Here is a 53363-nt window from a genome sequence, read left to right on the forward strand (position 1 = left end):
CGCAAACCGCGCAAGGCTAAGACATCCAAGTCTAAGTCACCACACCTGCAACGTGTGGTCAACAACCTGAAGACCACCAACTACGAAAAGCCCGCCCCATTCAAACGCGGTGTCTGTGTCAAGGTAACCACCAAGACCCCTAAAAAGCCTAACTCTGCGCTTCGCAAAGTTGCCCGCGTTCGTCTGAACAACGGCTATGAAGTCTGGGCTTACATTGGCGGCGAAGGCCACAACCTACAAGAACACGCCGTAGTCATGGTTCGTGGTGGTCGCGTACCGGACCTTCCCGGTGTTCGTTACCACATTGTCCGCGGAACCCTAGACCTCCAGGGTGTCCAAAACCGCAAGAATGGCCGCAGCAAGTACGGCACCAAGAAGGAGAGCAAGTAATGTCTTTCGCAGCCTTAAGGGAAAAGAGCAGCCAGAACGCGGATTCATTCCGCGTCCTGCGCGATGAAACGGGGTCCCCGCAAAACCTGTTTTGTGGGGTACAGAAAAACCGCAAGGTTTGTCTCATTACTCCGAAGGAGAGCAAGTAAGATGCCTCGTAAAGTTACCAAATCACTCGTTCGTCCTATCAACCCAGACCGTCTATACAACGACGTTATGGTCCAGCGCCTGATCAACCGTGTCATGCTGAATGGTAAAAAGCAATTGGCCGAGCGCCTGGTATATAACGGCATGCAAGAAGCAGCCGACACTCTCAAGGTCAAAAACCCTGTAGAGGTGTTTACCCAAGCTATGCAAAATGTTCGCCCCTCCATGGAGACTCGTTCTCGTCGCGTAGGTGGTGCCAACTACCAGATTCCTTTCGAGGTTAAAGGTCAGCGCCAAAACCACCTGACTATGATGTGGTTCGTAGCCGCAGCCCGTGCCCGCAAAGGCATGAGCATGCAGAAGCGTCTCGCTCTAGAACTCGTTGACGCCTACAACAGCACCGGCGCAGCCGTTAAGAAAAAAGAAGACACCCACAAAATGGCCGAGGCCAACCGCGCCTTTGCCCACTTTGCGCGGAGCTAACATGTCCGCAGAAGTTCGCACCGGAAAAAGTGTCGTCATAGATCAGCACATTGGGCGGCCAGCTGGCAAGCGAGTGTCGCGCCGCCGTGCCTCCTTTGAAGATATTCACGCACACCTAGGTATCAGCCAGCCCGAAAGGAATCGGCTTGGTGGCCTTATTCAGCCCGGCGACGAATTTCTGCTATTCCTAAATGTAGGTCGCACTCGCAGGCGTACACCACCCGTCATGGGAGTGGGCGTTATCTTACGTGACCACCTGCAGGAAGGTGACGTAATCTTTAGTGGTGAAATCAAAGTGCCAAAATTAGGTGACCCCACCGAAGAACCAGAAACAAGGCAAGGCACCTTTCATTTTGACCCAGAAATGGTAGATAGACTGAGTCGGGACGATTACACCAACGTACCGCTCGCCGCTCGCGGAGCGGCCGACCTCATTGCCACCCGTGTATTTCATCTCGACCCAGTAGATACCGAATTAGAAACAACGTATGACGCACTCCGAGCCAACGTAGAACCCATGAGCTGGGTCAATTTTCATGAGAGAGTATGGCCGTGAAACAAAAGAACATAACGCTTAAGATAGGATAATTATGGCAGCAAAAAAATACCCACTCGATAAGCTCCGCAACATTGGCATTATTGCTCATATTGACGCCGGCAAAACAACTACAACCGAAGGTATTCTGTACCGCACGGGGCTTAAGCACAAAATTGGTGCCGTTCATGAGGGCGAAACCACCACAGACTGGATGGCTCAAGAGCGCGAGCGTGGTATTACTATTGTGTCTGCTGCCGTTACTTGCTACTGGAGAGATCACCAGATCAATATCATCGATACCCCGGGACACATCGACTTTACCGTCGAGGTAGAACGTTCGTTGCGCGTTCTAGACGGTGCAGTTGTTGTCTTTGACGGCAAGATGGGCGTGGAATCTCAGTCAGAAACTGTCTGGCGCCAGGCTACCAAGTACGGTGTGCCTCGTGTCTGCTTTATCAACAAGATCAACCAAACTGGTGGCGATTTCTACAAATCACTCGACACCATTCATGCCCGCCTGAGCAAGCGCGCATTTCCCATCCACCTGCCTATCGGCTTTGAACAGTCTATTAACGGCATTATAGACCTGGTCAGTCAAAAGGCGTACACCTACAAAGAATTCACCGACAAAGAACTTGTAGAAACCGAAGTCCCTGAAGACATGAAAGACAAGGTTGCCAAGTACCGCAGCCTCCTCATCGAAAACGCTGTCGCCGAAGACGAAGCCATACTCGAGAAGTTCTTCGAGGTTGGCGAAGAAGGTCTGAGTGAAGCTGATGTTAGGCAAGCTATCCGCACAGCCACGCTGGCGGGTGACTTTTATCCCGTCACTGGTGGCGACGGCCGTGGTGTTATCGTAGAAAAAGTCCTCGATATGGTGGTAGATATTTTGCCATCACCCCTCGACCGTGGCTCAACCTGGGGCACCCACCCCAAAACTGGTGACGAAATCGAGCGCAAGCCCGATGCTGACCAGCCCATGGCTGGTCTGGCGTTCAAGATCACCACCGACCCATTTGTGGGTAAACTCGCTTACTTCCGTGTTTATTCCGGCAAGCTGATCGCTGGCTCTTACATACTGAACACTTCTACCGGCGAGAAAGAACGCGTAGGCCGCATCGTTCGTATGCAGGCCGACAAACGCGAAGACGTTACCGAAGTAGAAGCCGGTGACATTGCCGCTATCGTGGGCCTCAAGGGCACCACAACGGGTCACACCCTGGCAGATCCCAATAACCCAATCGTTCTCGAGAGCATCACCTTCCCAGAACCTCCCGTGTCTATCGCCATAGAGCCCAAGACCAAGTCTGACCAAGAAAAGATGAGCCTAGCCCTACAGCGCCTGGCAGAAGAAGACCCCACTTTCCGTATCAGAGTAGACGACGAGACCGGCCAGACTATCATCTCCGGCATGGGCGAGCTGCATCTGGAGATCCTAGTAGACCGCATGAAGCGCGAATTCTCCGTAGAGGCCAACATTGGTGCGCCACAAGTTGCCTACCGCGAAACCATTCGCAAAGACGCCGTCGAGGCAGAGGGCAAGTTTATCCGCCAGAGTGGTGGTCGCGGGCAATACGGTCATGTATGGCTACGCCTCAGCCAGAACGAGGCCGGCAAAGGCTTTGAGTTCATCAACTCCATCAAGGGTGGTATTGTTCCCAATGAATACATCAAGCCCGTCCAAGAAGGTATCAAAGAAGCCATGAACAACGGCGTTATTGCCGGCTACCCCATGGTAGATATCAAGGCTGAGCTTTACGACGGCAGCTACCACGATGTTGACTCCAACGAAATGGCCTTCAAGATCGCCGGCAGTATGGGCCTCCAAGAAGGTGCCAAAAAAGCCAATCCCGTACTCCTAGAACCTGTCATGAAGGTCGTAGTCGTCACCCCTGAAGAATTCATGGGTGACGTTATCGGAGACCTCAACAGCAAACGCGGACGCATAGAGTCCATGGAAGATCTCAGCGCCGGCATCAAAGAAATCACTGCATTTGTACCACTTGGCGAAATGTTTGGTTACACTACCAACCTCCGCAGCAATACCCAAGGTCGCGCTAGTTCCAGCATGGAATTGGATCATTACGCTGACGTGCCAAGCCACGTAGCAGAAGCAATCGTTGCCAAAGCAGGGAAGTAACCATGGAATTTCCTGGACAAAGAGCGGCCGAAAGGCTCACAGATGCCATAAAAGAGCGAGCCCGGCAATGGTTCGTTAGGCTAGGCGACCAAGTGTTTGAAGCTATGATGGTTCCACCAAAAGACGACAACGAAATCGTGCCACAAGACCTGGCAGCGGCTGACGTGTGCCCTGACGAACCAGCCCCTCCAGAGGAAACACGCCGACCCGACCAACTCGCCAGCCGTTCGTAGGGGTAACTATCAAAATTCCAATCCACCCCGTTAGCACCTGCCCAAAGAGTCGCCCAAGCCTCTTTACAACTGGGGCGATATCAGATAAGATTATCCGGTAACTCGTGTGAGTTATCTATGCTCATGCAACTAATTAATTTTAAGGAGATCTACCTCTATGGCAGATACATTTGACAGAAGCAAGCCACACGTCAACGTCGGTACCATGGGTCACGTAGACCACGGCAAAACCACCTTGACCGCCGCTATCACCGCTGTGCTCGCTAAAAAGCTTCCCAGCAAAGTAAACCAAGCCGTCAAGTACGACGAAATTGACAAGGCACCTGAAGAAAAAGCTCGTGGTATTACCATTGCTACCTCTCACCAGGAATACGAGTCAGAAAAGCGTCACTACGCTCACGTTGACATGCCCGGCCACGCCGACTACGTCAAGAACATGATCACTGGTGCCGCTCAGATCGACGGTGCCGTACTAGTTGTTTCTGCAGCTGATGGCCCTATGCCTCAGACCCGCGAACACGTACTGCTTGCCAAGCAAGTGGGTGTTCCAAGCATCTTAGTCTTTATGAACAAGATGGACCTCGCAGATCCAGAGCTCGTAGAGCTCGTAGAAATGGACATCCGTGAATTGCTTGCCAAGTATGACTTTGACGAAGACGCACCTATCATCAAGGGCTCCGCTACCAAGGCCCTCGAAGGCTCAGCAGCTGACGAAGACGCTATTATGGAACTCGTTAAAGCTATGGATGATTACGTCCCAGAGCCAAAGCGAGAACTAGACAAGCCCTTCCTGATGCCCATCGAAGACGTCTTCTCCATCAAGGGTCGTGGTACTGTTGCTACCGGCCGTGTCGAGCAAGGCATCGTAAAGGTCAACGAAGAAGTTGAAATTGTCGGTATTCGCGACACCCGCAAGGTTGTTGTAACCGGTGTTGAAATGTTCAAGAAGCAGCTAGACCAAGGTCAAGCTGGCGATAACGTTGGTGTACTACTTCGCGGTATCGAGCGTGACGACATCGAGCGCGGTCAAGTTTTGGCCAAGCCAGGTAGCATCACTCCTCATACTGAGTTTGACGCCGAGGTGTACATTCTGACTAAAGAAGAAGGTGGACGTCATACTCCATTCTTCAAGGGTTACAAGCCTCAGTTCTACTTCCGCACCACGGACGTAACTGGCGAGGTTGAACTACCAGCCGACAAAGAAATGGTCATGCCTGGTGACACCATCACCTTCAAGGTCAAGTTGCTTGCACCTATCGCCATGGAACAAGGTCTACGCTTCGCTATCCGCGAAGGTGGCCGTACTGTTGGCGCCGGAGTAGTAACAAAGATCAGCAAATAAGTATCTCGCCCATTTGTCAGGGCGCATCGCGGGCAAAAACCTGCGACAGAAAAAGGAGCAGTACCATTTGTACAGCTCCTTTTTCGTGCTCGGCCTTTGCTCCACGCTGCACTCCTGAAAATGCCCGAGCCATAGCGACTCACCCCAAAGATCCCTCAGCCAGAGAGAGTTTTCTTTTTGGTACATGCTTGGCGTAGAATTATTACATACTATGAACGAAACCGGCGAAACGTCTGATAGCCCCGACCTCCTAGAGGTCAGTCCGCTCCCTATTCGCCGCAGGATTAGGCGCGCGCTGAGAGGTTCGGTGGAATTCTGCCCTCCTTGTCCCGCCAAAGGCTCGTGTGCGGGCAAAGTCACACCCCAGGTAGGAATTAGGCGGGCAAAAAACTCGTATGACACCCCAGTAATACTTGCCGAGGTGATATTCACGGATAGAGATGGACTACGTAGTAAACCTAAAGTTGCTGGCATAGATCGGTTTGATGACGCCAAGTCCGAAGAGTTAGCATACCGACTCGAAAACCGAGTAGGTCGTTGTAACGGCCCCGCCGACGCTAACTGCCCAGCGCTTACCAACGACGCCATAAAACACTTAGCCGCAACCGTTATGGGTGACATAGACCAGTAGGCACCTTCCATTTCCGGCATAAATGTTGTAAAATCATATCTATAAACTAATTGTGATGACTAAAAGTCGTTGTGCATGCTCTCTTATAGCAGTTCAAAGATGTTACATCACCAAGGAGATAGTTCTATGGCTGAAGCCAAGAAACCAGCAGCAAAGACTGCTGCTAAAAAAACCGAAGCACCCGCTGGCAAACAACGTATTCGTATTCGCCTAAAGGCCTACGACCATAAAGTAATCGACCAATCTGCCAAGCAGATCGTTGACACCGCCCTGCGTACCGGCGCCACCATTGCCGGCCCGATCCCACTGCCTACCAAGAAGACGCTTTACACCGTTGTCAAAAGCCCGCACGTCTACAAAAAAGGACGTGAGCAATTCGAGATGCGCGTACACAAACGCCTTATCGACGTCCTAGAGCCCACCCCCAAGACCATCGACAGCCTCATGAACTTGAGCCTGCCAGCTGGTTGCGACGCCGAAATTAAGATGTAACATTCGTTGCATAAATAGTTATTTTATGCTATAATATGTACCTCTGTGAATAGCAGAGGTACTTTTATATGTCAGTACCAGAGAAGGGTGTTTGATGCGAGGAGCAAGTCTTGCCGTTTGGCAGCAAGGCTTGCTCCTCGCATCGACCGCAACTTGTCCCATTCGACCAGACCAAGGAGGCCTTGTGCCTGCTACCTCCACCGTCCCCGACAGCGGTGAACTCCTGGACGGAGACTTCTGCTACGAACTCGTCCGACCGGGCTGCTACAACGTCTACAGCAACAACGCGGAGCTAGACCTCGGCAAGCTCTTCCCCCAAGGCTTCCACGGTGAAGTCAATCTTGGCATGGAAGGTGTGCACTGGGCAATCGGCGTCAAGCGTGAAGCTCGAAACCCGGCCCACCTCTGTGCCCAGATCCTGCCGGCTCACCGAGGCACCAGCATGCAGATCCTGACCAACGCCGCACGCGTCCTGCGCGAAGCGTTCTGGCCGACCGACCTCCCAGATCACACCCCCGTCCGGGCGACGAACGTTGCCGACCACAGGCGTGTGCCGCTGAACCTCGGCGAGGTCCAAGTGGGCATGAAGGTCTGCACCCGCGGCAGCATCCAAGTGCACGGCATCGTGGCCGAGATCGGACACGATGACGATGGCCGAGACGCCGTGTGCCTCTCCAGATCACCGTACATCGCCCACTTCGAGGACCCCCAGGGACGCAGGTGGTATTATGCCGACCTAATGGGGCTTGTCCCACGCCACGCCGGCACCAACCGTGCCCACTGGGACCCTCGCAGCTACACCCTTCCGGACTGACAGCGTGTCATCATGGTGGCCATCCACACCCTGGCTCTGGCCACCATGATGACACAACAATTTACTTATATGATCATGTACAATACGCTTATGGCCTCAAAAACAAAAAAGAAACAAACCTCACAGGAATTAGACAGCATTTATATCCTCAAACTTGTGGTGTATCTGGTGCTTGGGTCGCTCTGGCTCAAAATAACCGACGGGCAAGACACTCAGATACCTATTCCTATCGGCTTTTTCATCGGCCTGGTATTTGCCAGTCATGACCACATTCAGCTGGATCGCAAGATTGGGTATGCCGTACTGCTCGTGGCCATGCTCATTGGCTTTTGGGCACCGTTTGGCGTCTACGTTGCCACATAATTCGTAGTGGAATTATCAACACATTGACAGAGGTTAGCAAACTATGCTAATCTGTAGCGGTATATCAAAAGTTCCCGGACTTGGTGAGTGGCATAGGTCTGCCCCTAACAGAGGTAGAAACCAGCCAACACCAAGCGTTTTTGTGTCACGCATTCGTGACACTTAAGGGAATTAAATAACAAGTAAGGTTTGCTATGAAAGCTCTTATCACCAGAAAGGTTGGCATGACCAGTACCATCGCAGAAGATGGCGTAGTTCAAGCCGTTACCTTGCTTTCCGCTAGTCCCTGTGTCATTACGCAGGTGAAGACCGAGGAAACTGACGGCTATACAGCTGTTCAGCTCGGCACCGAAGAAAACAAAGCCATGGGCAAGGCCCAGGCTGGTCACTTCAAACCATCAAAGGTACAGCCAAAGCTCGTGCGCGAATTCCGCATTGCAGAGGTTGATGAAAGTATCAAAGTCGGCGAGAGCATCTCGGCCGACATTTTTGAAGTTGGGGACATCGTAACTGTCACCGGCACCAGCAAAGGTAAAGGCTGGGCTGGTACCATCAAGCGTCACAACTTTCATCGGCAGCGCAAAACACACGGTGGCAAAGGCGATACCCGCAAGCCCGGTTCTATTGGCTCTATGTATCCGCAGCACATCCTGAAAGGCAAGAAAATGGCCGGACAGATGGGCGCAGAGCAAGTAACTGTTCAGAATTTGCGGGTTGCTTTGGTAGACACCGACCTTGGTGTTATTGGTGTAACCGGCGCTGTTCCAGGCCCACGCAAGGGCATTGTCCTTATCAAGGAGGCAAAATAAGATGGCTGTACCTACTTATACAAAAGCCGGTGCCAAGGCTTCTACTCCAGCCAAGCTCGACAAGGCTGTCTTTTCAGTGATGCCAGAGAACCATGAGCTCATTCAAGTAGCTTATGTAGCATACTTGGCAAACGGCCGCGGGAACTTGGCACAGACAAAGACTCGCGGTCTTGTTAGTGGTGGTGGTAAGAAACCATGGAAACAAAAGGGTACTGGCCGGGCTCGTTTTGGCTCAAGCCGTAACCCTATTTGGCGCGGTGGTGGTATCGCCTTTGGTCCTACTGGCCAAGAAAACTACAAGCAAAAACTGCATGTTACAGCAAAGCGTCTGGCCATCCGCCAGGCTCTCAGCCTGAAAGCAGATACCAGCGCTATTAAAGTTATCGAGACTTTTGAGTGTAAGGATGGCACTGTTAAGCCAACCATCAAACTCCTGGAGAGGATCGAAGCAAAGGGCAATACCCTGATTGTCGTAAGCAATAAGGACACCTTGGTCGAGCGCGCAACACGCAACCTCCAGAACGTCAAAGCTATACACGCCAAGTACCTGAATGTCTATGATGTCATAAACGCTGACACCATTGTAGTGAGCAAGAAAGCCCTCGACATCGTCCATGAGTGGCTGGGAGGTGATAAGTAATGGATAAGACTATGATTCTAAAACCTCGCATCAGCGAGAAAGCTTATGCCATGAGCCAAGACGGCAAAAGCGTCTACGTATTCGTAGTACCCAAAGAAACCAGCAAGCAAGCAATTGCTTCAGCTGTGGCTACTCAGTATGGCGTAACCGTTACTGCCGTTAATACAACCGTCACTAAAGGCAAGGCAAAACGAACCGTCCGCAAGGGTGGTCGTGCTATTGCCGGCCGCACCAACACCATCAAGAAGGCCTACGTCACCCTGAAAACGGGCGACTCTATTGCCATCTTCAAGGCTACTGAAGACGAGAAGCCAGCTGCCAAGGCTGCCAAAAAGGAGAAGAAATAATGGCCATTAAAGCATACAAGCCTACCACTCCTGGTCAGCGCGGTATGACCACTCAGGACATGAGTGCTATTACCACCAAGAAGCCACTGAAGTCCTTGACAGTCATCAAGAAAAAGCATTCTGGCCGTAATAACCAGGGCCGTATTACTACTCGCCACCGCGGTGGTGGTGTCCGTAAGTTCTATCGCCTGATTAACTTCAACCTGCCCGCAGGTACTACGGCAACTATCGAACATATCGAATACGACCCTAACCGCAGCGCTCGTATTGCGCGCGTCAAAGACCAAGACAACGTGTACCACTATGTATTGGCTGCCAAGGATATGAAAGTTGGTCAAACCATTGCCAGTGGCGAAGAAATTGCCATCGAAAACGGCAACCGCCTACCGCTCAAAAACATTCCAGTTGGTAGCGTTATCCACGCCATCGAACTGCAACCTGGTCGTGGTGCCCAATTAGCCCGCAGCGCTGGCAACAGTGCCCAGCTGATGGCCAAAGAAGGAACTTACGCCCAGGTCAAATTGCCCTCTGGTGAAGTCCGTCTGGTCAACATTAACTGCACCGCCAGTTTAGGTGTTATTGGCAACGAACAACATCAGAACATCAAGATTGGTAAAGCAGGACGCAATCGCCACAAGGGCAAGCGCCCAGGTGTGCGTGGTGTTGTTATGAACGCGGCCGATCACCCTCATGGTGGTGGTGATGGTGGCCGTCACGGCGTCGGTGGTGGTAAGAACCACGGTACAGCTCCCAAGACCCCTTGGGGCCAAAAGACCCTGGGCTTCAAGACCCGCCGCCGCAAGAGCACAACCAAGTTTATCTTAAAGAGCCGTCACGCGGCGAAGAGGAAATAAGGGAGTATATAGATGAGTCGTTCACTCAAAAAAGGGCCATTCATAGATCCCAAGCTCGCCAAGAAAGTGGCCGCACTGGGTAATGAAGACCGCACCATCATCAAGACATGGGCTCGTTCGAGCACCATCAGCCCAGACTTTGTTGGCCGTACTATTGCTGTACACAATGGCAAAGTTCATGTACCAGTATTCGTTACCGAAAACATGGTTGGTCACAAACTCGGCGAGTTTAGCCCAACCCGTAAATTCCGCAGTCATGGCGGCAAGCTCGCGAAAGGCAAGAAGTAATGGCAGTTACCGCTATCGCTAAAGGCGTTCGCATGAGCCCACGCAAAGTCGGTGTTGTAGCCGCTTTGGTTCGTGGCCGCACCGTAGCTGACGCGCTGACAATCCTTCAGCACACCCCTCGTCGCTCGGCATTGCCTGTCAAGAAAGTTATCGAAAGTGCCCGGGCTAACGCCGACCACAACCACAACTACAAGGCAGACACCTTGCAGATTGTGTCCATCCAGGTCAGCCCTGGCCCTCGTTTTAAACGGTACCGTCCCGCAGCTCATGGTCGCGCATTGCCATTCCAGCGACGCACCAGCCATATTCATGTAGTCGTCGATGGCGAGCAGCGAGCAGCCAAAAAGTCAGCATCATCTGCGAAAAAGGAGACAAAATAATGGGACAGAAGGTAAATCCAATTAGCATGCGTCTTCAGGTCAATAAAGACTGGCGCAGCAAGTGGTTCGCTTCCAAGCGCGACTATGCAAAGTTCTTGGGCCAAGACCTCAAGATCCGCAAACTAATCCAAGACAAGGTCGGTTCACGTGGTGCTATCAACAAGGTAGACATCGAACGTTCGCCTAACCTGGTATCAGTCACTATCACCACCGCCAAGGCCGGTGTAGTTATCGGTCGCGGTGGCGCAGGCGCCCAGGAGCTCAAGGCAGCTATAGAGAAAATCTATGGTTTCCCGGCTCGTGTAAATATTGAAGAAATCAAAAAGCCAGAACTGTACGCCAAGCTCGTTGCCGAGAACATCGCCCACCAGTTGGAGCGCCGTATTGCTTTCCGGCGAGCCATGAAACAGTCCGCAGGCGCAACCATGCGCGCTGGTGCCAAAGGCATCCGTATTGAAATAGCCGGACGCCTCGGCGGTGCCGAAATGTCTCGCCGCGAGAAAACAGTCGAAGGCTCAGTGCCACTGCACACCCTTCGTGCTGATGTCGACTACCACGCAGCCCGTGCCAAGTATCCAGGTGCCGGTATTATCGGTATCAAGGTCTGGATCTACAAAGGGGAGGTTAATTAATATGATTTCTTCTGTTGTTTTAAGGGAAAAGAGCAGCCAGAACGCGGATTCATTCCGCGTCCTGCGCGATGAGAAAAACCGCAAGGTTTGTCTCATGGCTTGCAAAGGGGAGGTAAACTAATATGCTTATCCCGAACCGAACCAAACACCGTAAGGTGTTCAAGGGCCGCGTTCGCGGACCCGCCACCACTGGCAATCATATTGCCTTTGGTCAGTTTGCCCTGCAAGCCCAAGGTCACGAGCGCATCACCAGTCGTCAGATCGAGTCCGCTCGTCAGGCAATGACCCGCTACGTGAAACGTGGTGGTAAAATCTGGATTCGTATCTTCCCACACACACCTGTCAGCCGCAAGGCGCTCGGTACCAAGATGGGTAGCGGCAAAGGTAACCCAGAATTCTTCGTAGCCAAAGTCCGTCCCGGCACCATTATGTTCGAGATGCAAGGTGTGCCAGAAGAAACTGCACGCGAGGCAATGCGCCTGGCTGCCCACAAACTCCCTGTCAAGACCAAATTCTTGGTGAAGGAGGATGTTTAAGATGCAAAAAATGACTGAAATTCGTAAATTATCAACCACAGAGCTAGCAAACGGAAGTACTAAGCTCCGTGAAGAAATCGCCGAACTAAAGCGCGGTCTTCACATGGGCGAAGTCACCAACGTCAAAGTCGTGCGCACAAAGCGCAAAGAACTGGCACGTATGCTGACCGTTCTGAGTGAGCAGCTCGCAAAGGAGACAAAATAATGAGTTTTTCCATGGTCCTCAGGGAAAAGAGCAGCCAGAATGCGGATTTATTCCGCATGCTGCGCGATGAGAAAAACCGCAAGGTTTGTCTCATTACCCCGAAGGGGGCAAAATAATGGCACGTACATTAGTGGGTGTGGTTGCGTCTGACAAAGCCGACAAGACAATTGTTGTCCGGGTTGATACCAGAAAGACCCATCCGGTTTATAAGAAGCAGTACACCACCAGCAAGAAGTTTATGGCTCACGACGAGCAAAACGAGGCACACACAGGTGACCGTGTTGAGATTTCCGAAACCCGTCCCCTGAGTGCTCGCAAACGTCACACGCTCAAGCGAGTGATCGAGCACGCCGCCATTCAGCACGTCGAAACCGTCGACAAAGCAGTAGCAGAAGTGACTGGCACCAAAGAAAAAGAAGAAACGGAAGCCGAGGAGAAGAAGTAATGATTCAGCAAGAATCTCGCCTCAGTGTCTGTGATAACAGCGGTGCCAAGGAAATCCTATGCATCCGCGTACTGGGCGGCACCCGTCGGCGCTACGCCCGTGTAGGCGATGTTATTGTGGCTACCGTCAAACAAGCCAGTCCAACTGGTACCGTCAAAAAGAAGTCAGTTATCCGTGCAGTTGTTGTACGCACCAAGGACACCATTCGTCGCAAGGATGGCTCGACCATTAAGTTTGACGATAATGCAGCTGTTATTATCGGTGACGATAAAAACCCCAAGGCTACCCGTATCTTTGGCCCAGTCCCACGCGAACTGCGTGACCAAGGCTATGCCAAGATCATCAGCCTAGCACCGGAGGTCCTATAATGAGTGATCAGATCTATAAAATTCGCCTAAAGAAAGGCGACACTGTCGTCGTTCGTGCAGGCAAATATAAGGGCAAGTCCGGCAAGATTACTGCCGTACACCCTAGCCTCAACAAAGTGACCGTTGAGGGTATCAATATCGTCAAGAAACACCAGAAGCCAAACCGAGCTCACCCTCAGGGCGGCATCCTGGAAATCACCAAGCCTATAGATGTCAGCAAGGTTGGCATCAGTGACGGCGGCAAGCCCTCACGTATTGGCTACAAAGTCGACAAAGACGGTAAAAAGACTCGCATCGCCAAGAAGTCTGGGAAGGAGATCAAATAATGGCTGAAGCAAAAACCGCTACAAAAGCGCCAGCAACTGCTGCACGCCTGAAAGCTCTGTACACCAGCAAGTTCGCCGACGAGCTACAGAAGGAGCTTGAGCTCCCTAACCGCAACCAGGTTCCAAAATTGGAAAAGATTGTTCTGAACGTTGGACTTGGCAAAGCCAAGGACGACAAAAAGATCATGGAAGTTGCCGCCAATACACTTCGCAAGATCACCGGCCAGCAACCCATAGAGACTGTTGCCAAGAATTCTATCGCCGGTTTCAAGCTGCGCGAAGGCAACAAGATCGGCCTAAAAGTTACATTACGCGGTAACTATATGTACGAATTCATGGATCGCCTGATTAACATTGTGCTACCACGTTTTCGTGACTTCCACGGCGTTAAGACCACTGCCTTTGACAAGTCCGGCAACTTTAGCCTGGGCCTCACCGACCAATCAGTCTTTCCTGAGCTTACCTTTGAAGAGACAACAACCGTCCATGGCATGCAAGTGGTATTTGTAATCACCTGCCAAGAACCCGCACATGCCCGTGCATTGCTAGAAAAGTTTGGTATGCCCTTTCAGAAAGGAGCTAAGTAATGGCTAAGAAATCTATGATTGCCCGCGATTTGAAGCGCCAAAAGATGGCAGATCGCTTTGCAGCCAAGCGAGCCGAATTGAAAAAGGTTGGCGACCGCGACGGTCTGCATAATCTGCCGCGCAACAGTTCGCCCACACGGCGCAAGAACCGGTGTGTCGAAACCGGCCGGCCGCGTGGCTTTATGCGCCAATTCGGCCTGAGCCGCATTAGTTTCCGCGAACACGCAAGCAAGGGCGAAATCCCTGGTGTAACAAAATCAAGCTGGTAAGAAAGGAGATAGCTTTCGTGAGTACTACATCAACCGACCCAATCGCAGACATGCTGTCTCGCATTCGTAACGCTATTGCTGTTAGCAAGAGCGAGATCAGCATGCCACACAGCAAAGTTAAAGAATCTGTTGCCAAGCTGCTAAAAGACAATCGCTACGTAGATAGCGTTAACGTCGAAGACGCACGTGTTGGCAAAACACTAAAAATTACCATCAACGGCCCGCAAAAGAACTCCCGGATCACCGAGATCAAGCGCATGAGTACCCCTGGCCGTCGTTACTACGCCAGCGCAGACCAGATCCCAACGGTCAAGCGTGGCCGTGGCGTTGTCATCATTAGCACTTCCAAGGGCATGATGACTGGCGCCGAAGCCAAGAAGCAAGGTGTTGGTGGTGAATTAATTTGTAAGATTTACTAAAGGAACAAAGTAATGAGTCGTATAGGAAAACTGCCCATCGATATACCGAGCGGCGTGACAATCACTGTCGACCCTGACTGGATTACTGTAGCGGGGAGCAAAGGCACCCTCAAGCAGTTCACCATGCCGGGCGTGACAGTTAAACAAGAAGACAATCAAGTTGTCGTCACCCGCATAAATGACGAAGCGCCAAACCGTGCCAAGCACGGGCTGATGCGCACACTGGTTGCCAACATGATAGAAGGCGTCAGCAAAGGCTTTGAGAAAAAGCTAGAGCTAAACGGCGTCGGCTTCCGTGTAGCGTTGGCTGGTCCTGGTCTGAAGTTCAATATTGGTTTCTCGCACGAGGTCAATTACGCACTGCCACAGGGCGTATCCGCCAAAGTAGAAAGTAATATTATTACAGTGTCTGGCATAGACAAACAACAGGTCGGCCAAGTCGCCGCTGAGATTCGTGCCCTCAAGAAGCCAGAACCCTACAAGGGCAAAGGTATTAAGTACGTTGGCGAGCGGATTATCCGTAAGTCAGGTAAGTCAGGTAAGGACAAGTAGTATGAACAGAATAACTCATAAGATCCAGAATCTTTCCCGCCGACGCAATCGTGTTCGTTCAACCGTGTCCGGCACTGCTGAACGTCCTCGCCTGAGCGTGCACGTCAGCAACAAGCACGTGAGTGCACAGATTATTGACGATACCGCTCACAAAACCATTGCGCAGATCAGTACGGTTGGCCAAAAGGATGCCCTGGGCACCATGACCGAGCGCGCTACCTGGGTTGGTACCCAAATTGCAAAAAAGGCTAAGACTGCCAAAGTTCGTCAGGTCGTATTCGACCGCGGTGGCCGTCTGTACCATGGCCGCATAAAGGCCCTGGCTGACGCAGCCCGCGCCGGAGGATTGGAGTTCTAATATGGCAGACCAAAGAGAACAACGAAGAGGCCGGCACGACAACCGACCGCCGCAAGAAGAAAAACAGTTCGACGAGCGCGTTGTAAACATCGACCGTGTTGCCCGTGTGGTTAAGGGCGGTCGCCGCTTCCGATTCCGCGCGCTGGTTGTCCTTGGCGACCACAAGGGTAGGGTAGGCATTGGCATCTCAAAGGGTGCTGACGTGACTACAGCCGTTGCCAAGGCCGTAGAAGTAGCCAAGAAGAGTATGGTGACCATCCATATGTACAACGACACTATCCCGCACGAGGCCGAGACGAAAGTCAGTGGTGCTCGTATCCTCATTAAGCCAGCCGCTCCTGGTACTGGTCTGATTGCAGGCGGTGTTGTTCGTACCGTGCTGGAAGTAACTGGTATCAAGAATGCATTGTCCAAGTCACTTGGCTCAAGCAACAAAATCAATATTGCCTACGCCACCCTAGCTGCACTGCAAAGTGTTGTGCCTGCTGACAAGTGGGTGACGAATCAGGGCGAGAAGAAAACCTCCACGAAAAAGTCCGTAGCCAAGGAGAGCGTAAAATGAAAGTAAGGGAAAAGAGCAGCCGGAGCGGGCGAATTTATTTCGCCGCCCCGCGCGATGAGAAAAACCGCAAGGTTTGTCTCATCACAGCTGTGGAGGCCAAATAAATGAAGTACAACGAATTAAACCTAACCAAAAAGCGCAGCCCCAAGCGAGTGGGACGCGGCATCGCAGCTGGACAGGGTAAGACTGCCGGTCGGGGAACCAAGGGCCAAGGCGCTCGCAAGAGCGGTGGTGTTCGCCCCGGATTTGAAGGTGGCCAGACACCCCTTACTAAGCGACTGCCTAAGTTGCCTGGCTTTACGTCTCACCGACCAAAGGTCGAGAACGTCTATACCGGCCAACTCGAAGCTTTTGCGGGCAAAACCGCTGACAACTTTACGGTCGCAGAAGCTGGCTTAACCACCAGCCCCTACGTCAAAGTAAAGCTGATAGTCCAGGGCGACATTACCAAGAAAGTTACCGTCAAACTCCAGGGTGCCAGCGAGAGCGCCATTGCAGCCGTCCAAAAAGCCGGTGGTAGCTTTGACAAAGTGCCGCAAGTAAAACGTCAGCCAAAAGAAAAGCCAGAAACCAAGTAGCCCACCGTGGGCTGCTAGAGAGAAAAAGTCACTCGTTCACGGGTGACTTTTGTTATAGTAGGGGCGAATGAGCAATAAGACCCAAAAAAAGCGCGACAAACATATTACGCGCGAGATACATCGTTTGTTCTGGAGGCACACCCTCAACAACCCGCTTCGGCTTGTTCTGGGTATGTCCGGACGATTCCCGGCTTTTATGACAACACACCTCTTGATGCCGCTGGTTGTTGCCAACGCCCTGCAGGCCATCATCGAGAGGCAATTTGACAGTATTACTGGCTATGCGTACCAGCTGCTTCTACTGGCAGCCATCTTCTCGGTCCTGTGGGCCATCAGTAACTACCTGGTTATTGGAACAGTTGCCAGGGCTGGCAGGAACATACAAAGAGAAGTATTTGCCAACTTCCTACACAAAGATTATGACTTTTATGCCAATACCTATTTTGGCGCATTGGGCGATCAAGCCTCGCGTCTGCGCGAAGCATTTATCGGTGACTACTGCGGCGTTTTCCTTTTGGCCGTTCCTAAGCAACTGGTAGTCATAGTCGGAGGGATTGTGGTGATTGCAACCAAATCACCACTTCTAGCGCTCGTAACGCTGGGAGCTATGGCGTCAGTATTAGGATTTACCATGCTTACCAGCAGTATGCGTATAAAGTGGCGCCGAAAGGTCAGCGAAGAAAGTAGCGCTATCGCTGCCAAACTTGGTGATGCGCTAACACAAGCGCCGGCCGTAAAAAGCTTTGCCTCAGAAGATTACGAAAGTAAAAGGCTTGATCACAACCTTAACCTCTGGGAACGTGCTCAGTTTACTGCATGGATGTCCTCTGTACCCGCAGATGCCGGACGTTATTTCTTGGTTGCTCTTGCCACAGCCATTCTGCTGGTTATGACCGGTCGTATGTACCGGGATGGTGCTATATCGATTGCCATCGTCGCTCTTGTGCAACTATACGTCGTAAAAATGGTTGCAGCCACGATTGATATCAATGACATTATCAAATCTTATGAATCTGCTGTAGGTGGTGCATACCAGCCTATAAAAACCATGCTGATACAGCCTACCATCGTAGACAGCGCAAAGCCGGATAAGTTACCAAGACGAGCCAAATACCCCGTTACCCTTCAGTCCGTGTCATATAAATATGACAATACAGCCAAAGACGCAGTAGCGGTGCGTGATTTTACATTAGACATTGCCCCTGGCGAGAAAGTAGGGCTGGTTGGCTTTTCTGGCAGCGGCAAAACAACACTGACCAAACTGCTACTTCGATTCATGGACATCACGAGCGGCAGCATTGCCATAGCCGGCAAAGACATTCGGTCTATCGCCCAAAAAGACCTACGTCGCCATATATCATACGTACCACAGGAACCGTTACTGTTCCACCGAAGCATTGCCGAAAACATTGCCTACAGCAAACCTACTGCTAGCAATAAAGAGCTAAAACACGCCGCTAAAATGGCCTACGTCACGGAGTTCATAGAAGAGCTGCCCGAGCGGTACAACACCTTAGTTGGCGAGCGGGGAGTCAAATTGTCTGGTGGCCAACGCCAGCGCGTGGCCATAGCCCGTGCCATTCTAAAAGACGCCCCCATCCTGGTCCTGGACGAAGCCACCAGTGCTCTAGACAGTCGCAGTGAACAACTCATTCAAAAAGCTCTATGGAGTCTTATGGAAGACCGGACCGCCTTAGTGATCGCTCACCGGCTCAGCACCATTCAGCGCATGGACCGCATTGTGGTTATGGATAAGGGCAAGGTGGTCCAAGTTGGTACGCACAGGGAACTCCTAAGAGACAAGAAGGGCATATATGCCGAATTGTGGGCACACCAAAGCGGTGGCTACATTGGGGTACCGGCTGAACCAGAGGATGATGTAGGTGCCATATCTGTTGCATAGAGCCCACCTCATGGTAATTTTTGAGACTGAAAGCTGATGATTTTTAAGCGAAACCAGCAAAAAATGGCAGTTTTCTGGCCAAAATATTGCCTTGGGGTGGGCTCCGAATAACACGTCATGTATACTGGAGTGAGTTTACACAAAACAACCGGAGAATCTTTGGGAAACACATGAACTGGAAGCTTATTTGGAAGTCACTTAAAAACAGCGATATGCGTAACCGCGTGTTGGCAGTGCTTGGCATGTTATTAATATTTCGCGTCCTTGCTCATATTCCGATTCCTTTGAGCGACCCTGAAACCCTTAAACAAGTTCTAGAGAATCTCTTTAGCTCTAAAGATACCCCCGAACTCCTTAGTTTTATAGATGTTTTGTCTGGAGGAGCTTTGGCTAATTTCTCCATTATGCTGATTGGCCTGGGGCCATACATCAACGCCAGTATCATCATGCAGCTCCTCACCAAGGCCATTCCGCAGCTAGAGACACTCAACAAAGAAGGTGAGTTTGGGCGTCGCAAAATTAACCAGTACACCCGCATCCTGACCCTGCCACTGGCTATCATTCAGTCTATTGGTGCCATCTATCTAGTCCGCCAGTCTGCGCTTCAGATTGGTGGCATCGGCGACATCACCGCCAATACATCCATTACCCAATGGGTTTTGATGGTCGCAGCACTGACCGGTGGCGCCATGCTAGTGATGTGGCTAGGTGAACTCATCACCGAACAAAGTGTAGGAAACGGTATCTCACTGGTCATTACCATTGGCATTGTCAGCCAGCTACCAACGACTATCACCAGCCTTGTTACTGGTATCTTCAGTGGCGCCAACAAGGTAAACCTCTTTGGCTGGCAGTTCGCCGTAGACCGTCACAACGCCATTATTGGTGCAGTTTTGCTGATCACCACCGTTGTCATCACCGTACTGATCGTCAAACTTAACGAAGCCTCGCGTAAAATCACCATCAACTATGCCAAGCGCATCCAGGGCAGCCGAGCTTACGGCGGCGTATCGACCATACTACCCGTCAAGCTCATTACAGCTGGCGTGGTACCTATTATCTTTGCTGTCGCCTTCCTGAGTGTCCCAGCATTTGCTGGGCAGCTCCTGACCAGCGCAGGTAGCGCTCGGCTGCAGTCAATTGGCACCAACCTGGCCGCCTGGTTCCAGACACCTAGTCCGCAGACCTTCCTACAGGAAGGCATTACGCCCTATATTTATCCCATTACTTACTTTGTCTTGGTCTTTATGTTCACGTTCTTTTATACAAGCATCACCTTCAACAGTAAGGAAATTGCCGAGAACTTACAGAAGCAAGGTGGGTTTATCGAAGGGGTTCGCCAAGGTAACTCAACAGAGAAGTATCTGGCCAAAGTCCTAAATCGCCTGACGCTCTTTGGGGCAATTGCCCTTGGTTTCCTAGCACTTATTCCAATCATCGGACAAGTTTTCCTAGAGACCAATATCGCCCTCGGTGGCACCAGCATCTTGATTCTAGTGTCTGTAGCCCTTGAAACGCTGCGCCAGATAGAATCACGTGCTCTTATGGTCACATACGACCAGTATGAACAACCCGACTTCTTCTATGATCAAGACCAACCCGCCCTGGCTGCTACTGGTGCACGACGCCTTCGTTTTCTGCCGGGCCGTAAGAAGTCAAATAAATAATGTCGCAAACTCTCATTTTTGCGTCCCCTTATAACCCCTTTACAAACTGTAGTGTAATTTGCTATAATTGGGCGACGTTATATCTGTATGGCCAAAAATAAGGAAGTAATCGAATTAGCGGGAGTAGTAACTGAGGCCCTCCCAGGGACTCAATTCCGCGTGGAACTCGAGAACGGTCACCAGATCATAGCCCATGTTGCTGGCAAGATGCGAAAACACTACATTCGTCTCGTACCCGGTGACAGCGTTACGGTAGAATTGACTCCTTACGATCTTACGAAGGGTCGGATAACGTACCGCAAGTCATAACTTATAAATATTAAGCAGTGTGTCATTGACCGCTTGAGAGGAGCAATGATCCGCATGAAAGTGCGTGCAAGTGTCAAAAAAATCAGTCCCGATGACAAGATCGTCCGCCGCAAAGGACGACTTTATGTTATTAACAAATTTAAGCCAAAGCACAAGCAAAGGCAGGGGTAGTAATGACGAAGTCATTCAAAATTATTAAGGATGGCGCATTAGCAAGCCCCGAAGGAGGTCACTAATGGCTCGTATTTCCGGAGTAACCATTCCTGATAACAAACAGGTCCAAATCTCTCTGACGTATGTGTTCGGTATTGGCCCTAAGACTGCGGGCGAAGTCCTGACAGCCGCAAAGGTAGAGCCTACCGTGCGAGTCAAGGATCTGACCGACGCAGAAGTTGGTCGTATCCAGGACACTATCAACGAGAAACTAACGGTTGAGGGTGAACTGCAACGTATTGTTGCCGGCAACGTCAAGCGCTTAAAAGATATCAACAGCTATCGGGGCATTCGCCACAAGAATAATTTGCCTTCCCGGGGCCAGCGTACTCGTACTAACGGTCGCACACGCCGCGGTCGCAAAGTAGCAGTGGGCGGCGCACAACCTAAATCAGCGTCTAAGACATAGGAATAAGGACAAATGGCAGACCTACCTACAGCAACCAAGAAGAAGAAAGCCAAGCGCTCTGTGCCTACTGGACAGATGCATGTCTTGGCAACGTTCAATAACACGATCATTACCTTTACCGACACCAAGGGTGGCGCTCTAGCAAATAGCAGTGCCGGTGCCTGCGGTTTCCGCGGTAGCAAGAAGGGCACAGCGTATGCTGCCCAAATAGCTACCGAAAAGGCTGGAACTGCCGTCAAGCAGCTCCACGGTCTTACCAAGGTAGATGTATATATAAAGGGTGTGGGCCTCGGCCGCGAAGCAGCCGTTCGCAGCCTAACCAACCTTGGCATTCAAGTTGAAACCATCAAAGATGTAACAGGCGTACCCCACGGTGGCGTTCGTCCACGTAAGGCACGAAGGGTATAGGAGACAGATATGGCACGAGATACCCAATCTATCGTTAAAATGTCACGCCGCGAAGGCTATGCGCTGCATCCCAAAGCCCACAAGGCTTTGGCCAAGCGCACCGGGCCTCCTGGACAGCAGGGCGGACGATATCAGCGCAACAAGTCGAGTCAATACTCTTTGCAGCTGCGTGAAAAACAAAAAGTAAAGCGCTTGTATGGCTTACTGGAAAAACAATTCAGTAATCTCATGAAAGAAGCTAGCCGCACACCCGGCCAGTCCGGACAGGTTTTGTTGCAGTACCTAGAACAGCGTGCTGATAACGCAGTCTACCGAGCAGGGCTTGCACCGTCACGACGGGCAGCTCGCCAGCTCGTAACCCATGGTCACTTTACGCTGAACGGCCGTCGCGTAGATATCCCGTCTATCCGCATGAAGGCTGGAGATGTTTTAACAGTACGTGACCACAGCAAGGCGACTGAATACTTCAAGAAGATTGACGACGTCAGCCCTGCACCATCAGAAACTCCCGGATGGTTGAAAGTTAATCGCAAGAAATTCGAAATAACCATTACTGGCGTGCCTACCCGCGAGGAAGCCGAGCCAGACTTAAACGAACAACTAATCGTGGAATACTACTCACGCTAAGGGAGGCTAGGAGAAAATATGTCAAAGATAATTCACACACCAGGCGTTGTTAAAGTAGACGACCACAGTCCAAGTAGCGCCACTTTCGCAGTCGAGCCACTCCACACCGGCTATGGCATGACCCTCGGCAACAGCTTGCGACGCGTACTACTATCCAGCATTGCTGGCGCCGCTATCACAGCCTTTAAAGTAGAAGGCGCAACCCACGAATTCACCACCCTAAAGGGCGTGCGAGAAGACGTAGTTGATATTATGCTCAACCTAAAGGGTATCCGTTTCCGCGTTTTCGGCAGCGAAGCTCAGTCCTTGCGCATTACCAAAAAGGGCAAAGGCCCTGTTACCGCCAAAGACATCCAGCTAAACGCTGACGTAGAAGTAGTCAATCCCGACCATGTGATTGCTACTATCGACGATGATAAGACGTCGCTTGTCATGGACCTGGTGGTAGAAACCGGCCGTGGCTACCGTACCATCGAAGAAGGTACTGCCAAGAAGGCTAGTGACATGATTGCAGTTGACGCTATCTTTAGCCCAGTTGTACGTGTTCGCTACAAGGTAGAGAACACCCGCGTTGGCCAGATGACCGATCTAGATAAGCTACTGCTTACCATTGATACCGATAGCTCAATTACCCCACGCGACGCTTTTGAAGAAGCTGCTGCAATTCTAGTGAACCAGTACACTGCCCTGGCTGGACAAACTCGCGTCGAGAGTGCTGCGCCTATCAGCCCTACTGGCGACGATGACGCTGCCACCAACGATGACGCTCCTGAACTTATGACTCCTATCGAAGACCTGAACCTGAGCGCCCGCACCACCAATGCCCTGATCAACAACGAGATCCACACTTTGCGTGACTTGTTCTCGCTCAGCGATTCAGAGCTACGTGAACTGAAAGGCTTCGGCAGCAAAGCGCTGGATGAAGTCAAAGAAAAGCTAGCGGAGCTGGAGCTCTAAGATGCATCGTCACGGATATAAAGGAAGGAAATTCCACCGCGAACGCGACCAACGCCAAGCTCTTATCAAGAGTCTGGCTGAGAGCCTTATCAAGCATGAGTCTATAGAGACTACCTTGCACAAGGCCAAAGAAGTCGTGCCCTACGTGGAACGCCTGATCACCAAAGCTAAAAAGGGTGATTTACATAACCGCCGTCAGGTTATTAGCAGTCTGCAAACAGTTGCAGTCGCTCATAAATTGGTTGACGAGATTGCACCAAAGCTAAAAGGACGCGTTAGCGGCCATCTGCGCATTGAGCGCACTGTGGCTCGTCGTGGCGACAACGCCCAGCTAGCTCGCATAAGTTTTGTAGACGACCTCAAAGAAGCGCCCGTTGCCAAGAAAGCCGTAGAGAAAAAGGCTGAAGCACCTGCCGCAAAACCAGCTACCATCAAGAAACCAGTAGCCAAGAAAACTCCTGCCAAAAAGGAGGCTCAATAATGAAAACTTTTAGCGCAAAACCATCAGACGTAACTCGCAAGTGGTACGTTATCGATGCCGCCGAAGCTCCCGTGGGCCGTCTGGCTACCGTAGCCGCCACATTGTTGACCGGCAAGGGTAAGCCAACGTTTACCAAGCATATCGACACCGGTGACTTCGTCATTGTTGTCAATGCAGACAACCTGGTTGTCACGGGCAACAAAATGGAAGACAAGATGTACTACCGTCATAGTGGCTTTCCTGGTGGACTAAAGGAAACCAAACTGCGTCACCAGATGGACAAAGATTCGACTCACGTTATCGAGCACGCTATTCGTGGCATGCTGCCCGTCAACAAGCTGCGCGATGACCGACTGAAGCGACTCAAGGTCTATGCCGGTGCCGAGCATAATCATGCCGCCCAGAAACCACAGAAACTTAATGTAAAGGCAGAGAAGTAATGGCAGAAAAAACTGCTCACTATCACTACGCCCTTGGCCGACGCAAGAGTTCGACTGCTCGTGTTCGTTTGCAAAATGGCAAAGGCAAAATTGTCATAAACGGCAAAGAAGCCAGCGAGTATTTTGGCGAGAGCAAGTCCAACATGCACGAACTCATGAAGCCTTTTGTTGCACTAGAGCTTGAAGCCACCAAGTACGACATCAGTGCCGTAGTTAGTGGTGGTGGCCATGCCGGTCAAGCCGATGCTATTCGTTTGGGGATTGCCAAGGCCTTGGCTCTCATGAACGAAGACCTGCGGGGCACACTTCGTCGTGCAGAGCTACTTGGTCGCGACCAACGCGAAAAAGAACGCAAAAAACCCGGCCTCAAAGGCGCCCGCAAACAACGTCAGTTTACGAAGCGCTAAAGACAGTAATGAGGAGCCTCAAGCGGGTTCCCCATGCACTTTGGGCACAGAAAAACAGGACTCTGGAAATACATCCAAGGTCCTGTTTTGCATAATATGATATTCTCAATACTTGAATGTTGAGAGATAGGCGCAAATGAAAAATTTCCTGTGGCGGCATAAATTTTTGATACTTATTTGGGTGACAGTTTTTGTTGTTGGCGGATACATAGGTTATCTACTTTTCTTTAAGTCTACTGGTGGTAAAAATCCATACACCATAGCAGCAAGCGAAAAGGCCGTAAACGATACCAAGACAGCCGAAACACCCAAAAACCAGCCCAAAAAGCCCCAGATTGGTGAGCCTGCGCAAGATGGTGACCTGGAGTTCACCGTCAAAGGCACCGCCTGCAATGGCGAAAGAACTATTGGCACCAATGCCTACGCCCAAGCAGAAGCCGAAGGACAGTTCTGCCGCCTTAGTATTACTCTAAGAAACACGGGTAGCGCGCCCGTTAGCCTATCGCTGGCTGCGCAAAGAGTCTTTGTGGCTACAGAAGATTCGTACCCCGCAGACGAAGGCGCCACCCAAAACGCCCAGGCGGATCAAACGAAAAACTACTGGTACCAGCAAATCGCTCCAGACAGTACCGTATCGGGCGATCTGCTCTTTGATCTAAATGGCGGCGAAGAAATGAGACGAGCCGAGCTGCATGGCGCAGAGAATAGCCCCGGCATACAAATTAACCTGAAGTAGTTCGAGTCAGCACCGCCTCTTTAGCCGACGTAATGCTTGCCTATGGTGGCGATCTAAATAATAAAGTGGTATAATGCTCAAGTTATGAAACTAATCCAGAGCTTCGCTTATTGGTTTACCGGCCGTAAATTGGCGGTTGTTCCTGTGCGTATTCGTAATAAATAATCAATAAGCACTCAGCAAAAGACCGCCACGGGCGGTCTTTTTTAAATGACGAAAGGAAAGCTATGGAAACTCACGAACCTACCAGATACAGACGGGAGCTCACCGACGAACAACTACAGCGTGCCCAGGTGGTACCCGATATTGCGGGCCGAGACCTCAGCAACGGTGAGGTTGCGGGCTCACAGACAACGGAACTGTCGTTGCTACCAGCAGACATATACGCGGGGGCGGGCATATCCAGGGAGGCAGAGGTCGCACCAGATATCTCGTACGGTCAGGCACGGGTAGAAGCTATGCGCAGGATCATAGCCTACCAGGCAGAGCTAACACGCCGCCGGAACCTGTTAGAAGCAACAATAACACCGGTAGAATCAAAAACTAGTGGTACAATTAGTGCAAATGAGTAAAGAAGTAATATTGACCGGCATACGGGCGAATAACGACCTTCATATTGGCAATTATTTGGGCGCATTACTGCCCATTGTTGACATGGCCACTACACGTGCCGGGGACTATCAAATTAATCTGTTTGTGCCAGATCTGCATAGTTTTACCACGCCCATTGATCACAGCAAGCTGCAGGAGCGCATCTTCCAAGCCCTGAGGATGTTTGTTGCGGTTGGCTTGCCCCTAGACAACTCGGACATACATATTTACCGCCAGAGCTATGTGCCTGCTCATTCAGAACTGACTTGGATACTTGATTGCTTCACTGGTTTTGGCGAAATGTCCCGCATGACTCAATTCAAAGACAAGTCAGCCAAACTTAAAGAAGACCGTATTAGTATCGGGCTGTTTAACTATCCTGTATTGATGGCCTGCGACATGTTGCTGTACGGCGCAACTTATGTGCCAGTTGGTGACGACCAATCTCAGCACCTAGAGTTCACACGCGATATTGCCGACCGGCTGAACAGCCAATTCGGCGAGCTATTTATAGTCCCGAAACCAGTCAAAGACCAGCATGAGTTCTTTGGCAAAGATCAGGGGTTACGTATCCGCGACCTGGGGGATCCAACCAAGAAAATGAGCAAATCGGACGAAACTGGCAAAGGCGTGATATTCTTGACCGATTCTCCGGATGAAGCCCGCAAAAAGATCATGTCGGCCACAACCGACAGTCTGGGTGATATTCAGCACGATTACAAAGAACGCCCAGGGGTGACTAACCTGTTAGATATGTTAAAATTATTCGGTGGCAACTCGGATGAGTTTATTGGACAAAACCAGTATGGTCAACTCAAAACCGCCGCAGCCGATAAAGTCGCCACATTTTTACAAGAATTTCAAACGAAGCTTGGTCAAATAGACGAAAACGCTATCAAAGCAAAGTTAGAGTCCAGCGAGGCCACCATGAACCAACAAGCCAATCAAACTTTGCTAAAAGTCCAGCAGGCGGTAGGACTACGTCCTCAATAATATGTCAAAAAATCTAATTGTAGACGAGGAGACAAAGGGCAAACGCTTTGACGTGGTGGCTACAGAAATGCTGCCCATGCTCAGCCGTGCCTATGTGCACGTGCTGATTGAAGGCAAGCGCGTCCTGCTAAACGATCACCAGGAAAAAGCTGGCTACAAGCTACGCATGGGTGATGTTATCAGCACCGACTTTAACGCCAAAGAGATTGATCAGATTGCCGATATTGACCTGCCTATTATTTATGAAGACGACAATGTGCTGGTAGTGAACAAGCCTGAAGGCATTATCAGCCATAGCCGAGGTCGGTACTGGAACGAGCCATCTGTGGCCTCGTTTGTACGTCAAAAAACCGCTGCTACTGGGTACGACCCCGTAGCAGGCCCGTCCGTTGGGGCCGATGGCCGGGCAGGTATTGTGCACCGCCTGGACAGGGCAACGTCCGGTGTTATGATCTGCGCCAAGAATCAGCAAACACTCTCGTTTTTGCAGAAACAGTTCTCGCAGCGCAAGGTCAAAAAGACCTACATGGCAGTTGTTACCGGCCATCTAGATCCCGAGGAAGCTGCTATAGATATGCCGATAGAACGTAACCCCAAAGCTCCGGCCACCTTTCGTGTTGGTGCCAACGGCAAGCCGTCGGTTACCGTCTATCATGTAGAGACAAAGGGTAAAACAGACGATCTAGTACGGCTAGAACCTACCACAGGACGAACCCACCAGCTCCGCGTGCACCTGACACACCAGGACCATCCTATTGTTGGCGACGTGTTATATGACGGTGCACCGGCCGATCGGCTCTTTTTGCACGCGCTGTCTTTGGAAATCACGCTGCCTGGCGGCGAGCGAAAAACCTTCACAGCCCCATTGCCCAAGGTATTCAAGTCACGAGTAGTATAGCCATGTTGCTGCACGGCTATACTCAGAAACGCCTGCAAGCTATTAAGCCCGGTAGCATCCACGGACTGTTACTGTCCGGGCCAAGAGGATCAGGCAAAGCATTTGCGGCCCGATATCTCGCCCAATTGCAGTTAGGGCTGGCTACGCCCGCACAGCTAGAGATCTACCCGTACTTTTCGGTTATCGCCCCGACCGACGGCACGATTAGCATCGATTCTATCCGGGGATTGCAAAAGTTTTTACAGCTTCGCACACCAGGCGATCAAGTCGTTCGCCGGGTGGTAGTTGTCGAAGATGCCCACACCATGACTAACGAGGCCCAAAATGCACTACTGAAAGCCCTGGAGGAACCGCCAGCCGACACGATGATTATTCTGACTGCACCAAAGTCTTTGCAGCTCAAAGAAACTATTTACTCACGCGTCCAAGAGATTCCTATTCAGAAAATAGCCAAAGAGCAGGCCAACACCTATTTTGACGGTGACTTCGAGCAGGCAGACATTGACCGCGCATACATGATGAGTGGCGGTCATGCTGGCCTGATGAATGCCCTCCTGAAGCAAGAGGACCATCACCTGGCCAACCAGGTCCAACGTGCCAAGCAAATCCTAAGCAGTACGCTCTTTGACCGTCTGGCCCAAGTGGACGACCTCGCCAAGCAACGTGATACATTGCCGCTATTCTTGCAAGCATGCAAGCTCATTTGCTCGGCCGCCCTGCACCAGGCCATAGACAAAGGAGACGACACCAAAATAAAGCATTGGCACCGGACCCTGGGAGTCGTACATGAGGCAGAGGCATCGCTAGCCCATAACCCCAATACCAAACTGTTGTTGTGCGATCTGTTTTTAAACCTTTAGAGTCCATCTCGTAATTCACCTCCGTCCTGCGGCCTCGGAATCGAAGGGAATTACGAGATGGACTCTAGGAGTGTATAATAGTCGTCATGTACGAACTTGCTCTGGTCATTGGCTTTGGTGCCTTGGCCTACCGCAGCGCCAAGATGCGCGACGATGACCTAGAGGCTATTCCACGCAGGATAAGTGACAAGATGGGCCGCCTGTGGGATATAGCCCACCAGGGTATGCGCGAGAACCGATTCTTGCGTGCCGAAAAAGCTTTGCTGACTATTCTAAAAATTGACCAGAAAAATGCCGCTGCTTACAACCGTCTGGGTATTTTGTACGCCAAGCAAAAAGAATACAAAGACGCTATTGACTGTTTCGAGATCGCTAGCAGCATAGAACCAACAGCCTCCAGTTTGCATAACTTGGGGCTGATTTATTACGAAACCGAAAACTACCAAAAAGCCGCCACGGCTTTTGAGCAAGCGCTCAAACTAGAAGAAGAATTGGCCGCCCGCCACATTGCCTATGCCAAGGTCCAAGAAAAACTGGGCAATGAAAAACTCATGCTAGACGGACTCAAGCGCGCCATAGAGTTAGAGCCAAATCCCGAAAGCTTTAGCCTTCTTATAAAAGCCTATGAAAATGCTGGCATGCAGGCCGAAGCCGACGTGCTGAATGACAAGCTGGAGAAACTCATTGTGCCCTCTGGCAAGTCCAAGCGAGTGATACGCCCCAAGCGCGTCGTTATCTAATTCTCTTCCTTGAAAACTCATGTCTATCTGCCTGTTAGACAGACACGAAAGCTCAAAAAAATGTAGTCATCATGGTGGGCGCGGCCCTGGGTGTAGGGCCGGCCCACCATGATGAGGTAGTCAAGACTCGAGGGTGTAGCAGACATCGCTCCAGCGGGGATTCGAGGTGGCGCGTCCATAAGGCTCCATGCCCAAGTGAGCAGCAGCCACCAGACGCGTCTTGTCCAGCTGAATCAGCGTGGGCCTACCGCCAGACGTGATGATGTCGGTGATGATGGCCCAAGTGGGATGTTCGTCACGAATGTGACGCACGATCGGCATGCCACTGCGCGCGGTGGCCACTGTCAGTGCTGCATGATGCAGCGGGCTGTGTGCCGGTAGGGCTCCATCCACAGGGAACAGTCGCCCTAGAGCAGTGAGAACACCACACAGGACAGCGTTGGCCTGCGACAGGTAGCTGTCCGCCACAAGCACTTCTAGCACATCTGACTCGAAGTAGTCACAACCAATCCGGTCGATCCCATCCACAGCCAGACAAACCTGGCTGAGCTTCTGAGTACCGACGTACGTCAAGGGCAGCGGACAGCGGACATGGAACAAGCTCCACGCGGGGTAGTGCCGACGCACCTCAATACCAGGACGCCAGGTCTGCCAGCTGACATCGATGGAAACCACCGGCTGCTCCGGAACAACGAAGAAGGACTCGAGCTGCTTGAGCAGCGGGTGCAGAACTTCGTGCGGGTTGATCGCCAGCGCTTCCAGCTCGACCGCCAACACGTGGCGACGCTGCATGACATCGGGCGTACAAGACGCGACAAATGGCGTGTTCGCCACAAGCACGTCCAGGTTGGACCGGTCCAGTTCGCCAATGGGATAGCGACTTTGTATATTCCAGCCCGTAGGCATGGCGAAGTAGGTGAATGGCTGGACCAAAAGGTCCGAGACGGGGGACACGTGGGCGCCTCCAAGACGAGGGTGCTAGAGGGGTCTTCCAGCTTTTTCAAGCTTGACTATAAAAGAGCTCTAACACGCGAGGTGAAGAGATAATATTATTATACAATTTTTTGGTAAATACCACAATATCATTCAAATGTTATCGGTCATCATAGTGGGGCAGAGCCCGTTGCGTTGGGCTCCGCCCACTATGATGACCGGATCGTCAGGCTGCAACCATGTAGAAATTGACGCTCCAGTCCAAAACCTCATCCGGCCCAAGGGGCACAAGGCCCAGGTCAGCGGCCTGGCGCGTCCTCAACCCGAGATTGTCGCCTCGGCTGTTCAGCGTCACCAGCTGATTGGCCTCATCGATCTCGGCGACCAGCAGTCGAGTCCCGGCATTCCCCAATGTGGAGATGACCTCACCCGTAGAGGTGAGACTGGACCGCAGCTCGACCCACATGCCGATCTTGAGCTGACTGAACGTCAACGCGTCCACACTGAGCGGACTACGACCGGGAGGGGCAAGGGACAGGTGACTGACAATTCGGCGGACCACCGTGTGCACGTCTGGCAGCGGCTGGTCTTGCTTGTACTCCTCGAGCACGAGATGCAGGATGTGCGGTTCCAGGCCCTCGTCTCGCGAGACGCTGATCACGCCCATGGTGTCACCAGCGACTTCATCCAGCCACACCTGTTTGAGCTCATCCAGGGAGTAGGGGAAGCGCAGGATGCACTCATTGGGGGCCTGCCACAGTCGGACACCCACACCCGGCGCAACCGGCTGCCACTCGTAGTCGGGGTATCCCCTCATCTGTTCGGGGGGGTCCCAATCCTTGCGAGTGACATGGCGGGCAAAAGCCTGCAGACTGGTCAGCTCGTGATCATGTGGCTGCTCACGACGCGGACATGTCTTGACCCGCAATGCGTACAGGGAGTGCTCCGCCGTAGTCTGCTCGAACTCCTGGCGCTTGTCACCCTCGGGGTTGTCACCCACCTGGGCACGTTCCCAACTTTCGATCCCATCCGTCTCCTTGACGATGAAGTTGAGGTCCGCGTCAGTCAGGTCACCGATGCGCAGATCGCTCATGATGACGTAGCAGCCTACTTGCGGCTGCGGCCGACCGTAAGTGAACGGCGCCAGATCAAACGGCTTCGTGATAATCACTGCAGTTACCTCCAGTGGATTTTCTACGTGTATAGCACTGACACTAAACGTAACTCTGCCCAAATAGGCAGAGATGCCTATGCTTATATAATACCGGCCAAAAAAACACAATGAGTTTTACCCAACAGATTGCCATTTAACCCCTGTTTTGGTAAAATTCAGCGGTTAGCAAGGAACAGTACGCCACCTTAGCTCAGTGGCTAGAGCAACACTTTTGTAAAGTGAAGGTCGTCGGTTCGAATCCGACAGGTGGCTCCACGGGAAACTTTTGGCAGCTTGCTGACAGAAAGTTTCCGAGGAAGCCACGTGAACGCAGTACAGGTGGTTCCAAGTTTCATCGCACATTAAAACAGCACTATACTCTGCTATAATCGATGTATGCATACGAAGCAGAAGGGCGATCTAGCAGTGGCGAATGCCATTCAATACTACATGACCAACGGATACGAGGTTTGTCTGCCAATAGGAGATAAGCGACCCTACGACCTAGTAATCGAAGTTGAAGGAGTATTGAAAAGGGTTCAGGTGAAATATGCAGGTTTTTATAACGGAATCCAACAGCACAAAGTGGCGTTGCGAATAACGGGAGGTAATCAATCATTTTCTACCACCAAGAAATACCTGGACAATGACTTTGACGAGTTATTCGTATACACCGCAAGCGGCAGAAAGTTCGTATTGGCTTGGGATAAGATAACCGCAAGGAATGAGCTAAATATTGAACATCCAAAGTATAGTGGTTATGAAATAGTGTGATTATGCAGGGTTAGTGAAGCGGTCAAACACGATAGACTGTAAATCTATTGGCTTATGCCTTCGTAGGTTCGAATCCTACACCCTGCACCAATAAAAAGACCTCGATTTATCGGGGTTTTCTTATTGGTGCTTGGTCCGGGCTGAGAATACTTTTTGCCTATTCCTGGTCAGGGCTCTCTATCCAAGACGCTAAAACAACATCGGCTTCAAACCCGGCTTGTGTTAAATAGCTGTACGGGGTGTCAAAGGCATCTTCGAATGAGAGATCTGCGAGCTCGCCTAGAGTCTCTTCGTCAAAGCCAGCATCTTCCCCATAGAAGCGCCTAACATGTCAGCAACCCCTTGGCTTGGTGTTTTTGGCTCAGGCTCCGGCCCGGGTAATAGCTCGCTCATCCTCTGCAGTATAGGTTTTTATTTCTAGTTCGAGTAAGGTAATATAGGCTACACTATGTCAATACTTGTTGCTCGACACGGTCTTTCAGAAGCCAACAATCGTGATAATTACGGCACGCCAGCATTTGGCAACCCAGAAGCCCCACTGATGCCGCAAGGCAGAGAGCAAGCTACCGAGCTAGGCGAAAAACTGACAAGTGAATATGGTTTTGATCTCGCCAGCGAACCTGTCGCGGTATCTATGATGCGACGTACGCAAGATACCGCAATAACTGCGGGTTCCGTAGACTCCACTTGTATCCAGAGCTTAATGAAGAAAAGGGTGGGCTCAGTAATTCAGAAATTCGCGCTGCGCTAGACAAAAGACGCCCTCCCGAAGTGGCGCGTAAAGCTGCACGTTTTCTCATCGAGCATCCACCTCAAGAAAAAGTCTGGATAACCCACGCCCTATTAATAGCAACCATTTGCCAAGAACTTGGCATCTACGAAGAGGCTCGTTTTACGCCTAAATTTTGCGAGATCAGAGAACTTCGCCTATAGTTTTGCCAGAAGCATGAATAAAAAGCTGATCTTAGTTATAGCTACAGTAATCGTACTGGTTTGCTCGGCAGCATTTTACTGGTATAAAACCCAGTCCCAAAAGAACTGTATCTATTACTATGACAAAGACGGCAAAAATGTACTGTACAAAGATTGTCCATGAAATACCGCAATCCAGTTATAGTCATTCTTCTCAGTATCATTACCCTGGGAATTTACATCCTCTACTGGCTGTACGATACCCGAAAAGAGATGGTACAAAAAGGGATAAAACTGCCTGCCGTTTGGGTGTTGCTGGTGCCAATCCCGGTAAGCATCGCCCACGTTTTGCTAACCTCTTTCGTTAGCCTCTTTCTGAATGAAGCTAGTGGCGCTTACCACTTGGTCAACCTTGTGCTATTTCCCATACTTGCAACGCTTGTTGTGTGTAGCATAATCCCTTTGACTCTATGGTGGGTATGGAAGTATTGCGCGGGCGTGCAGGCAGCAACTAACGGCCATCTCACGCGTGGCGCGGCATACAAAGTATTTTGTTTGCTGTTCCTGTTCGGTATCGGATTTTTGTGGCCCATGATCATACAGAATTACTTCAATTCTGAGCGACACACCTAGAAAAAGTGACCGCCTCGGAAAAAATAAGGCAACTCGGATATAATGGCTTCATGTCAGTAGAAGTAGAAAGCCTGTGGAAGTATCCCGTAACCGGTGGACCCGGTATAGCGATTGCATCCACCGAGGTATACCCCGGTGGATTCTTGGGCGACAGAGCATTTATCGTTGCCGAACAACTAGCAGACGACAGTCTACAGCGGCTGGGAAGCAAGCAGGCTCCCGATTTACTTGGAATTACCTATGATACAGATGGCCAAACAGCGTACCTGGATGGCAATCCGTTGCGTTTACCATCTCTTGATTTTGACCTGGGCAGGCCAGCCCAAGCACACTGCAACGAGTTTGGGGACGATACCCCGGTATGGTTTACCAGCCCCGACCACGACGCGGCATTTAGTGATTATTTGGGCAGGCCGGTGCACCTCCTGCAAAAAACAACTGCCTGGCTGTTGGGCGAAGGCATACCACCATATCAGCGCGCCAATGCAGCACTTCATATTATTTCTGCAGAATCGGTTGCTCAGATTGCTGAGGATTCGGGTGCGGAAGCAGCCGATGTTCGAAAGTTTAAGCCAGATATTGTGTTGTCTGGCATGCGTGCGCATGAAGAGCTGGACATGATAGGCAAGATGGCCCGGATTGGCAGCATCGCATCTGGCGCAACCCTGCAGATTGACCGAGGTACCCGCAGGTGCTTGGTTACGGCGCTGGACCCCACGAGCGGCGAAAATAAGGGAGACATAAGTCTGCGCGCCATGCCAAAAGTGGACTATCCAGACGGCAAACCAGGACGATCAGCCGGCGTGTATGCCCACACGGTTGATGCTCATGACAGGATTTCCGTCAAAGATATTTTTAGATTATTAGAATAATGAAAGAAACCACCTCGCAACTCTGGGAAGTCTTGGTTTCCGCCAACGACAATGAGGGTAACGAGTTCCCGGTGGAACATCATCATGTGTGGGACGAGGGGGTGAGGGACATCACGGGCGGCCTGACTATTATGCGCACCGCCAAAGGCCAGTGGCTAGATGCCGAAGGCAATCTGTTTGCAGAAAAAGTCATACCTGTCAGGGTGGCCTGCGGCGAGGCCGAGATCAGGCAAATCATGGAACTGACCATACAGCACTATGGCCAACTGGCAGTTATGGCATCTCAGATCAGTGAGCGTGTCATCATACTAGAAGCTGACAGCTGAAATCTGTAATGCCAAAGGTTCCGTTTCTCAAAAGGAACCATAACCGCTATACTGAGAATAAATGTCAGAATCTCTGACCCCTACGCAAGAGCTTGATAGACCAAGTGAAAAATGCGGCATTGTCGCAGTGTATGCGTTTGATCAGTACATGGATGTAGGCGAGGCTACCTACGATCTCTTGCTACCCCTTCAGCGGAGAGGCCAGGACGCCGCCGGAATCTTGGTCACGGGCGAAGAGACAGTTATGCGTGCCCATGATGGACGTATTCCTGACGTGTTTCCTGATAGAGCCACCCAGCTGGATAGGGATGCCCCTAACGCCCATATCGCCCTGGGTCATGCCCGGTATAGCACCTCGGGCGAGGGACTGATGCCCTACAAAGGATTCGCCTTTAATGGCAATATCGCCAATTTCAAGCAAGTAGCCGACAGGTATGGCCTTCCGCCAGAACAGCAAATTAACGACGGTCATGTCGTAGGCGAGCTCCTGAATCGACTCACCCTTACCCACGAAGACGGTCTGTTAGGAGCTATCAAAGAACTGGCGCCCCAGCTAGAAGGCGGCTTTGCCATTGTAGCCACCGACGGAAACCAAGTTATTGGCGTCCGCGACCGACACGGGTTGAAGCCTTTGACGATGGGTGCGTTCGACGACTATCCAGGAGGGGGGTTTGCGCTGGTATCCGAAGATGTATCACTCCAAAAGAACGGTCTGACCATCGTCGGTGACATTGAGCCAGGGGAAATTATAATCATAGACAGCCAGGGGCTACACAAGGACCGGCTGGAAGTTGAGGCAGAGAGAAAGCTGTGTATGTTCGAGCCCGTCTACTACATGAACGAAGATAGCAATTGGGAGGGCAGGCCGGTAAAAAACGTGCGTTACGAGCTGGGCCGTGAGCTGGCAAGAGAACACCCCGTAGAAACAGACCGAGCCGACGGCGCAGAAGTGGTTGTCGTGGGAGTTCCAGACTCCAGCCTGCCAGCAGCCGAAGGATTCGCTGATGAGCTAGGCGTGCGATGTGTGCAGGGGCTTATAAAAAATCCAGATTATAAAAAAGGCAGGACGTTTATTCTGCCCACGCAGGAAGAGCGCGTACAGGCCGTCAGCGAAAAATTCCTGATAGATAAAGAGTCCGTGGAAGGCAAAGTCATCGTGCTCGAAGACGACTCCATAGTCCGCAGTACCACTGTTATGAAGCTGAGCGACATGTTGTTTGATGCTGGTGCCCTAGAAGTACATATCCGTATCAACTCACCACCCATTAAGTGGCCCTGCTTCTATGGGATCAATATGGGTCATGACGACGACCTGATTGCTTCGGATATGCTGCCGCGTGAAATGGCAGCTGTGTTCGGTGCAGATTCCGTAGCCTTCCAGAGCGAAGATAGAATGGCCAAAGCCCTGGGTGTCCCGTTGGGCAATCTATGCATGGGCTGCATACTTGGCAAATACCCCACCCCAGTCCCCCTCTCTGAGGCTAGACTCAACAAACAGCCCGCTTTACTCAATGTTATCAGATAGCTTAATTTTTGACTTTACATGCTATTTATTCTATAATTGTATCGGATTTTTACATCCTGTCCCTTAGTCGCTACATCTAAGACTGGAGCTGCAATGCGCGGCGCAAGCCCTTCCGAGGCCCAGCTGGACGCCCTGCCGAGTCAAGCCCGCCTGAAGCTGGCTATCATCTTCGGCGCAAGCCTGATTGCCTTCGGCCTTGTGCTGATTGGCATCATGGTCAAAGTCCACTTCTGGGACGAGTCCAACGCCTACACCTATCCCTATGAGAAGCCGCAGACCGGCATCGCCTGGTACATGTGGGTCGCTCCCCTGACCGCCGGTGTCGTGATCACCTGTCTTGCCTACGAGAGGTTCAGCTACCACTTTCGCCAGGTCATGGACGGTGTGGTCGCTGGCTACTCCCACTGGACCAACTACCGCATCTGGACCACCTACTACTACGTGACCATCTACGGCCTCACCAGGGCCGGCGAGATGCGCTACCACAGGTGGCAGGTCGAGCAAGAAACCTGGCGCAAGGCCTACGTGGGTCAACGCATGCGCATCGAGTAGCAACAAAGAGGACAGCCAGAAAGGCAGAAGAGGACTACTGTCCAACCTTTCTGGCTCAAGAGCCGTTTAGACATTTTATTTGCCTGCGGCTCTTTTTCATTCCACGCTTAGTTCATGGGTAGAGCACTTCCATGTTATTGCTCCATGATATAATTTGTTTTATAATAAATAGGGATTTTACCCTGTCCTTTTGACGTCTACACGCGATCGGAGCACAGTGACCGTTCCTACCACAACTCAACATGTACCAGGCAGGCCAGGCCTGGTTGCAACCATCATCCTGGGCGCTGCCATACTAACTCTCGGCATCGCTGCGTGGGTATGGCTCCTCACCAGGATTGACTGGGAAGACTCCCCGTTCTCTTCCGAACCGAGCATCGAGCAGGAGGCGCCCGAGGAGTCACATACACCGTGGTACTACTGGGCTACGCCCTTGGTACCCCTTATGGCCGGCGTCATCATCATGGTGACGGGCTGCGACAGGTTCAGTTTCTACCACCGGCAAGTCTCCACTGGCCAGATAGTAAAACTCAATGTCAACTACCACTACAGCCTCCACTGGATCACCGTCTATGGGCCGACCCGAGCAGGTGAGATGCGTCACTACACTCACACCGTGGACTACGGCACGTGGGAGCGAGCCAAGATAGGCTCACCGTTCCCGGTCACATAGCCAGCCAGGAAAGGACAGCCGGAAAGGCAGAGGAGGGCAGACTTGTCCAACCTTTCCGGCTAGAGCCGCATAACCATTTTGCTTATGCGGCTCTTTCACACATTGCCATAAGGGGTCAGGGCTGGTATGATAGGGCGGTTAAATGTGCCATCTTAGCTCAGGGGTAGAGCACCATCATGGTAAGATGGGGGTCTCGGGTTCAAATCCCGAAGATGGCTCCACGTCAGAATTCATTCCAACCCGGCCTAAATTTTGGCAATCAATGTGGCCAAAATTTGGCGGGGTCTCGTATGCTCCTTCCTCTTCCGATCCAAGAACCCTCTCTTGGATCGGGACAGCTGCACTGTTGAAATATCAGAGCATATCTGTTAAAATCAATAAATCGTTTTATAAAGGTAGGAACTAATGGCTAAAAAAGGCGACAAGCGCAAGACAATTGGTTTGGTATCAGAGGAATCTGGCGGCCGCCACTATTACACGGTCAAAAATACCCAGAATACCCCCGATGGACTAAAGCTGCGCAAATATGATCCCAAGCTGCGCAAGCACGTACTGTACGTAGAGACCAAGAAAAACCTTGGCCGTAACGTCGTAAAAGGCAGAAAATAAATGAGGGAGCCGAGATAGGTTCCCTCATCGCGCCAAGAAAAAAGGTCTCCCAGTAAATGGAGAGACCTTTTTCTTGGGCTACTCCTTCCTGGCAACTGATAAAATCCAACCGGAATAAATCCGGATTGGATTTTGAAATTATATTTTATACAGATCTAAGATGGTGTTGACGAACTCGGCGTGGCTCCACACCAGGGGTGTTACGCCCAGAGGTGATCCATTTTCGGGGTCATACTGCTCGCTCATGACACCGCTAGGCTGCATGCGGTCCATAGCCCACTCCACGAGCGCCTCGGCCTCGTCTTCGCGGTCTGTCTGCATATAGAACTGCGCCAACCACATAGTACAGACAATCCACGGATTGCCCGCAAATTGCTGTTTGGCCAAGAAATAGCCGTCGCCAGGATAACGGACAACACCGCCGAGTGGGCTGGTGTTGAAGAGCCGTGATTCTACAGCCTGGGCTGTCTTGGACATTCGTTCGTCGTCTAGTGCCAAACCGCCAAACATAAAGGGACCGTGCAAGCTAGAAGCGTCCAGGGTATCGTCATAAGACAAGTCACCGCTCTCCTCCAGCAAGAAACCCTTCCTAAAGTACCCATCCGGGTGATAAAACAGGTCAAAATTCTGCTGAATCTTATCGCTGGCAGCTTTCCAGGGCTCTGTGTCGGCATGTTTACCGATGGCCTCTGCCAGACGCCAGGCAGCTTGCAGTCCAGCTATAACGGTCGAAGCCGTGTAGGTGCTGGTCGAAAACTTTTGTTCCCACAGATCATAACTAGCGTGCGGCAGGCCGGTCTGGTCGTCGATAAAGCCGATCAAAAACGAGGCAGCGGGGTAGATAAACGTATCATAAAAATCATTTACAAACGCCTGGTCATGAGAAGCCTCAAAGTATTCGCCCATCATAAACAGCACAATAGCTGTCTCGTCCTCCTGGATTGCCAATTCTTTGCTGCGCCCATGCACCATGGGGTGCCACGTGCTGCCAATAGCCCGATCTGGCTGGTATTTATGCATCAGATAGCCGTCTTTGTGCACGGTGTCGCGGGCAAAGCCAAAAAAGTTGCGAGCCTCGGCATACGCCCCTAGCCGGATAAACGGCCACAGGGCGTAGGCGGCGTCACGCGGCCAGCAGTAACAGTAGTAGTCACGGCCATAGTTGAAAATACTAGAATCGCCGCTAGCCAGCACCGATCCTCGCTGGTCGCAGTGAGCCTTGATGATCAGCAGGCTTTTCTGCACGGCCGTACGATGTGGTTCTGGAATCTGGGCAAGCTTGGGTTGCAGCACGTTGAACCACTCGGCCGAGCCTCTTTTGAGCGCAGCTAGTCGTTCGTCGATAGGATTATATTTGAGTTTGGCGTGGACCACCTGGGCGTCAGACTGGCTGGTATCGGCAACAATCCAGTAGTCTATCTTGAAAGTACCATTGGTAACCACATGTTTCTGAAACCGTAGCACGCTGTCTACACCACCGTGTTCGACCAGGTTATCGCTCAGCTCGCCGTCTTCGGCGTCTTTGAAGGTGCCTGATTTTCCCTCTATGCCGTAATTGCCAACGGCAAACTGGTCAAATCCGCCATCGCCCTCCACTACCCCGGCAATCAGTAAGCAGCAACGGCCCTTGTAGTCCAGAATGTAGTGATCGTCTGGAACATACACCGCCGTATCGGCCCGACCGGCCCGTGAAATCTGAAATACTTGGTGCATAAAAATACGGATATCGCGCTCTTCAGCGGCATGATTGGTCAGCTCTACACGGCGAATAAAGGCGTCAAACTCACTGTCGATAAAGTCGGTTAAGTGCAAGCTTATCTGTAAATTGTCCGAATGCATGGTGACACTGCTCACCAAGGCATCCGAATGAAAATCTACACTAATCTGCCACGATCCATCGTCTACCCAGCTAAACTGCCCATTTACCCATATGCCTATCTTATGCTGCAAGCTGCGGGCGTTAGTGAGGTTTTCTAGGCCCACGTACGGATAGTAGAAGTCGTGCACCAGACCGTGTTCGTCCAGGCCCACAAACATGCGGCCGTTGCTCAGTACTACGGGGCGGCCCACTAGACTTCTACCCCTTTTACAGCCAGGCGGTAGCGCAGATCATGGTAGGCGTTCATAAAGTTTGTAAAGGCCTCGTACGGGGTGGCGTAAGGGCTAAAGTAGGCGTGAATATCACCGTCGTTGAACCACTTGGTACACATATAGTAGAAGTGGTCAGAAGTCTGCAACTTGCGCCAGTCGTCTATCAGCTCCAGATCGCCGCTGTGGATAATGGGCTCTTGCAGATCGTACAGAGCCCGAATGGCCTGCTGTTGCATCTGATTGCCCAGCCAGGCCGACAGGTCTCTCTCTGTATCTGCCCAAGTGATAGTCTGAGGCACATCGATCTTGTCCTTGGGCTCATAGGCGTCAATGGCTTCAGATACGGTCATAAAGGTGTTACCGTGAGATTTAAGCCATTCGTGCGGCAACTGTTTCAGAAAATTAAAGATACCGGTGTCCGCCCACTGATGCTCGCCAAAAGTTTCGTAGTCCATGAACAAGTTGAATACCTCGGCATCGCCGGTGTTGTTCATCCAGTGGCAGTACTTTTCGGTTGTCAGGGGCCACTCACTCCAGTCACGGTTGCCAAACCGAAAGGCCAGGTCGTCACTGAGCTTGTAGTTTTTCATAAGCAGACGGATATGATTGGTATAGGTCGGCCGGTACACATAATTGGGGCTGCGCCAGTCCAGGACCGGGTCCCAGCCTTCGGTCAGAATACCCTTATAGCCAGCTTTGTCCGCCCAATACGCCAGGTCGTTATTATATGAAAATTCGGTGTTTCGGAAGACCTTGGGTGTCTGTCCAAACAGATCCTGCACCTTGCGGCGATGCATATCCACCTGCATCTCGAACTCTGAGCGCGAATAGAAGAAAGCCAGGGAGTGATGATAGGTCTCGGCCACAATCTCGGCACGCCCGGTGGCGAATAGATCCTTGAAACTCTGCATGGCCTCTGGATGCCATGCCTCCAACTGTTCAAGTATAGTCCCTGTTATGGACAAACTGATTCGAAACTCTGGATGCTCGTGCAACATCTGTAACAGCGTACGGTTCATGGGCAGGTACGACTTTTCCGCTACCTTGTGGATGACCTTTTCGTTGCTTTCGCGCTCATCATAAGCTGCGTCAAAGTAATTGTGGTGCGCACCGGTGTCAAAAATAGTGTAATGTCGCACTCGATACGGCTGGTGAACATGCAGATACAGGACAATGGCTTTCTTGCTCATACCGATCCTACCTCTGACAAAGCGTGCAGCTTATGATGATGGTGATACCAGTTAGTCAGGGCGTCAGCCGCACCCTCCCAGCTGAGACGCTGGTATTCGCGGGCAGCGTTAGCCTGCAGCTCGTCCCGCAGGACGTCTTCGCGCACCACTGACACAATCTGATTGGCCATTTCGTTAATATCCCAAAAGTCTACTTTGAGGCAGTTTTGGAACACTTCGGATATTCCCGACTGTTTACTGACCAGAGATGGCGTGCCGTATATGGCTGCTTCGAAAGGGGTAAGTCCAAATGGCTCAGATACCGAGGGCAGGACAAACAGATCGCCGATAGCAAAGCTATCGCGCAAATTCTTGCCCCGCTGGAAATCTGTAAACAAGACATTTTTGCTGATCCCTAAGTCTGCTGCCAACTCTATGAGTTCCGTGTATTGCTCGCCCGAGCCAACTATCAGGAACAGCGTCTTTGGTGCGCGTTGGATAACCTCTTTGGCCGCCCTGAGCAGGTTGGGCAAGCCCTTTTGGATGGTCAGACGCCCTACGTTGACCACTACCCGATACCCTTGGGCCTTCATGGCTGACAGATAGCGATGAGCCGAGTTGTCGTCGAGGGATTGGTACCAGGCCGGATCTATGCTGTTATGCAAGACGTCTATCTTGTCAGCCGGGATATCATACTCGCGAACAATGGCATCCTTAGTCCACTGGCTGACCGCTATAACCCTATCGGCCAGCAGCATACCCAGAGACTCTATTTCGCGCACCAAGGGATTACCGCCGCCCTCTTTGCCAGCCCGATCTGACTCTATAGAGTGGGCATGAACAATCAGCGGCTTGCCACTCTGTTGCTTGGTGCGCAAGGCTGCCCGAAAAGTCAGCCAGTCATGGGCATGGACAACATCAAAGTCCAGAGAGGGAACCAGTTGGCCCACGGCTGTCTCGTAAGCTTTCTGCTGATCAAAGATGGTAAAAAGCTCTTCATGGCCATCTGTAAAAATATAGCGGTAGCTGTCGTAGGCAACACCACTACGCATAATGGCCTCTACTCCCTGAGGGTGAGCTGGCCGCACCTTCATGAAGTCGACTGCGCTAAAATCGGCAGTGTAGGGCAGAATAAATTCTATATCGACGGCTTTTTTTGAGAGAGACTGGCACAGCTGGTAGCACGCGACTCCAAGCCCACCACTGTTGTAAGGAGGCAATTCCCACCCCAACATGAGTACTTTCATGACCCTCTTTGCTCGTTTTTCCCTTTATTTAATTCTGATTATAGATACTTTAAGGGCCAAGCACAATCGTTTTTAGAGAGTTTCCACAAACCCCTAGTGGAGTAGCCATAAGGGGTATGTATACACAAAGTTATTGACATAAGCACAATAATTTGTTATAGTATGTGCATAAGTTTGGAGGAACTATGAAAGTATTACCCTATATTGCTGGATTTGCAGTAGTCGCTACCTCTGTTGTAGCTATCAACACCGCTTCTGCCAGTGCTATCACTGCTAACAACACCTGTGACATCCCCAAGACGATGCCCGCAGGCGTTAAGCCAGGCGACAAAATGGTTGTTTCTGGTAACAAAATCACTGCTACCTTTGAAGTAGTAGGCCAGAACTGTACCACCCCTGTTACACTTGCTGTCTGGAAGTCACCGACCCCTGATACTACACGTATTAACGAACAAGTCCTATTTGGCAGCAAAACATTGCCTGCCGTTGGACCTGGCACGCACACTATCACCATGACCCTGCCTGATGATTGTTATTTCCAGGCCGACCTGTTGGTAGGTGATAAAGACAAAGCCCCTGATGGCACCCCTAACTATGCTTATCAGAACGGTCAAATCTTGGCCCAGCATCCGCTGCGCGACTTTAAGTTCGGTGGCAAAAAGAACTGCCTGGTTCCACCACAACCACCAAAGACCCCTGAGGAACCTAAGTTCCCCGAAGGCGGACAGAAACCACAAGTCCAAGCCATACAGACAACCCCTATTGCAGCTACTACACCCGCCGTCCTACCTGAGACCGGTGCCGGTGCAGTTGCCGTTACCTTTGCCGGTGTTTCGACACTGGGTGGTGCAGTACATGCACTCATCCGTCGCTTCAAGCGCCAGTAAACGGTCCTCCAACACACTTGCAACAGCCCCAACCCGGGGCTGTTGTTTTTTGAGCGAGCTCAAGTACACTGTTTGTCATGAAGAACGAAGAACTGATTGTACTCCTAGACGAGCAAGGCAAGCCCATCGGGACAGCTCCCAAGCTGGCCTCGCATCATGCCAACACCCCTCTGCATGCCGCCTTTTCGTGCTATGTCTTTAACGACAAGGACGAGTTTTTAGTAACCCAGAGAGCACTGTCTAAAAAGGTCTGGCCTGGCGTCTGGACCAATAGCGTCTGCGGTCATCCCGGACCAGACGAAACGCACCAAGCGGCAATTGAGCGGCGAGCCCATGACGAACTAGGCGCAACACTCACTGATATACAGGTTATTTTGCCAGACTATCGCTATAAAACACCGGCATTTAACGGCATCGTGGAAAACGAGATATGTCCTGTTTTTACTGCGCGGCTGAAAGGGGGACTTGCTCCCAACCCAGAGGAAGTAGAGGATTACAGCTGGCTTACCTGGGCTGACTATAAAGCAGACTTGCAATCCCATGGAGAAAAATATTCCTATTGGGCAAAGGACCAACTAAAGCAGCTCGCAGAAAAGCAGTTGCCACCTCGGCGTTTCTCTTAGGAAGGCCTGTCAGGACGGCAAACAGCGGTGTCACTGTCAACAAACGCGCATTCTGCGCCTGCAGCGCCCGTGACAGATGCCACATCCCCATCGGGATCAATTCCAAGACAATTAAAGTCGGCAGCCCACTCACCGCCCGACAACACCATAAGCTGAGCAGCGACTTGAAGTTCGGTAGCAGTTGGGGGGCGTGGGAGTGAAAGTTGGCCACAATCCAATATAGTCATAGTGTCGACGCTAGTGTCGCGGGGAGTAACCGCGCCTTGCTCGGTTGGTTCGTTGGGGTTGCCAGCGATGAGCTGTCCTCCACCGTCGGCACAACCTTTTGCCGCTGGCGCTAGTGCTACGACACCCGCAAACACTATTGCACCGAAAACACGACGACCCCGCTTACGCGTAACGGTGTCTATGCCAGGCTCACCGGCGTAATCATGATCTCGGCGATAAATTGTCTGATGCAAGAACTTGAGATTTTGGACAGTATTGTGCCTTCGCATAATCGACAAATTATACATAAAAATAGCTTCTTTGTCATTAACTCATGACCTGTCAAGCGAGCCGCTGGCCCCAGCCTTATAGTCTGCAATGATTTTGGCGTGGTCAAAAGCCAGGTTGTCTGGGATCTGGTCTAGCGGCACCCATTTGACTTCTTCTATATCATCGCCAGGCCTGGGATCGCCCTGGGTTTCCGCTACGTACGCGACATTGACGGCTTGCTGGGGATGCCGGGCCGGGTCACTGTAGACGTTGATTATTCGCCAACTTGTTACTTTCAGCCCCGTTTCCTCAAAGACTTCCCTGACCAGGGCTTCCTCTAGCTTTTCGCCCCATTCTACATACCCGCCGATGGTAGCCCACTGGCCCTTGCAGGGCTCGGCCCCACGCTTGCCTAGCAAAATCTTTCCGTCACGCACTATGACCGCGTCTATTGAAAGGCCACGGTTTTTATATCGTCCGCACCGCGGACATGGTTGATCATCTGGTACCGACATATAAAAATCCTTTTACTGCCCCATTGTAACCTGTATATAATGCCGGCATGAACAACGCGCGCGCTGCCAAGCACAACGCTCGGTTAGCGCTGAGCGCTCAATTTCTTAGCAATTTTGCGTTTATTTTGCCGATTTGGTTGTTATACAGCGTAAACGAATTACACCTGAGTGCCGCTACCGCAACGGTAGTATTCATGTGCGTTTGGTTTACGGGTGGCATCCTAGAAATACCCACTGGTGCGCTGGCTGATCGGCTGGGCCGTAAGCGCGTATTTATCATAGGCAGCCTGTTGCTGTCTATCTACCCCGTAGCCTACGCACTGGAGCTACCACTAATCTTACTTATCCCATGCTGCCTCTTGAGTGGGCTAGGCCAGGCGCTACAGTCTGGTGCGTTGCTGCCCTTGGTACACAAGAGCTACGAAGAGGCAAAGCTAGGGCAAAAAGCCTACACCGCCTTTATGAGCAATACTCAGATGGCCGGTTTCATCTCTAGGGCTCTGAGCGGGGCTAGCGGTGCCGCACTGTACAGTTTTCACCCCAAACTAGCGTTTTTTGCTATGTCAGTTGTAGCCATGTTCGGCGCCATATTAGGGTTGTTTTTGCATGATGAAAAAATTACCGAAAAAACAGCCACTAATCGTGAGCATATTAAGAAAACTATCGCTCTCATGCGACACAATGAAGTCATTCTGTCTCTACTGGTGTCATTTGTACTCTTCAGCCTAATAGGCGAGGTGATCTGGACAGGGTACCAGTTGTTTTACGAGAATGACGGCCAGAGCGCCTTTACTATTGGGGTGCTTTTCTCGATTGTTGCTGTCTGTTCGGCAGCAGGCGCCTATGCTATCCGACATCTGTTTGCCAAGCTACATCCACTGCGTCTGATCCAGATGTGGGGGATTGGCATGCTAGTGACAGCAATTCTATTAAACCAACCCCTTATATGGCTGCGCTTGGTTGCCATTGTCCCTATGGGGATTATGTCTGGAACAGTTATTGGCACCCTGAATAGCGCGGTGCAGCAGGTGGTAGCCAATCGCTACCACTCTACTGCGCTGTCTGTAGTGAACCTGTTATGGTACGGCACTTATGGCATTGGGTCTGTTTGTGTGGGCGTACTATTTACGACTTTTGGCATAGCTACTACCAGAAGTATTTTGCTGGTGTGGGTGAGTGTTGTCAGTGTCGTTGTCCTGGTACGCGCCCGCACGCTCAGTAATCGTGCCAAGGCATATCGTATTCAGATGCCTGAACTAACCATAGAGTAGGGCAGATTTCAAAAACTATTGCAATTTTTAATGATATAGTGTACGATGTACACTATGCCAATTTATGAACATCAGCGCCAAGAGTGGTCTGAACGCATCCAAACTGGAGCCGAAGGTCTGCCGCTTTACCAGGGTGGCCCTGGCGTAGACTATAGCAACGCCCCAAACCCCGTCGCTGTAAGCGTAACTATGCTTCACGACCCCACATGGGAGCGAAATGACCTGGGAATGTACACTCTCCGGCCAGAAACCGAAGCGCTCATTGCACAGCGAGTGGGCGGCCATGAGCAATTTAGCGCCATAACCGGCTATGCTGATCGCCCCGACGTTCACGACCCTATCACCTTTGCCGCGCTTGAAGAGGTCGAGGAAGAAGCCAACATGACAGAAGAGGACCGCAGCAAACTAGATATCTATCTGGGGGTGCCGTTTGCTTTGCCACATAAGTATGAAGGCCCTCCAGACTCCAAAGAAGTTCAAGATTCAAAACTCGACCTGCTCGCACTGATAGGGGTATACACAGACCCGCTCAAACCAACCCTAAAGCCCAACAAGAGTGAAGTGGCCAGGTTCCAATGGGTAGCCCTGGGAGATATAAAACATACAGTAGATATTAATCCAGGCTACCGTGACCAAACCCTGCCGCACGCACTCGGTGCTTTGGCAGCATCACAAGAGGAATTGTCCAAAATACTGGGCGTGCAGCCCGGTCCCGACTGGCCAGCTCTTTAGGCTTGAATTGCTCAACACGAAAGAAACGACCCCGGACCAAGGGTCGTTTCTTGATTTGTTTGGTGGCGCTTTAGTCTTTGTTGTAGACGTTAATCTCGTTCATGGACCACCATGAGCCGGGATTGTCTTCGCTCAGTTCTGTCATGCGGATGTAACGTCCTACAATCCGTTGGTTGAACTGAATGGCGTAGAAGTCGGCGGACGCCACATAGTTGTCAGCTACGGTGGTAAAGTTCAGGTTATCGTCTGAGACTTCTACGCGTAACTTGTGTGGGCGATCGCCAGGCTGCGAGTAAGCACCCAGGTTATTCATAGACTTCAGCTCGCCAAGATCTACGGTCAGCCAGTGGCCATAAGTCATTGGGTTGCGAGTGGTCCAACGGGTGCTGTTATTGCTGTCCAAGATATGAGCCGGTACCTCGACATTGTCAGCATGCACACCGTACGCCTTCCAGGTTGCCTTGCCAGTGACGGGGTTAGGATCACGCGGTGTTTGAGCAAACTTGAACCAGTTTAGTTCTATCAGCTCACCACCGCCGGCACCCTTGGCCACAATATACAACGTGTGGCTGCCTGTCGTAGGCGTCACTGTTCCTGTTACGACAGGGGTGGTCGTGGAATCGTTAGGGCTAAAGGGTACGGTACCCAGCAGTGGACCAGTAGCGCTGTCTTGTCGAAATTCTAGATTGCCACTGCTCAGAGTACGGTAACGGATCTGGAAGCTCAGAGGCACTGCTGTCAGAGAAACATTGTTAAAGCGAAGCTCTTCGTTGTTAGCCAAGTAGACTGCTTTGCCGGACTTACCAGCGTCGGTGATAGACACGATCTGCTGGTTGGCAGGGTTAGAGGACGAGTAGTCCTCGGCCTCGAAGTACTTGGTGTCTACGTCTTCGTTGTTGTTGACGGGCATGTCCCACGTAAAGGTTGCCGCTGCGCCAGCAGGCAAAGTGTAGTGAAAAGCTGCATTGCCTTCGCGGACTACAAGATCACGTGACTGTGTGCCCGAGTTAAGGGCAATCAACGCGCGCTTGCCGTTGGGATTCTTGAAGGCAACTGTTTCGATAGAACCTTCACCGCAAGTGGTAGAACTAACACGTGTCGCGCCAGAGTCTACAAACTTGCCGTAGTGGGACAAGACGTAGTATTCGTTGTTAAATGCGACAGTGCCGGCATTGGTAACGGTCATGATACCGCGACAATTCTGGCAGCCAGAGGTCGTGTTGGTCTTTGGGCCCGCGTTTTCGTCCAGCGCCAAGTTCCAGTAAAGGGAAGAGCGGGAGTAGTTGCGGGCAGGGTTGATGATCATGTTGCGCATACCCCACCTAAAGTCATCGTCCCATTGTTCTACGGGTGTGTTGCTGCCGGTACACTCAGTCACCTGAATGGACTTGCTTGGGTGGGCCTTTTGCACCAACAGCTGCTTGGTGGATTCACCGTTATAGCAATGGAAGGCAGTGCCACTAACATACTGTGCAGCATTCGCATCAGATAGTATGGTCATTGGTGATGCTACGTCTGCCCAGTCTTCGTCGTGTGCCAAAAGTTTTGGCTTGGCCATGGTAGACGAGTTAACCAACGCACCCAGGTCATCTCGTATCAGCTTTGTCTGGTCAGGAGTAGAGAAGAACATGGAGTAGTTGGTTGTGCCAGTTAGTGGCTCGTTCTGAGGCGTGAAGTTGGTTGGCCAGATGCCGTTGGCAGTGTAGCCGTTGATTGCCTTGACCAAGTACGTTGCGTACGAACTATACAGCTCTGGTTTTAAGAACCCGAATGTCAGAGGATTCGGGAAGAACGGATTCTTCATCCAGGCCGGTGCCGTCCAGGGCGTAAAAGTTGTCTTTAGGTTAGGGTTGACCGTCTTTGCGTCTTGCAGACGTGGAATCATGTACTGCGAGTCGTGACTGATCGAGAAATTATTTTGCGGAGCATCGCTACCGCCCGGTGGATTATCGTTGTAGGTATATTCGCCCAGAGAGAAGTCGGTCACGCCCCATGGCACGCGGACAATATCTATACCCGCGCCCACCGACTTGCTAAAGAGCGCCGGGAAAACCAACCCCCGTTGCGCTGCAGTCAGCTTGGTAGAAAACAGATAAGCCGAGGACTCTGTCATGGTAGCACCCACGCCCTCCATGGTCTGGAAGGTTTTTGTTGGATCTACGCGTACAGACACCTCGTTTGCGGTGCTTGGTGAGTTAAGCGATATAGGCACATCCGCCTGGGGCTGCACCAACTTGGACTGGTCTGGCAGGGTTAGGCTGACCTTGGCCACATAATTGGTTGGCTGCTCTGGTGTCGCGTGTGCCACCGCTGGCAACACGCCAGCACTCGCCACCGCAAGCAACACGGCAGCGCATAGACCTGCCGAGATTCTACGTAGTTTTCCCCTCATTGATACCCCTAACTTTTAATGATTATTACAGAAGTAAGTATATGCGGTTTTGTTAAAGCTGTGAATCAGGCCCAAACAGACAGAGCGCGCGTTCTGTTGCCAGAAAACGCGCGCTCTTTTATACACATGAGTAGGGACTATATGCCCGACAGATTGAAAGTCTTACACCCACCAGTGTCTCGGCAAAGTGTCAACTCGGTCCGGATCAAAACAGTATTTGGAACGGTCGCCTGGTACCACCCACCCGCACCAGCTGTGCAGCCACTCATCATACATGTAGCAGAGAATGTCTGAACGCCCCTAATACCGAATGCCGTCACTCGCGTGTGTTCATAGCAGAACCCGAATGCCGCAGGGTATGCCAAGCTAAACTTTGCATAGGCTGCCGTGTTAAAGTTGCCATGCATAAATCCAACCAGACAGTTCCCATATTGAAACTCTTTATAGGTGTTGAGCGGTGGATTTGGGGTTGCACCAACGCGAGCCGGAACGGCCAACAGAACCGCCACCAACACACCCGTGCAAGATGCTATAAGTTTGCGCTTCATACTACTCTCCTTTTTAGTTAGCCATATGATAAAGCATAAGTACTATAGATTCCCACGATATTTCTCTCACAGCGCATTGGCAATGTGAACAATCGGAATGAGGTATCATGACATCATGAAATTATCACACGTCGCTTTTAGGGTACAGAATATAGACGAGGCAATTAGCCATTGGTCCAAGACGGGTTTTGCCCTAGAGAAACGCTTCAAAAAATCTGACCCAGAGGCCGAAGTAGCCTGGCTACTAGACGAGGCTGGCGGAGGCGTAGAGCTCTGGCAGTACACTGACGAAACTCACCCCAAGTCAGCTCACCGAGCGCGGCATATGGCTTTTGTGTCCGAGGATATCCACCAGGATGCTCAGGCCCTGATTGCCGGCGGATTCAAGGAAACAACACCCTACACAGAAGGAAAGCTCTTCAATTACATGTTCCTGGAGGATGGCTTTGGCATGGCGTTTGAGCTGCTGGAAGAAAAACAGTAGACTCGCTCCTTACTGACCTGTGTAGCTTGCCAACGCCACAGCTATTTTGTCTTCTACGGTTGTTTTTGGAGATGCGCCAGCATAGTTGGTTTCCATGATAGAAAATACCAGCTTCTCGCCATTGGCGGCGATTACATAACCGGATAGGGCGCTGACATTATCCAGGCTTCCGGTTTTGGCGTGCACATTACCCTCGGCGGGCGTTCCGCGCATGCGGCTGGCCAGGGTGCCACCAACCAACGGATCAGCATTACCCGCGATAGGCAGGGCGTTGTACCACAGCGTAAATATCGGGCGGTTTTGGGCCGCTAGCAACAAGTTGGTTGTTTGCTGCGGAGTGGTGAGATTTACATTGCTGAGGCCTGACCCGTCCACAAACTTCACCTTGCTAGCATCAACCCCATAGGAAGTCTGAACAATATTGAGCATGGCTGCTATGCCAGCGCCCCAGCTACCCTGATTGGCGGTCTTCTGGCCCACAGACTTGGTTAGAATTTCGGCTATGCCGTTGTTGCTTAGCTTCATGAAGGGAACAAGGATCTCAGACAGTGGCCGTGAAGAGTGTTCGATAATAGCAGTGGCTGTAGACGGCAGGGCCGCACTGCCGACTCCTTCTTTGGTGATGGTAACGCCATGTCGCACCAACGCTGCCCGAAGTAAGGTTGCAGCATATTTGGCAGGGTCGCCTACAGTGGACACTTGGTTCACAGTGGTGGCATCTGCGGGTATGCTGCCCTTGACCATGATGATGTTCGTGCCCATCTGTCGTTCCACCGACACGGTGTTGGCCGAACCGGCAGGACCAGTGACTGCCGTGTTTGCAAATGTCACGTAGTCGGTCTTGGGGTCTGTGTTCACTCGAGCAGGCTTGCCCACGTTATTTGCCGGATCTATCTTTACAATTAGGGCCCCAATGTCCAGATTGTCATTGGCGGCAACCGTCAGGGCAGAGATCTCTGGCTGGTAGTAGTACGGATTGCTGTCCCATCCCCAGTTATAGCCCAGACGCTGATTGTCAAAATAGGTATCGTCGGCAATAATCTGGCCCTTTATGGTGGTTATGCCCTTGGCAACAATTTGCTTGGCAAGTTCATTGTAGTCTTTGGCTTTGAGGGTTGGGTCACCACGGCCCTTCAGATATAAATCTCCTCGCAGCGTATCGCCCGTATTGTTCAGCGTGCCATTTGTGCCAATAGTTGTCTGGAAACGAAAGCCCTCGCCCAGCACTTCCAGGGCGGCAGTAGAGGAATACAGCTTGGTATTAGATGCCGGAATGAGCAAACTATTTTTATTGCGGCTATACAGTTCTGTGCCATCGCTCGCCTTGCGCACCAACACACCAGTCTGAGCACCATCGACAGTCGGGTCTGCCAAAATGGTGTCGATCGTAGTTTGTAGACTGGCCTGGGCATCCGCATGAGGATTCAAGACAAATGAACCTACCCCGAATGTCGCAATAAAGAGTAATGCGCTCAAGGACAAACTACCTTTTTTAAGTATCAAATGCGTGCTTATTTTCACTATGTACCTTTCGTGCTAATGCTATTTTGTCTGACTAGTATACTCAAGGTACCGAGGGTCAAACTGTTAGATAATTCACGGTATTTATTTATTAAAAATTACTTATATATCTGAATTTCTACGTGCAGGTTATCGACCTACCTCAGCCGAGCGATTACCGTAGGCAGTATCCAGAATATAGTCAGCTATGAGTTCGACGTCTCGTCTGTATTTCTCATCAGCCTTCATGGCGATAGCTTTCAAAAAGAGCAGTTTTTCAATCGATACAACTAGGTAATCACCCTCTTCGGCGGCACCCGCCTTGAGATATTCATAGTCAAAGGTGCAGATAGTGTTCCATGTCTCAAATTCATATTCGATTATCCCCACGTCGCCGTACAGCTCTTTGATATGCTCCGGATATTGTATGGCCAGGCGTTTGTGGTCTTCTGCCGCAACAACAAAGTCTATGTCTTTACCTGCCTTGCGAATACCGTAGTATTCCATGGCTTTGCCGCCAATAAGCAGCGGCTTGTGGTGGAAGTCAAATTGTAGTTTGGACAGGTCAATCTTCATGGGAGTCTCTGGTTGTTATTTGGTAGGCTTCCCAGCCCGCTTCTATCACGGCCTGGTCTAAGGGGTTGAGTGGGGGAAGTGCATCGAGATCAAAGCTGCCAGACTCTAGGATTTCCTGGCCAGTTGGTACCTGAAGTCCTGCTTTGGTCGTGGCCCAATAGTAGACCATGTAACTAGTAGGGAACGGGTAGGTTCTGTCGGGTTGTTGGTGTGCTATTGGTTGCCGCGCGGTAACCTTGCAGACAGCAAAGAGACAATGGCTATCGATAACAAAGCCGCCCTCTTCACGCGCTTCTCTCTTGAGCGTTTCGGCCAGCGTCTCGTCGTCTTCCCGGTGACCACCCAGCACTCCCCAGCCACGCTCGCTACACGCCAGTACTACTCTATTGCCGATGATAGCCGCACACAGAGCTGCCGTACAGAGTTCTTCAGGTGGCAGCTCGGAAGTTTCATATAGCTCCCAGGCTATGCCATCGCCCCATTCGCCAGACTCGATAAGTTTTTGGTAGTGGTTAGTCACAC

The 53363-nt window shown here is 51.4% G+C and carries 72 protein-coding genes and 3 tRNA genes (1 of these 75 only partly in view); 64 read left to right on the forward strand and 11 right to left on the reverse strand.

Features of this window, described 5'->3' with window-relative positions; translation table 11 throughout:
• The 46 genes from rpsL to VK694_05295 form a co-directional block, all read left to right on the forward strand.
• Positions 1 to 390, forward strand: partial view of a 30S ribosomal protein S12 gene (gene rpsL / locus VK694_05070; protein ID HTE58089.1) — the 3' portion only. 24 nt of this gene lie to the left of the window's left edge; 390 of the gene's 414 nt are visible here — the last part of the coding sequence; its start codon lies beyond the left edge, outside the window; its stop codon occupies positions 388 to 390.
• A 150-nt stretch (positions 391 to 540) separates the two neighbouring features.
• Positions 541 to 1020, forward strand: coding sequence for a 30S ribosomal protein S7 (gene rpsG / locus VK694_05075; GenBank protein ID HTE58090.1), 480 nt, complete (start codon positions 541 to 543; stop codon positions 1018 to 1020).
• 1 nt (position 1021) lies between these two features.
• Positions 1022 to 1576: a hypothetical protein gene (locus tag VK694_05080; protein ID HTE58091.1), complete on the forward strand. Its 555-nt coding sequence runs from the start codon at positions 1022 to 1024 to the stop codon at positions 1574 to 1576.
• A gap of 34 nt (positions 1577 to 1610) precedes the next feature.
• The gene (fusA, locus tag VK694_05085) at positions 1611 to 3698 is read left to right on the forward strand and encodes an elongation factor G (GenBank protein HTE58092.1); all 2088 of its coding nucleotides are present in this window, start codon (positions 1611 to 1613) and stop codon (positions 3696 to 3698) included.
• Positions 3699 to 3700: 2 nt separating this feature from the next.
• The gene (locus VK694_05090; protein HTE58093.1) at positions 3701 to 3931 is read left to right on the forward strand and encodes a hypothetical protein; all 231 of its coding nucleotides are present in this window, start codon (positions 3701 to 3703) and stop codon (positions 3929 to 3931) included.
• 157 nt (positions 3932 to 4088) lie between these two features.
• Entirely contained in the window at positions 4089 to 5273 is a 1185-nt protein-coding gene (gene tuf, locus VK694_05095) for an elongation factor Tu (protein ID HTE58094.1), read from the forward strand.
• Positions 5274 to 5484: 211 nt separating this feature from the next.
• Positions 5485 to 5904: a hypothetical protein gene (locus VK694_05100; protein ID HTE58095.1), complete on the forward strand. Its 420-nt coding sequence runs from the start codon at positions 5485 to 5487 to the stop codon at positions 5902 to 5904.
• A gap of 126 nt (positions 5905 to 6030) precedes the next feature.
• Positions 6031 to 6396 (forward strand): 30S ribosomal protein S10, encoded by a 366-nt coding sequence (rpsJ, locus tag VK694_05105; GenBank protein ID HTE58096.1) that lies wholly within the window; start codon positions 6031 to 6033, stop codon positions 6394 to 6396.
• Positions 6397 to 6490: 94 nt separating this feature from the next.
• The gene (locus tag VK694_05110; GenBank protein ID HTE58097.1) at positions 6491 to 7210 is read left to right on the forward strand and encodes a hypothetical protein; all 720 of its coding nucleotides are present in this window, start codon (positions 6491 to 6493) and stop codon (positions 7208 to 7210) included.
• 90 nt (positions 7211 to 7300) lie between these two features.
• Positions 7301 to 7573, forward strand: coding sequence for a hypothetical protein (locus tag VK694_05115; protein ID HTE58098.1), 273 nt, complete (start codon positions 7301 to 7303; stop codon positions 7571 to 7573).
• A 194-nt stretch (positions 7574 to 7767) separates the two neighbouring features.
• Positions 7768 to 8382, forward strand: coding sequence for a 50S ribosomal protein L3 (rplC, locus tag VK694_05120; GenBank protein HTE58099.1), 615 nt, complete (start codon positions 7768 to 7770; stop codon positions 8380 to 8382).
• 1 nt (position 8383) lies between these two features.
• Complete coding sequence (gene rplD / locus VK694_05125) at positions 8384 to 9022, forward strand: 50S ribosomal protein L4 (GenBank protein HTE58100.1); 639 nt, start codon at positions 8384 to 8386, stop codon at positions 9020 to 9022.
• 11 nt (positions 9023 to 9033) lie between these two features.
• The gene (gene rplW / locus VK694_05130) at positions 9034 to 9369 is read left to right on the forward strand and encodes a 50S ribosomal protein L23 (GenBank protein HTE58101.1); all 336 of its coding nucleotides are present in this window, start codon (positions 9034 to 9036) and stop codon (positions 9367 to 9369) included.
• On the forward strand, positions 9369 to 10223 hold the full coding sequence (rplB, locus tag VK694_05135; protein ID HTE58102.1) for a 50S ribosomal protein L2: 855 nt from the start codon (positions 9369 to 9371) through the stop codon (positions 10221 to 10223). The genes rplW and rplB overlap by 1 nt, the downstream gene beginning before the upstream one ends.
• A gap of 12 nt (positions 10224 to 10235) precedes the next feature.
• Entirely contained in the window at positions 10236 to 10511 is a 276-nt protein-coding gene (gene rpsS, locus VK694_05140) for a 30S ribosomal protein S19 (GenBank protein ID HTE58103.1), read from the forward strand.
• A complete protein-coding gene (gene rplV / locus VK694_05145; GenBank protein ID HTE58104.1) occupies positions 10511 to 10891 on the forward strand; it encodes a 50S ribosomal protein L22 in 381 nt (126 codons plus the stop codon). The genes rpsS and rplV overlap by 1 nt, the downstream gene beginning before the upstream one ends.
• Positions 10891 to 11523: a 30S ribosomal protein S3 gene (gene rpsC / locus VK694_05150; protein HTE58105.1), complete on the forward strand. Its 633-nt coding sequence runs from the start codon at positions 10891 to 10893 to the stop codon at positions 11521 to 11523. The genes rplV and rpsC overlap by 1 nt, the downstream gene beginning before the upstream one ends.
• Before the next feature lie 122 nt (positions 11524 to 11645).
• Positions 11646 to 12059: a 50S ribosomal protein L16 gene (gene rplP / locus VK694_05155; protein HTE58106.1), complete on the forward strand. Its 414-nt coding sequence runs from the start codon at positions 11646 to 11648 to the stop codon at positions 12057 to 12059.
• A 1-nt stretch (position 12060) separates the two neighbouring features.
• Entirely contained in the window at positions 12061 to 12264 is a 204-nt protein-coding gene (gene rpmC, locus VK694_05160; protein HTE58107.1) for a 50S ribosomal protein L29, read from the forward strand.
• Positions 12265 to 12379: 115 nt separating this feature from the next.
• The gene (gene rpsQ, locus VK694_05165; protein HTE58108.1) at positions 12380 to 12709 is read left to right on the forward strand and encodes a 30S ribosomal protein S17; all 330 of its coding nucleotides are present in this window, start codon (positions 12380 to 12382) and stop codon (positions 12707 to 12709) included.
• Positions 12709 to 13077: a 50S ribosomal protein L14 gene (gene rplN, locus VK694_05170; GenBank protein HTE58109.1), complete on the forward strand. Its 369-nt coding sequence runs from the start codon at positions 12709 to 12711 to the stop codon at positions 13075 to 13077. Before rpsQ ends, rplN begins: the two co-directional genes overlap by 1 nt.
• Positions 13077 to 13403 (forward strand): 50S ribosomal protein L24, encoded by a 327-nt coding sequence (gene rplX / locus VK694_05175; protein HTE58110.1) that lies wholly within the window; start codon positions 13077 to 13079, stop codon positions 13401 to 13403. The genes rplN and rplX overlap by 1 nt, the downstream gene beginning before the upstream one ends.
• Complete coding sequence (rplE, locus tag VK694_05180) at positions 13403 to 13990, forward strand: 50S ribosomal protein L5 (GenBank protein ID HTE58111.1); 588 nt, start codon at positions 13403 to 13405, stop codon at positions 13988 to 13990. The genes rplX and rplE overlap by 1 nt, the downstream gene beginning before the upstream one ends.
• A complete protein-coding gene (gene rpsN, locus VK694_05185; protein ID HTE58112.1) occupies positions 13990 to 14259 on the forward strand; it encodes a 30S ribosomal protein S14 in 270 nt (89 codons plus the stop codon). The genes rplE and rpsN overlap by 1 nt, the downstream gene beginning before the upstream one ends.
• A 17-nt stretch (positions 14260 to 14276) precedes the next feature.
• Entirely contained in the window at positions 14277 to 14678 is a 402-nt protein-coding gene (gene rpsH, locus VK694_05190) for a 30S ribosomal protein S8 (GenBank protein ID HTE58113.1), read from the forward strand.
• Between the two features lie 12 nt (positions 14679 to 14690).
• Positions 14691 to 15230, forward strand: a complete 540-nt coding sequence (rplF, locus tag VK694_05195; protein ID HTE58114.1) for a 50S ribosomal protein L6 — start codon at positions 14691 to 14693, stop codon at positions 15228 to 15230.
• Between the two features lies 1 nt (position 15231).
• On the forward strand, positions 15232 to 15588 hold the full coding sequence (gene rplR, locus VK694_05200) for a 50S ribosomal protein L18 (GenBank protein HTE58115.1): 357 nt from the start codon (positions 15232 to 15234) through the stop codon (positions 15586 to 15588).
• Between the two features lies 1 nt (position 15589).
• The gene (gene rpsE / locus VK694_05205; GenBank protein ID HTE58116.1) at positions 15590 to 16150 is read left to right on the forward strand and encodes a 30S ribosomal protein S5; all 561 of its coding nucleotides are present in this window, start codon (positions 15590 to 15592) and stop codon (positions 16148 to 16150) included.
• Positions 16151 to 16254: 104 nt separating this feature from the next.
• Positions 16255 to 16728 (forward strand): 50S ribosomal protein L15, encoded by a 474-nt coding sequence (gene rplO / locus VK694_05210; GenBank protein HTE58117.1) that lies wholly within the window; start codon positions 16255 to 16257, stop codon positions 16726 to 16728.
• A 67-nt stretch (positions 16729 to 16795) separates the two neighbouring features.
• Positions 16796 to 18631 (forward strand): ABC transporter ATP-binding protein, encoded by a 1836-nt coding sequence (locus VK694_05215; GenBank protein ID HTE58118.1) that lies wholly within the window; start codon positions 16796 to 16798, stop codon positions 18629 to 18631.
• A gap of 212 nt (positions 18632 to 18843) precedes the next feature.
• Entirely contained in the window at positions 18844 to 20298 is a 1455-nt protein-coding gene (secY, locus tag VK694_05220) for a preprotein translocase subunit SecY (GenBank protein ID HTE58119.1), read from the forward strand.
• A gap of 87 nt (positions 20299 to 20385) precedes the next feature.
• Positions 20386 to 20607 carry a translation initiation factor IF-1 gene (gene infA, locus VK694_05225; GenBank protein ID HTE58120.1) on the forward strand — a complete coding sequence of 74 codons (222 nt, stop codon included), beginning with the start codon at positions 20386 to 20388 and terminating at the stop codon, positions 20605 to 20607.
• A gap of 54 nt (positions 20608 to 20661) precedes the next feature.
• A complete protein-coding gene (gene rpmJ, locus VK694_05230) occupies positions 20662 to 20778 on the forward strand; it encodes a 50S ribosomal protein L36 (GenBank protein ID HTE58121.1) in 117 nt (38 codons plus the stop codon).
• A 64-nt stretch (positions 20779 to 20842) separates the two neighbouring features.
• The gene (rpsM, locus tag VK694_05235; GenBank protein HTE58122.1) at positions 20843 to 21229 is read left to right on the forward strand and encodes a 30S ribosomal protein S13; all 387 of its coding nucleotides are present in this window, start codon (positions 20843 to 20845) and stop codon (positions 21227 to 21229) included.
• A gap of 12 nt (positions 21230 to 21241) precedes the next feature.
• Positions 21242 to 21637, forward strand: a complete 396-nt coding sequence (rpsK, locus tag VK694_05240; GenBank protein ID HTE58123.1) for a 30S ribosomal protein S11 — start codon at positions 21242 to 21244, stop codon at positions 21635 to 21637.
• A gap of 9 nt (positions 21638 to 21646) precedes the next feature.
• Positions 21647 to 22264: a 30S ribosomal protein S4 gene (gene rpsD / locus VK694_05245; GenBank protein ID HTE58124.1), complete on the forward strand. Its 618-nt coding sequence runs from the start codon at positions 21647 to 21649 to the stop codon at positions 22262 to 22264.
• 18 nt (positions 22265 to 22282) lie between these two features.
• Positions 22283 to 23221 (forward strand): DNA-directed RNA polymerase subunit alpha, encoded by a 939-nt coding sequence (locus VK694_05250; protein ID HTE58125.1) that lies wholly within the window; start codon positions 22283 to 22285, stop codon positions 23219 to 23221.
• Between the two features lies 1 nt (position 23222).
• On the forward strand, positions 23223 to 23702 hold the full coding sequence (rplQ, locus tag VK694_05255) for a 50S ribosomal protein L17 (GenBank protein HTE58126.1): 480 nt from the start codon (positions 23223 to 23225) through the stop codon (positions 23700 to 23702).
• Positions 23702 to 24142 carry a 50S ribosomal protein L13 gene (gene rplM, locus VK694_05260; protein HTE58127.1) on the forward strand — a complete coding sequence of 147 codons (441 nt, stop codon included), beginning with the start codon at positions 23702 to 23704 and terminating at the stop codon, positions 24140 to 24142. The genes rplQ and rplM overlap by 1 nt, the downstream gene beginning before the upstream one ends.
• Positions 24142 to 24549, forward strand: a complete 408-nt coding sequence (rpsI, locus tag VK694_05265; protein HTE58128.1) for a 30S ribosomal protein S9 — start codon at positions 24142 to 24144, stop codon at positions 24547 to 24549. Before rplM ends, rpsI begins: the two co-directional genes overlap by 1 nt.
• Before the next feature lie 136 nt (positions 24550 to 24685).
• Entirely contained in the window at positions 24686 to 25285 is a 600-nt protein-coding gene (locus VK694_05270; protein ID HTE58129.1) for a DUF4352 domain-containing protein, read from the forward strand.
• Positions 25286 to 25512: 227 nt separating this feature from the next.
• On the forward strand, positions 25513 to 25857 hold the full coding sequence (locus VK694_05275; GenBank protein ID HTE58130.1) for a hypothetical protein: 345 nt from the start codon (positions 25513 to 25515) through the stop codon (positions 25855 to 25857).
• Complete coding sequence (trpS, locus tag VK694_05280; GenBank protein HTE58131.1) at positions 25850 to 26869, forward strand: tryptophan--tRNA ligase; 1020 nt, start codon at positions 25850 to 25852, stop codon at positions 26867 to 26869. The genes VK694_05275 and trpS overlap by 8 nt, the downstream gene beginning before the upstream one ends.
• A 1-nt stretch (position 26870) precedes the next feature.
• Positions 26871 to 27767: an RluA family pseudouridine synthase gene (locus tag VK694_05285; protein HTE58132.1), complete on the forward strand. Its 897-nt coding sequence runs from the start codon at positions 26871 to 26873 to the stop codon at positions 27765 to 27767.
• A 2-nt stretch (positions 27768 to 27769) separates the two neighbouring features.
• A complete protein-coding gene (locus tag VK694_05290; GenBank protein ID HTE58133.1) occupies positions 27770 to 28627 on the forward strand; it encodes an AAA family ATPase in 858 nt (285 codons plus the stop codon).
• An 86-nt stretch (positions 28628 to 28713) separates the two neighbouring features.
• Entirely contained in the window at positions 28714 to 29367 is a 654-nt protein-coding gene (locus tag VK694_05295; protein HTE58134.1) for a tetratricopeptide repeat protein, read from the forward strand.
• A gap of 120 nt (positions 29368 to 29487) precedes the next feature.
• Here the strand turns inward: VK694_05295 and VK694_05300 are convergent, their stop codons facing one another.
• Positions 29488 to 30321, reverse strand: coding sequence for a hypothetical protein (locus VK694_05300; protein HTE58135.1), 834 nt, complete (start codon positions 30319 to 30321; stop codon positions 29488 to 29490).
• A gap of 190 nt (positions 30322 to 30511) precedes the next feature.
• On the opposite strand from VK694_05300, the gene VK694_05305 reads away from it, so the two are divergent.
• The 13 genes from VK694_05305 to rpmG all read left to right on the forward strand — a co-directional run bounded on the left by VK694_05305 (position 30512) and on the right by rpmG (position 38329).
• Positions 30512 to 31585, forward strand: a complete 1074-nt coding sequence (locus VK694_05305; GenBank protein ID HTE58136.1) for a hypothetical protein — start codon at positions 30512 to 30514, stop codon at positions 31583 to 31585.
• A 68-nt stretch (positions 31586 to 31653) separates the two neighbouring features.
• Positions 31654 to 31729, forward strand: a tRNA-Thr gene (locus VK694_05310).
• Positions 31730 to 31849: 120 nt separating this feature from the next.
• On the forward strand, positions 31850 to 32227 hold the full coding sequence (locus tag VK694_05315; protein ID HTE58137.1) for a group I intron-associated PD-(D/E)XK endonuclease: 378 nt from the start codon (positions 31850 to 31852) through the stop codon (positions 32225 to 32227).
• 4 nt (positions 32228 to 32231) lie between these two features.
• Positions 32232 to 32317: transfer RNA gene (locus tag VK694_05320), tRNA-Tyr, on the forward strand.
• Between the two features lie 358 nt (positions 32318 to 32675).
• Positions 32676 to 32978 (forward strand): histidine phosphatase family protein, encoded by a 303-nt coding sequence (locus tag VK694_05325; protein ID HTE58138.1) that lies wholly within the window; start codon positions 32676 to 32678, stop codon positions 32976 to 32978.
• Between the two features lie 341 nt (positions 32979 to 33319).
• Entirely contained in the window at positions 33320 to 33772 is a 453-nt protein-coding gene (locus VK694_05330; GenBank protein HTE58139.1) for a DUF4234 domain-containing protein, read from the forward strand.
• Between the two features lie 50 nt (positions 33773 to 33822).
• Entirely contained in the window at positions 33823 to 34644 is an 822-nt protein-coding gene (locus tag VK694_05335) for a hypothetical protein (protein ID HTE58140.1), read from the forward strand.
• Positions 34644 to 34970 carry a hypothetical protein gene (locus VK694_05340; protein HTE58141.1) on the forward strand — a complete coding sequence of 109 codons (327 nt, stop codon included), beginning with the start codon at positions 34644 to 34646 and terminating at the stop codon, positions 34968 to 34970. Before VK694_05335 ends, VK694_05340 begins: the two co-directional genes overlap by 1 nt.
• Before the next feature lie 61 nt (positions 34971 to 35031).
• A complete protein-coding gene (locus VK694_05345; protein ID HTE58142.1) occupies positions 35032 to 36495 on the forward strand; it encodes an amidophosphoribosyltransferase in 1464 nt (487 codons plus the stop codon).
• Between the two features lie 93 nt (positions 36496 to 36588).
• Positions 36589 to 37047, forward strand: coding sequence for a hypothetical protein (locus VK694_05350; GenBank protein ID HTE58143.1), 459 nt, complete (start codon positions 36589 to 36591; stop codon positions 37045 to 37047).
• 217 nt (positions 37048 to 37264) lie between these two features.
• Positions 37265 to 37720 (forward strand): hypothetical protein, encoded by a 456-nt coding sequence (locus tag VK694_05355; GenBank protein ID HTE58144.1) that lies wholly within the window; start codon positions 37265 to 37267, stop codon positions 37718 to 37720.
• 146 nt (positions 37721 to 37866) lie between these two features.
• Positions 37867 to 37941: transfer RNA gene (locus tag VK694_05360), tRNA-Thr, on the forward strand.
• A 184-nt stretch (positions 37942 to 38125) separates the two neighbouring features.
• Positions 38126 to 38329 carry a 50S ribosomal protein L33 gene (gene rpmG, locus VK694_05365; protein HTE58145.1) on the forward strand — a complete coding sequence of 68 codons (204 nt, stop codon included), beginning with the start codon at positions 38126 to 38128 and terminating at the stop codon, positions 38327 to 38329.
• A gap of 138 nt (positions 38330 to 38467) precedes the next feature.
• On the opposite strand, the gene VK694_05370 is transcribed toward rpmG, so the two are convergent.
• Genes VK694_05370 through VK694_05380 form a run of 3 tightly spaced genes read right to left on the reverse strand, consistent with a single transcriptional unit; the run spans position 38468 to position 42836 of the window.
• Positions 38468 to 40399 carry a glycoside hydrolase family 15 protein gene (locus VK694_05370; protein HTE58146.1) on the reverse strand — a complete coding sequence of 644 codons (1932 nt, stop codon included), beginning with the start codon at positions 40397 to 40399 and terminating at the stop codon, positions 38468 to 38470.
• Positions 40399 to 41610, reverse strand: coding sequence for a glycoside hydrolase family 57 protein (locus tag VK694_05375; protein HTE58147.1), 1212 nt, complete (start codon positions 41608 to 41610; stop codon positions 40399 to 40401). The genes VK694_05370 and VK694_05375 overlap by 1 nt, the downstream gene beginning before the upstream one ends.
• Positions 41607 to 42836: a glycosyltransferase family 4 protein gene (locus tag VK694_05380; GenBank protein HTE58148.1), complete on the reverse strand. Its 1230-nt coding sequence runs from the start codon at positions 42834 to 42836 to the stop codon at positions 41607 to 41609. Before VK694_05380 ends, VK694_05375 begins: the two co-directional genes overlap by 4 nt.
• 185 nt (positions 42837 to 43021) lie before the next feature.
• On the opposite strand from VK694_05380, the gene VK694_05385 reads away from it, so the two are divergent.
• A complete protein-coding gene (locus VK694_05385) occupies positions 43022 to 43723 on the forward strand; it encodes a hypothetical protein (protein ID HTE58149.1) in 702 nt (233 codons plus the stop codon).
• 77 nt (positions 43724 to 43800) lie between these two features.
• Entirely contained in the window at positions 43801 to 44346 is a 546-nt protein-coding gene (idi, locus tag VK694_05390; protein HTE58150.1) for an isopentenyl-diphosphate Delta-isomerase, read from the forward strand.
• Here the strand turns inward: idi and VK694_05395 are convergent.
• Both VK694_05395 and VK694_05400 read right to left on the reverse strand, forming a co-directional pair.
• Positions 44343 to 44861: a hypothetical protein gene (locus VK694_05395; GenBank protein ID HTE58151.1), complete on the reverse strand. Its 519-nt coding sequence runs from the start codon at positions 44859 to 44861 to the stop codon at positions 44343 to 44345. The genes idi and VK694_05395 overlap by 4 nt on opposite strands.
• 24 nt (positions 44862 to 44885) lie before the next feature.
• Complete coding sequence (locus VK694_05400; protein ID HTE58152.1) at positions 44886 to 45338, reverse strand: NUDIX hydrolase; 453 nt, start codon at positions 45336 to 45338, stop codon at positions 44886 to 44888.
• Positions 45339 to 45385: 47 nt separating this feature from the next.
• Between VK694_05400 and VK694_05405 the strand changes: the two genes are divergently transcribed.
• Positions 45386 to 46609 carry an MFS transporter gene (locus VK694_05405; GenBank protein ID HTE58153.1) on the forward strand — a complete coding sequence of 408 codons (1224 nt, stop codon included), beginning with the start codon at positions 45386 to 45388 and terminating at the stop codon, positions 46607 to 46609.
• Between the two features lie 54 nt (positions 46610 to 46663).
• Positions 46664 to 47341 carry a hypothetical protein gene (locus VK694_05410; protein ID HTE58154.1) on the forward strand — a complete coding sequence of 226 codons (678 nt, stop codon included), beginning with the start codon at positions 46664 to 46666 and terminating at the stop codon, positions 47339 to 47341.
• A 70-nt stretch (positions 47342 to 47411) separates the two neighbouring features.
• Here the strand turns inward: VK694_05410 and VK694_05415 are convergent, their stop codons facing one another.
• Both VK694_05415 and VK694_05420 read right to left on the reverse strand, forming a co-directional pair.
• Complete coding sequence (locus VK694_05415) at positions 47412 to 49733, reverse strand: carbohydrate-binding protein (GenBank protein HTE58155.1); 2322 nt, start codon at positions 49731 to 49733, stop codon at positions 47412 to 47414.
• 137 nt (positions 49734 to 49870) lie between these two features.
• Positions 49871 to 50281 carry a hypothetical protein gene (locus tag VK694_05420; GenBank protein ID HTE58156.1) on the reverse strand — a complete coding sequence of 137 codons (411 nt, stop codon included), beginning with the start codon at positions 50279 to 50281 and terminating at the stop codon, positions 49871 to 49873.
• Between the two features lie 115 nt (positions 50282 to 50396).
• Between VK694_05420 and VK694_05425 the strand changes: the two genes are divergently transcribed.
• A complete protein-coding gene (locus tag VK694_05425; protein HTE58157.1) occupies positions 50397 to 50765 on the forward strand; it encodes a VOC family protein in 369 nt (122 codons plus the stop codon).
• Positions 50766 to 50774: 9 nt separating this feature from the next.
• Here VK694_05425 and dacB read toward each other — a convergent pair whose 3' ends face one another.
• The 3 genes from dacB to VK694_05440 form a co-directional block, all read right to left on the reverse strand.
• Positions 50775 to 52241: a D-alanyl-D-alanine carboxypeptidase/D-alanyl-D-alanine-endopeptidase gene (dacB, locus tag VK694_05430; protein ID HTE58158.1), complete on the reverse strand. Its 1467-nt coding sequence runs from the start codon at positions 52239 to 52241 to the stop codon at positions 50775 to 50777.
• 174 nt (positions 52242 to 52415) lie between these two features.
• Positions 52416 to 52841 carry a hypothetical protein gene (locus VK694_05435; protein HTE58159.1) on the reverse strand — a complete coding sequence of 142 codons (426 nt, stop codon included), beginning with the start codon at positions 52839 to 52841 and terminating at the stop codon, positions 52416 to 52418.
• Positions 52831 to 53361 carry an NUDIX domain-containing protein gene (locus VK694_05440; GenBank protein ID HTE58160.1) on the reverse strand — a complete coding sequence of 177 codons (531 nt, stop codon included), beginning with the start codon at positions 53359 to 53361 and terminating at the stop codon, positions 52831 to 52833. The genes VK694_05435 and VK694_05440 overlap by 11 nt, the downstream gene beginning before the upstream one ends.
• Between the last annotated feature and the right edge of the window lie 2 nt (positions 53362 to 53363).

This window comes from Verrucomicrobiia bacterium (assembly GCA_035489575.1).
In the GTDB taxonomy this organism is placed as follows: Bacteria; Patescibacteriota; Saccharimonadia; order Saccharimonadales; family JAGQNK01; genus DATHJY01.

What these genes read in the sequence shown, in the direction of transcription:
- VK694_05340 (HTE58141.1), top strand. Translation starts at nt 34,644, where the DNA reads ATGAAAGAAACCACCTCGCAACTCTGGGAAGTCTTGGTTTCCGCCAAC.
- VK694_05435 (HTE58159.1), bottom strand. Translation starts at nt 52,841, where the DNA reads ATGAAGATTGACCTGTCCAAACTACAATTTGACTTCCACCACAAGCCG.
- VK694_05410 (HTE58154.1), top strand. Translation starts at nt 46,664, where the DNA reads ATGCCAATTTATGAACATCAGCGCCAAGAGTGGTCTGAACGCATCCAA.
- rpsG (HTE58090.1), top strand. Translation starts at nt 541, where the DNA reads ATGCCTCGTAAAGTTACCAAATCACTCGTTCGTCCTATCAACCCAGAC.
- fusA (HTE58092.1), top strand. Translation starts at nt 1,611, where the DNA reads ATGGCAGCAAAAAAATACCCACTCGATAAGCTCCGCAACATTGGCATT.
- rplR (HTE58115.1), top strand. Translation starts at nt 15,232, where the DNA reads ATGAACAGAATAACTCATAAGATCCAGAATCTTTCCCGCCGACGCAAT.
- VK694_05325 (HTE58138.1), top strand. Translation starts at nt 32,676, where the DNA reads ATGTCAATACTTGTTGCTCGACACGGTCTTTCAGAAGCCAACAATCGT.
- VK694_05385 (HTE58149.1), top strand. Translation starts at nt 43,022, where the DNA reads ATGAAAGTATTACCCTATATTGCTGGATTTGCAGTAGTCGCTACCTCT.
- VK694_05420 (HTE58156.1), bottom strand. Translation starts at nt 50,281, where the DNA reads ATGAAGCGCAAACTTATAGCATCTTGCACGGGTGTGTTGGTGGCGGTT.
- rpmG (HTE58145.1), top strand. Translation starts at nt 38,126, where the DNA reads ATGGCTAAAAAAGGCGACAAGCGCAAGACAATTGGTTTGGTATCAGAG.
- rpsE (HTE58116.1), top strand. Translation starts at nt 15,590, where the DNA reads ATGGCAGACCAAAGAGAACAACGAAGAGGCCGGCACGACAACCGACCG.
- rplQ (HTE58126.1), top strand. Translation starts at nt 23,223, where the DNA reads ATGCATCGTCACGGATATAAAGGAAGGAAATTCCACCGCGAACGCGAC.
- VK694_05295 (HTE58134.1), top strand. Translation starts at nt 28,714, where the DNA reads ATGTACGAACTTGCTCTGGTCATTGGCTTTGGTGCCTTGGCCTACCGC.
- rplP (HTE58106.1), top strand. Translation starts at nt 11,646, where the DNA reads ATGCTTATCCCGAACCGAACCAAACACCGTAAGGTGTTCAAGGGCCGC.
- secY (HTE58119.1), top strand. Translation starts at nt 18,844, where the DNA reads ATGCGTAACCGCGTGTTGGCAGTGCTTGGCATGTTATTAATATTTCGC.
- VK694_05250 (HTE58125.1), top strand. Translation starts at nt 22,283, where the DNA reads ATGTCAAAGATAATTCACACACCAGGCGTTGTTAAAGTAGACGACCAC.
- VK694_05305 (HTE58136.1), top strand. Translation starts at nt 30,512, where the DNA reads ATGATGACCGGATCGTCAGGCTGCAACCATGTAGAAATTGACGCTCCA.
- infA (HTE58120.1), top strand. Translation starts at nt 20,386, where the DNA reads ATGGCCAAAAATAAGGAAGTAATCGAATTAGCGGGAGTAGTAACTGAG.
- idi (HTE58150.1), top strand. Translation starts at nt 43,801, where the DNA reads ATGAAGAACGAAGAACTGATTGTACTCCTAGACGAGCAAGGCAAGCCC.
- rpsD (HTE58124.1), top strand. Translation starts at nt 21,647, where the DNA reads ATGGCACGAGATACCCAATCTATCGTTAAAATGTCACGCCGCGAAGGC.
- rplM (HTE58127.1), top strand. Translation starts at nt 23,702, where the DNA reads ATGAAAACTTTTAGCGCAAAACCATCAGACGTAACTCGCAAGTGGTAC.
- rpmJ (HTE58121.1), top strand. Translation starts at nt 20,662, where the DNA reads ATGAAAGTGCGTGCAAGTGTCAAAAAAATCAGTCCCGATGACAAGATC.
- rplX (HTE58110.1), top strand. Translation starts at nt 13,077, where the DNA reads ATGAGTGATCAGATCTATAAAATTCGCCTAAAGAAAGGCGACACTGTC.
- VK694_05110 (HTE58097.1), top strand. Translation starts at nt 6,491, where the DNA reads ATGCGAGGAGCAAGTCTTGCCGTTTGGCAGCAAGGCTTGCTCCTCGCA.
- VK694_05380 (HTE58148.1), bottom strand. Translation starts at nt 42,836, where the DNA reads ATGAAAGTACTCATGTTGGGGTGGGAATTGCCTCCTTACAACAGTGGT.
- VK694_05395 (HTE58151.1), bottom strand. Translation starts at nt 44,861, where the DNA reads ATGTATAATTTGTCGATTATGCGAAGGCACAATACTGTCCAAAATCTC.
- VK694_05350 (HTE58143.1), top strand. Translation starts at nt 36,589, where the DNA reads ATGCGCGGCGCAAGCCCTTCCGAGGCCCAGCTGGACGCCCTGCCGAGT.
- rplN (HTE58109.1), top strand. Translation starts at nt 12,709, where the DNA reads ATGATTCAGCAAGAATCTCGCCTCAGTGTCTGTGATAACAGCGGTGCC.
- VK694_05425 (HTE58157.1), top strand. Translation starts at nt 50,397, where the DNA reads ATGAAATTATCACACGTCGCTTTTAGGGTACAGAATATAGACGAGGCA.
- VK694_05345 (HTE58142.1), top strand. Translation starts at nt 35,032, where the DNA reads ATGTCAGAATCTCTGACCCCTACGCAAGAGCTTGATAGACCAAGTGAA.
- VK694_05415 (HTE58155.1), bottom strand. Translation starts at nt 49,733, where the DNA reads ATGAGGGGAAAACTACGTAGAATCTCGGCAGGTCTATGCGCTGCCGTG.
- rpsQ (HTE58108.1), top strand. Translation starts at nt 12,380, where the DNA reads ATGGCACGTACATTAGTGGGTGTGGTTGCGTCTGACAAAGCCGACAAG.
- rpsM (HTE58122.1), top strand. Translation starts at nt 20,843, where the DNA reads ATGGCTCGTATTTCCGGAGTAACCATTCCTGATAACAAACAGGTCCAA.
- rpsN (HTE58112.1), top strand. Translation starts at nt 13,990, where the DNA reads ATGGCTAAGAAATCTATGATTGCCCGCGATTTGAAGCGCCAAAAGATG.
- VK694_05270 (HTE58129.1), top strand. Translation starts at nt 24,686, where the DNA reads ATGAAAAATTTCCTGTGGCGGCATAAATTTTTGATACTTATTTGGGTG.
- rplD (HTE58100.1), top strand. Translation starts at nt 8,384, where the DNA reads ATGGCTGTACCTACTTATACAAAAGCCGGTGCCAAGGCTTCTACTCCA.
- rpsC (HTE58105.1), top strand. Translation starts at nt 10,891, where the DNA reads ATGGGACAGAAGGTAAATCCAATTAGCATGCGTCTTCAGGTCAATAAA.
- VK694_05115 (HTE58098.1), top strand. Translation starts at nt 7,301, where the DNA reads ATGGCCTCAAAAACAAAAAAGAAACAAACCTCACAGGAATTAGACAGC.
- VK694_05285 (HTE58132.1), top strand. Translation starts at nt 26,871, where the DNA reads ATGTCAAAAAATCTAATTGTAGACGAGGAGACAAAGGGCAAACGCTTT.
- rpsJ (HTE58096.1), top strand. Translation starts at nt 6,031, where the DNA reads ATGGCTGAAGCCAAGAAACCAGCAGCAAAGACTGCTGCTAAAAAAACC.
- VK694_05330 (HTE58139.1), top strand. Translation starts at nt 33,320, where the DNA reads ATGAAATACCGCAATCCAGTTATAGTCATTCTTCTCAGTATCATTACC.
- VK694_05400 (HTE58152.1), bottom strand. Translation starts at nt 45,338, where the DNA reads ATGTCGGTACCAGATGATCAACCATGTCCGCGGTGCGGACGATATAAA.
- VK694_05315 (HTE58137.1), top strand. Translation starts at nt 31,850, where the DNA reads ATGCATACGAAGCAGAAGGGCGATCTAGCAGTGGCGAATGCCATTCAA.
- rpsS (HTE58103.1), top strand. Translation starts at nt 10,236, where the DNA reads ATGAGTCGTTCACTCAAAAAAGGGCCATTCATAGATCCCAAGCTCGCC.
- VK694_05080 (HTE58091.1), top strand. Translation starts at nt 1,022, where the DNA reads ATGTCCGCAGAAGTTCGCACCGGAAAAAGTGTCGTCATAGATCAGCAC.
- rplO (HTE58117.1), top strand. Translation starts at nt 16,255, where the DNA reads ATGAAGTACAACGAATTAAACCTAACCAAAAAGCGCAGCCCCAAGCGA.
- rplB (HTE58102.1), top strand. Translation starts at nt 9,369, where the DNA reads ATGGCCATTAAAGCATACAAGCCTACCACTCCTGGTCAGCGCGGTATG.
- VK694_05215 (HTE58118.1), top strand. Translation starts at nt 16,796, where the DNA reads ATGAGCAATAAGACCCAAAAAAAGCGCGACAAACATATTACGCGCGAG.
- VK694_05405 (HTE58153.1), top strand. Translation starts at nt 45,386, where the DNA reads ATGAACAACGCGCGCGCTGCCAAGCACAACGCTCGGTTAGCGCTGAGC.
- rplV (HTE58104.1), top strand. Translation starts at nt 10,511, where the DNA reads ATGGCAGTTACCGCTATCGCTAAAGGCGTTCGCATGAGCCCACGCAAA.
- rplE (HTE58111.1), top strand. Translation starts at nt 13,403, where the DNA reads ATGGCTGAAGCAAAAACCGCTACAAAAGCGCCAGCAACTGCTGCACGC.
- trpS (HTE58131.1), top strand. Translation starts at nt 25,850, where the DNA reads ATGAGTAAAGAAGTAATATTGACCGGCATACGGGCGAATAACGACCTT.
- VK694_05100 (HTE58095.1), top strand. Translation starts at nt 5,485, where the DNA reads ATGAACGAAACCGGCGAAACGTCTGATAGCCCCGACCTCCTAGAGGTC.
- VK694_05335 (HTE58140.1), top strand. Translation starts at nt 33,823, where the DNA reads ATGTCAGTAGAAGTAGAAAGCCTGTGGAAGTATCCCGTAACCGGTGGA.
- VK694_05275 (HTE58130.1), top strand. Translation starts at nt 25,513, where the DNA reads ATGGAAACTCACGAACCTACCAGATACAGACGGGAGCTCACCGACGAA.
- rplW (HTE58101.1), top strand. Translation starts at nt 9,034, where the DNA reads ATGATTCTAAAACCTCGCATCAGCGAGAAAGCTTATGCCATGAGCCAA.
- rpmC (HTE58107.1), top strand. Translation starts at nt 12,061, where the DNA reads ATGCAAAAAATGACTGAAATTCGTAAATTATCAACCACAGAGCTAGCA.
- rpsK (HTE58123.1), top strand. Translation starts at nt 21,242, where the DNA reads ATGGCAGACCTACCTACAGCAACCAAGAAGAAGAAAGCCAAGCGCTCT.
- rplC (HTE58099.1), top strand. Translation starts at nt 7,768, where the DNA reads ATGAAAGCTCTTATCACCAGAAAGGTTGGCATGACCAGTACCATCGCA.
- rpsI (HTE58128.1), top strand. Translation starts at nt 24,142, where the DNA reads ATGGCAGAAAAAACTGCTCACTATCACTACGCCCTTGGCCGACGCAAG.
- VK694_05090 (HTE58093.1), top strand. Translation starts at nt 3,701, where the DNA reads ATGGAATTTCCTGGACAAAGAGCGGCCGAAAGGCTCACAGATGCCATA.
- VK694_05290 (HTE58133.1), top strand. Translation starts at nt 27,770, where the DNA reads ATGTTGCTGCACGGCTATACTCAGAAACGCCTGCAAGCTATTAAGCCC.
- rplF (HTE58114.1), top strand. Translation starts at nt 14,691, where the DNA reads ATGAGTCGTATAGGAAAACTGCCCATCGATATACCGAGCGGCGTGACA.
- tuf (HTE58094.1), top strand. Translation starts at nt 4,089, where the DNA reads ATGGCAGATACATTTGACAGAAGCAAGCCACACGTCAACGTCGGTACC.
- VK694_05375 (HTE58147.1), bottom strand. Translation starts at nt 41,610, where the DNA reads ATGAGCAAGAAAGCCATTGTCCTGTATCTGCATGTTCACCAGCCGTAT.